This window comes from Vreelandella titanicae (assembly GCF_014697095.1).
GTDB lineage: Bacteria > Pseudomonadota > Gammaproteobacteria > Pseudomonadales > Halomonadaceae > Vreelandella > Vreelandella titanicae.
This window is the reverse complement of sequence record NZ_CP059082.1, coordinates 4,649,266-4,704,955: the sequence shown is the minus strand read 5'-3', so window position 1 is coordinate 4,704,955 and position 55,690 is coordinate 4,649,266. Positions and strand designations below refer to the sequence as shown.

Below are 55,690 nucleotides of genomic sequence, written 5' to 3'. Positions count from 1 at the left end.
TGCAGGTCCCACCGGTGTGGGTAAAACCGAAGTGGCCAAACAGCTGGCGCATATCATGGGCATTGAACTGGTGCGCTTTGATATGTCCGAGTATATGGAGCGCCATACCGTATCGCGCCTGATTGGTGCGCCTCCAGGCTATGTCGGTTACGACCAGGGTGGTCTACTGACCGAAGCGGTGACCAAGCAGCCGCACTGCGTGTTGTTGTTGGATGAGATTGAGAAAGCGCACCCGGAAGTCTTTAACCTGCTGCTGCAGGTCATGGATCATGGCCGCTTAACGGACAACAACGGGCGTGAAGCGGACTTCCGTCACGTTATCGTGATTATGACCTCTAACGCTGGTGCGGAGCAGGCGTCGCGTCGCTCCATTGGCTTCCAGCACCAGGATCACTCCACCGATGCCATGGAAGTGATCCGCCGTACCTTCTCACCGGAGTTCCGCAACCGCCTGGACGGTATTATTCAGTTCCACTCGCTGCCGGTCTCGGTGGTGCGCAATGTGGTCGACAAGTTCTTGATCGAACTACAGGCGCAGTTGGATGAGAAGCGTGTTCAGCTGGATGTAGACGACATGGCGCGGGATTGGCTGGCCGACAAAGGCTACGATCCTGACATGGGTGCACGTCCAATGGCGCGCCTCATACAAGAGAAGCTGAAGAAGCCATTAGCCGAAATGATTCTGTTCGGAGAACTGGCTGATCAGGGCGGTATTGTCCACGTTAGCCTGGAGGAGGGCGAGTTACACCTTTCCACAGAGACTGAGATGGCAGATGCGCCCTGAAAAGGGCGCTAAGCCGTGCTAAAAGCTATCTTTCTAATACTCATGCTATATGCATAAAAACGCAGCGCCCTGTCATCGACGGGGCGTTGTCGTTTTTAGTGAACCGCCATTGACGCTGATCGGCGCTGTCGTTAAAGGACAGTCTAGCTGGGGCAGTTAAAATCAGCTGAACGCGTTAATGGTGTAACGACTTAGCGCGAGCGGTAAACGATACGGCCTTTAGACAGGTCGTAAGGTGTCAGCTCAACTTTTACCTTGTCGCCGGTCAGAATGCGGATATAGTTTTTGCGCATTTTGCCGGAGATATGAGCGGTAACAACGTGACCGTTTTCCAGCTCAACCCGAAACATGGTATTCGGAAGGGTATCGACGATAACGCCTTCCATTTCAATATGATCTTCGCGTGCCATATAGGCATGTCCTCACTGATGAGTTAGTAATGTCATTATCGGTCAGAATTTGAGTGCCGCTAGGTGGGCACTCAAGAAACAGCGCTATATTGTGCCGTAAGCCCGTCGTCAAGGCAAAAAAGCTGGCATTTTTAGCGAATCAGCGGCCGCCAATGGCGTCCATCGAGTATTTCCAATGGCGCGAAAGCCTGCTTGTAGCGCATCTTACGGCACTCTTCGATCCAATACCCTAAATAAAGGTGCGGCAGCGCTTTTTCGCGGCTGAGCTCGATGAGCTGAAGAATGGCAAAAGTGCCTAGTGAGCGCTTATCCAGAGTCTCGCTAACGGCAAAGAAGGTGTAGATTGCCGAGAGCCCATGCTCCAACTGGTCGAATGCAGCCACACCAACCAGCTCTTCGTCGAGGTACATCTCCATCAGATGGGCATAGGACTCATCAAGGGTAAGGAAGGTGCGGTACTGCTCGCGGCTGGGCGGGAACATATCGCCGTCAGCATGGCGCTGACGAATGTAATTCGCGTAAAGCGAGTAGTGGGTAGATGCAAAGTGAGCAGGCACAATATGGATGCTTATATCGGCATTGCGGCGCCAAATTTTTCGTTGCGTGCGGTTAGCCGCAAACTGGTCAACCGGAATACGCACCGAGCGGCAGGCGTTGCAGCCCTCACAGTGAGGGCGGTAAAGATGGCGCCCACTGCGACGAAACCCTAGCAGCGCCAGCGAGTCATAGACACCTGGAACGGGCGACTCCTGCGGGTCGAGAAACAGCGTTGTCGCTTCCTTGCCGGGTAAATAGCTACAGGCATGCGGCACGGTAAGGAAAAAGCGCAAATCCCGCACCGGCCGACGCGGAGTGTTACTACTCACGGCCTGCCTCCTCATTGTAAAAAAATGGTTGGAACAGAATAAGTTCGTCACGATGGTTCATCACTACGCATTACCCTCGGTGGCAATCGCCTTAAGCCAGAGCGATGCAGGAACAGTGGGTGTTTCAGTGGGTGACGTGGTAAACGTAAATGCCTTATCGGGTAACCAGTTTTTAAGATAGTTGATGAATGCCTCGCGAGCGACTGTAATAGCGCCCAGGCTTGCCAGATGAGGCGTGTGCATTTGGCAGTCGATGAGTTTTCCGCCATGTTCGCGCATGGCCCTGGCGAGATGGGCCAGCGCTACCTTCGAAGCATCCGGGGCGTGGGAGAACATCGACTCGCCAAAAAACACCGGCCCCATGGCGATGCCATACAGCCCGCCCACCAATTGGCCGTGTTGATGGACTTCGATGCTATGAGCAATGCCTAGAGCATGCAGTAGCCCGTAGGCCTCGCGCATTTCGTCTGTAATCCAGGTGCCCGCCTCTTCACCACGCGGGGCGGCGCAGGCCTGAATCACCTGATCGAAGTGTTGATCCAGGGTGATATGAAAGCCACCATGGCGTAATCGTTTGGTGAGGCTACGACGCTGCTTAAATTGCTCAGGTAGGAGTATCATGCGCGGGTCTGGACTCCACCACAAAATGGGGTCGTCGTCGCTGAACCAGGGAAATATGCCCTGCCGATAGGCTTCTACCAGCCAAGCGGGCGAGAGCTCCCCTCCGGCGGCCAGTAGGCCATTGGGGGAGGCCAGCGCTTGGGAGGTAGTTGGAAAATTAGGATGTGGCGAGGAAAGCCAAGGTAGCATTACTTGCTCCTGTTACGACGTTCTTGTACTGAGCGCTTTACGATAGCCTCTGTGACGGCGGAAGGATGCTCGGTATCATGCAAACTCGCAAGTGGATTAAAGACGCCATTGAGGTGTAAAGGGAGAGTCGCTTGAAAGTGAATAAAGCAGTAAACAAGCGAACGCAGCGTAGCGCGCGTCAAACACCATCATCGGCTTCAGCTGCGCGCGTTAACGCCGCAAAGGATAAGGCTCGTCGTTTTGGCCTGCGCTTACAAGGCTCCGTGCGCGAAGGCGTAGTGGTGATCCTGCTGGCGCTGTGTGTTTTCTTATTATTAGCGCTATTTAGTTACCAACCCTCTGACCCAGGCTGGTCTTATCAGGGCCCTGAGACAGATGTGGGTAACTGGATGGGGCAGGTTGGCGCTTGGCTGGCCGATGTTCTCTACTCACTGCTTGGCGCCAGCGCTTTGTGGTGGCCGGGTATGTTCGGCTTTGCCGCTTGGTGGCTGATTCGCTCACGCCAGGTACGTTTTGAACTCGACCCCGTGGCAATTGCTGTCCATGCGGGTGGCTTAGTGCTACTTATTTTCGGTACTACCATGTTGGGGGCGCTGCACTTTTATCACCCTGATAGCATGCTGCCCTATGCCTCAGGCGGTATTTTGGGCGAAGGTTTGGTCGGTGCGTTAAGGCCTTTAGTGGGAAGTGGTGGCGTTGGTTTAATCGCTGCGGCGTTAATTTTAAGCGGCTTTCCGCTGTTTAGTGGTATGTCGTGGCTGCAAGTGGCTGATGAGCTCGGCAAGCGTATATGTCGGCTGGGTAGCTGGTTATCGGCACGTCGCCAAGCGCGTCGTATGCGCGCTGCTCAGCGAGCGGCTGCTAAAACTGCCAAAACTGCGGCCAAGCCTCAAGCAGCGCCTGAAGCGCAGTCTCAAGAAGCTAAACCTGAAGCTGCACCCGCTGAGATAAAGCCTACGGCAGAGCCAATAGGCAACAGCCCCAGTGGCCGCGAACGCCGTGAGCCAGGCTTCTCTGTACCACTTTCCAGTCGTGAGGCGAACAGCTCTTCAGAGAGCAATGCGTCAGAAGCGAGTCCTTCAAATAGCAACGAAACCACGGATACTTCGATTCCCTGGGAGGCCGCAGCGTTTTCAAGTAATAAGCATGTGCCTGCTAAAACACCCGCGCCTATCTCTTCGACACCTACCGCGGAGCCGACGGTTTCAGCGCCTGGGGCAGCCCCGTCAGTGACGCCAGCGACTAAAACGGCAGAAGAGGAGGGAGCAGCGGCACCCTCAGCGCCGCGGGAAAATGCCTTTGTCCAGGCTGAGGTAACGTCAGCAGCGCCTGAGACTCAAGCACCTGCGCCCGGTGATGAACCCAAAGAAGCCGAGACTTCCTTCCCGCTGCGTGCTACTCGTCAAGAAGAGCCTCCGGCGCCTGCCAGGAGTAACTTCTTTGCCAGCGATGAGGCGCCCGCCGAGAAAGAGACTGTTCATGCCGCGCCCGTTGAGCGTCGCAGTGAGCCATCACTCACCGCTGATCCCAGCAGCAGCCAAGCTGAACCACGTGTTGGTGAGCCACATATTGGTGACACTGATGCTGCCTGGAGCCCTGAGCGCGTCACCGCGCCTGAGCCTGCACGTAAACCTGAACGTGTAGCGGAAGTAGTGCCTGAGCCGGTGTGGGACGATGAAGAGATGGATGATGAGCTGTATGCCCAAGGCCGCGATGGAGGAGCGCACTCAACGACTACTCCTCCGTCCACGCCCACCCCAGCAGCTCGCCAAGAACCCAGCTTCGCGCCCGAAGAGAGCACGCCAGAGGCGGATGAAGGCCCCGCCCTGTGGACCGTGGAGCATTTGCAGAGCCAGCGGCCTGCTTTTGAAACTCTGGACGAACCTGAGGGCGACGTGCCGAGCTTGCAGCTGTTGACACCTGCAGAGCCGTATCAACCCAATTATAGTGACGAGCAGTTGGCTGATATGGCTGAGCTGCTTGAAGTGCGGCTGCGCGAATACGGTGTGAAAGCGGAAGTGGTGGATACCTGGCCCGGGCCGGTGATTACCCGCTTTGAGATCAAGCCCGCCGCGGGCGTCAAAGTGTCTAAAATCAGTAACCTTGCCAAAGACCTGGCGCGCTCCCTGATGGTGAAAAGTGTGCGAGTGGTCGAGGTTATTCCAGGGCGTCCCACGGTGGGTATTGAAATACCTAATCCCAACCGGGCCATGATCCGCCTGCGCGAAGTTATCGACTCCGACCGTTACCAGCAGGAGACGTCACCACTCACCATGGCGTTAGGCCAAGATATTGGTGGCAGCCCAGTGGTCGCCAACCTGGGCAAGATGCCCCACTTGCTAGTAGCCGGTACCACCGGGTCGGGTAAGTCGGTGGGCGTTAACGCCATGCTGATCTCAATGCTGCTTAAAGCGAAGCCTAGTGAGCTAAAGCTGATCATGGTCGACCCGAAAATGTTGGAGCTGTCGGTATATGACGGCATTCCCCATCTGCTGGCGCCCGTGGTCACCGATATGAAAGAGGCGGCCAACAGCCTGCGCTGGTGCGTGGCCGAGATGGAGCGCCGCTACAAGCTCATGGCGGCCATGGGGGTGCGCAACATCGCGGGCTTCAATGGCCGTTTGGATGAAGCGGAGCGCGCCGGTGCCCAAGTGGCAGACCCGCTCTGGGAACCGCAGCCCTGGGAAGTGCATCAGCCGCATCCAGTGCTGGAGAAACTGCCCTACATCGTCGTGGTGATCGACGAGTTTGCCGATATGTTTATGATCGTCGGCAAAAAAGTCGAAGAGCTGATTGCGCGCTTGGCGCAAAAGGCACGCGCCGCAGGTATCCATTTGATTCTGGCTACCCAGCGCCCCTCGGTGGATGTTGTGACTGGCTTGATCAAAGCCAACATCCCTTCGCGGATGGCGTTTCAGGTCTCATCCAGAATCGATTCGCGCACCATTCTGGATCAGGGCGGCGCTGAAAGTCTGTTAGGGCATGGTGACATGCTCTATCTGCCTGCAGGTTCCGGACCACCTAACCGCATCCACGGTGCCTTTGTGGACGATGACGAAGTACACCGAGTGGTCGATGACTGGAAGCGCCGTGGAGCACCCGAGTATATCGAAGAGATCCTTTCTGGTGGCGTATCCGCCGATGCCTTAACGGGTCTTGAGGCTGAGGGGGGGGATGGCGACGATGCGGAGCAGGATGCGCTCTACGATGAAGCCGTGCAGTTTGTCACTGAAACGCGCAAAGCCTCGATTTCCGCCGTGCAGCGTCGCTTTAAAATTGGCTATAACCGGGCCGCTCGCTTAGTTGAGGCCATGGAGGGCGCCGGTGTGGTGACCTCTATGGGCTCTAACGGTGCCCGGGAAGTGCTTGCCCCGCCTCCGGTGGGCCACTAACCGCTTGATGAAAGCCACAATTATGCAATAAGCGTGAAAGTAGCGCCGCGGGTGAAACCCTGCGGCGTTTTTCTCGTCTGATTGTTACGTTTTTGAGTTAGCCATGGCCGGTTAAGCCGACCTCACTGCTTGATTTTTAAGCAACAGTTTTGAGCAACAGTTACCGGGCAACGGTTGCCTAGGGAGATCATATGCGCGATACGCAAACAAAACGCACTTCAGCAATGGGCGCTTCGCCACTGGTATTTGCGGCAAGTGCCTTGGGTTTAACCTTTGGTGCTCCCGCTTGGGCAGATGATGCTGCCGAGCGTTTGACTGAACGGCTGGATCCGCTTGAGCGTTATCAAGCGGATTTTGAGCAGCAAATTCTTGATGGCAGCGGGGAACGCCTCCAAAGCGCGCGTGGTGAGATGTGGCTGTCTCGCCCCGGTATGCTGCGTTGGGAAGTGGAAGCGCCTTACTCTCAAACCGTGGTCTCTGACGGCGATGATGTGTATATGTACGATCCCGACCTTGAACAAGTCACCGTTCAAGAGATGGACGATCGAGTAACCCATACCCCTGCGTTACTGCTGTCGGGAAGCGTGGACGATTTAACCGAAAGCTATGAGGTGTTCTACGAGCAGGACGGGGGAGAAGATGTCTTTACCCTAGTGCCTATCTCGGCCGATACGCTGTTCGAAGAGCTAAGCATGGTGTTCGATGCCGATACGCTAACCGAGCTGTGGATGATGGACAGTACCGGCCAGCGCACCGCCATCACCTTTAGCAATATTACCCTCAATGGCGAGATTGCTGAGGACATGTTTGATTTCGAAATTCCCGAAGGCACCGATGTTATTCGTGAAGAGCTTTAAGGGTGAAGCGTGAATGGTAAGGTGTGAGGAGTCAGTCGTTAAAGATAAGTAATTGCTGGAGAGTGGCAGTTAAACCTGCCACTGGTTTAACCATCAGGCGCCTTAGGGCGCCTGATCTGCTTCCTGGTCAAGATTTTCCCGCCATGCCATGATTTCCCCAAAGCGCTTCTCCTGACCAAAGGCACTTGGCTTGAAGAAGGTGGCTTTAGGCAGCTCTTCAGGCCAGCAGTCGTGGGCGCTTCCCGCCGGATAGCCGTCTGGTTCGTTATGCGCATAGCGATAGCCTTCGCCATGACCCAACTGCTCCATCAGCTTAGTGGGCGCGTTGCGCAGGTACGTCGGTACCTCAACCTGGGGCTGCTGGCGTACGTACTGCTTGGCTTCACTCCAGGCGCGGTCAATGCGGTTACTCTTGGGCGCCACTGCTAAATGAATTGCCGCGTGGGCAATTGCCCGCTGGCCTTCGTAATCGCCCAGGCGTAAATAAGCATCCCAGGCGGCAATCACCAGCGGTAGCGCGCGAGGGTCAGCATTGCCGACGTCTTCTGAGGCAATCGCGGTCAGTCTGCGCACTACGTCCAACGGGTCACCGCCGCCCTGCATAAAGCGGGCCATATACAGCAATGCTGCGTTAGGGCGTGAAGAGCGTATCGACTTATGAATGGCCGAAAGTAGATCATAATAAGCGTCCCCCTGCTTATCGAAGGCGCTGGCCTGATGGCCGATCACATCGGCGAGTACCTCTTTATGCAGTACTTCGCCGTTTGCTTCCTGAGTAGCGAAATCGCAAGCGGTTTCCAGTAATCCCAGCGCCCGTCGTGCGTCGCCAGCGCTAGCGTGGGCCAGAGCAGTTAATACTTCGTCATCAACCTGAATGTCACGCTTGCCCAGCCCTCGCTCTACGTCGCTGAGTGCCTGGCGCATCACCGTGATCAGTTCCTCATGGGTAAGCGATTTCAGCACATATACCCGCGCACGGGATAGCAACGCCGAGTTGACTTCGAAGGAGGGGTTTTCGGTGGTGGCACCAATCAACGTTAACAGGCCCGACTCCACGTGGGGCAATAATGCGTCCTGCTGGCTCTTGTTGAGGCGATGAATCTCATCTAAAAAGAGGATAACCGTGGAGGACATCTGTTGGGCCCGCTCCACCACAGCGCGAATCTCTTTTACTCCGGCCATCACTGCGCTGAGGTGCTCCAGATGGGCCTGGGAGGCTCGGGCCAACAGCTCTGCCAGCGTGGTTTTGCCAACCCCTGGCGGCCCCCATAAAATCATTGAGCGCACAATGCCTGACTCCGCCATGCGACGTAGGGGTTTATCTGGCCCCACCAGCGCTTGCTGGCCCACGTAATCGTCCAGTTGGCGTGGCCGCATACGAAAGGCTAACGGAGCATCGTCAGCCGGTGTCGCCTGAGCGCTATCAAAAAGATCCATGTAAGCTTCCGTTATAAATCAGTACGTTGAGCAACAAATTGCCAACAAGTATAGGTGGTAAACTGCGTCTTAGAGAACTACCTTAGACGTAACCTATCAGAAAGATACACTTGCGAGGATAGCTTGAGAGGGGCATTGTTCATGATAACTGTTGTTGATAACCCCCGTTAGTTACGACACGCTCAGGTTACGATATGTTTTAGCGACACAACATGTTTGTTACCTCGCGCTTATTATCGCATGCCGTCAATCACGAAGGCTCGACGGTAGGCATGACACAATAAAGGAGACAGTTCGATGTTAAACCAACTGCGTCTAGATCATGCCAACATGGCGAGATTACTCCATGTGCTGCAGCTTAAGCAGAAAACCCTTGCCCAAGGTGAGCGGCCCAACTTCCAGCTTATGCGCGAGGTCGTCGACTATATTTTGTCCTATATGGATGGTTTTGCAGCCCCTCTGGAACGCGTCTGCGTGGAGCGATTGCAAACCCAGGCCCCAGAGCACGTTGCCCTGACCGAACAGATGGCGAATGACTATCGTGAGTTAAAGCCGCGCTTACAGCGCCTCTCCAACGACATTGACATGGTGTTAATGGATAACATCATTCCGATGGATCGTTTTGCCGACGACCTGAAAGATTATTTGGAAGCGCATCGTGCCTATTTGCGTCACGAACGCGAGGGGCTGTTCCCGCTGATTGACGAGCACTTTAGCGAGGAAGATATGGACGAGCTGCGTCAGGCGCTCCCCGAAGGCGCAGAGAAAGAGCTAGAGCGCCTACAGGACGCTTATCCCGAGCTCTATGCTGAACTGCGTGGTGCTGACGTGCCTGTGGTATAGCGCTAGCGGACAAGTGGCCGCTACGGGGCATCAATAAAATGACGGAGCATGCTAAAATAGCGGCTCCGTTTTTTTTAGGCAGAGCCATGATAGGCAGAGTCAGGAAAGGCCCCGTGTTAATTTTTGATTCCGGTGTCGGCGGCCTGTCGGTGGCGCAGTCGCTGCGCCAACACTACCCTGATGCTGCCCTGTGCTATGCCTGCGACAACGCTTGGTTGCCCTATGGGCTGCGCGAAGATGCAGCTCTGACCGACCGCATTGTGGCGGTATGTCGTTCCGCTGTGGAAGCGTGCCAGCCGAGTGTTTTGGTTGTCGCCTGCAATACCGCGAGCACTCTGGCGCTGGAAAACTTGCGCGAGCAGGTAGCGATCCCTGTCGTGGGCACCGTACCTGCTATCAAACCTGCCGCAGCGATTAGCCAGACACGCCATATTGGGCTGTTAGCCACCAAGGCCACGGTAGGGCGGCCCTACACCCAGCGCTTGATTGATAGTTTTGCCAGCGACTGTGTGATTACTCGCGTAGCCGCCGATGCCTTGGTGGTCGAGGCGGAAGCATACCTGGCTGGTGTCACCCCCAATATTGATCGCATGCAGGCGGCGCTGGCACCGTTATGGCACGCCGCTGCACCTCCATCGTCTGCGCATTGTTTATCGTCTGCTCATCAGGCGCTGGATACCCCAGAGCTAGATACAGTGGTACTGGGCTGCACTCATTTCCCGCTGCTAAAGCCCTGGCTGACGCAGCTGGCCCCCGTGCCGCTACATTGGGTCGACTCCGGCGATGCGATAGCCCGACGGGTTTCGCAAGTCGTTTCTGAGCTAAACAGTGATCAGCAGGATGGCCGCTGCTTTACCACTGCCCCTGCTGCCAATCTGACCGCTGGTCTAGCCCGCTATGGGTTTAAGGCGTCCCAATTGCTTAATGTGGGCGACTGAGCACTATTTACTACTATTGCTGATCGAATTATTCAAAGGAGCAGCCTTGGCTATCCCCGTTGTAGAACCTGAACGCTACGCTGAGCAGCTAGCCGCCAAACGCGATTATCTGGAAAGTACCTTTGCCGCTTTTCAACCACCGGCATTAGAAGTGTTTGAATCGCCGCCAGGCTATTACCGTCAGCGCTGCGAGTTTCGCATATGGCACGAAGAGGACGACCTCTTCTACGCCATGTTCGAGGTAGACCCTGAGAATCCGAAGAACAAGAGGGTGATTCGGTTAGATCAGTACGCAGTCGCTAGTGAGCGAATCAATCAGCTAATGCCGCAGCTACGCGAAGCTTGCCTTCGCTGTGATGAGCTGCGTCGGCGGCTGTTCCAGGTAGAGTTTCTAACCACGCTGTCAGGTGAGGCGCTGATAACGCTGATTTACCACCGCCCGTTAGGTGATGAGTGGGAGAGCGAAGCCCGCGTTCTGGAGGCTGAGCTGGGTATTATGATTATTGGCCGCTCCCGCAAGCAGCGTATCGTACTTACCCGAGACCACGTATGGGAGCGGCTAGAGGTGGATGGCCGCACGCTGCACTACCAGCAGGTCGAAAACAGCTTTACCCAACCCAATGCGCATATCTGCCAGAAAATGCTTAGCTGGGCGCGAGAAGTCACCGCTGGCCAGCAGGAGAGTAATGCGAAGAAAGATCTGGTCGAACTCTATTGCGGTAATGGCAATTTTACCATTGCCCTGGCGGATAACTTCCGCCGCGTGCTGGCCACAGAAATTTCCCGCACGTCAGTGGCTAGCGCCAACGTAAACCTGGAAGCCAATGGGGTAACGAACGCGCAGATTGGTCGTATGTCAGCGGAGGAGTTTTCGCTGGCGCTGAAGGGCGAAAAAGCCGGGCGTCGCGTGGCGGAAATGGCGCTGGGAGAGTACGATTTTTCCACCGTGCTGGTCGACCCGCCCCGTGCTGGTTTAGACGAGCAGAGCTGTGAGCAACTCAGCGAGTACGCTCAAATCGTCTATATTTCATGCAACCCAGCCACGTTAGCTGAAAACTTGACCATACTGACCAACACTCATCGGATAGAACGCTTTGCGCTATTTGACCAGTTTCCGTTTACCGACCACTGTGAGTGTGGAGTGCTGTTGAAGCGGCGGACAGGCGAGTAAGCATACGACCTAATGCGTAAACGGTATGTGCCATGAACAACACGTCAAGTGATTAGGGACGCGACGATAGGTAGCGTAAGCTAGCCGTTATGTTGGCCTAAAGGCCTATTGTCCTTCGTTTTTTGGCCGTTTAATGGCCTAGGCAGTCGAGGTGATGGATGCACTACGTTGCGATTGAAGAGAGTCGGCAAGATCTTTTGAAGCAGCTCCAGGAGCGGCTATACGCGCGGTTAGACCCCGCTCGCGCCGCCACTGTGGACGCTTTTGCTCGGCACTTTTATGCCACCGTGCCGGTGGAAGACCTAGTGGATCGTCGCCTGGACGATCTGTATGGCGCAACGCTGTCGGTCTGGCAGTTTTTGCAGCATCACGACCCGCAAAGTCCCAAGGTAAGAGTATTTAACCCTGATTTTGAAGAGCACGGCTGGCAGTCGACGCATACTTTTGTCGCCGTTCTCCATGAAGATATGCCGTTTTTGGTCGACTCGGTACGTATCGAGCTCAACCGCCGCGGCTTGACGGTGCACGCCATTCAAAACGCCGTGCTGGCGGTCGCCCGTGATGAGCGCCATCAGTTGCAGGCGCTGGCCTCGCCCAGGGCAGAAAACGCGCCAGAAGCGCGCGAGTCGCTAATTGTCATCGAAGTAGACCGGCACACCGACGTAGCGTTGCTTGAGAAAATCGAAAGCAACCTAAATGACGTGCTTCGCGATGTACGTACCGCTGTGGGCGATTTCGACGCCATGTGTTCGCAAATCACCGCCTCGATTCAAGAACTCGAGAAAAACTGCCCGCCGCAGATCGATCCTGACGACCACGAAGAGGCGATTGCCTTTTTAGAGTGGATGCTCAAAGATAACTTTACTTTCCTGGGCTACGACGAGTACCTGCTGGAAGGCAGCGAGTTAAAGCGCGACGCAGATAGCGTGCTGGGCGTCTTCCGCCTGGATCAGCCGCGCTACTGCGAGCGTATTCGCACCGAAGAGGGGGTGGATGAGCACAATGATTATGTGCTGGTGCCGCAGCTACTATCGTTTGCCAAAAGCGCCCATCACTCTCGGGTGCACCGTCCTACCTACCCTGACTACATTACCGTTGATCGCTACGACGACGACGGCAATGTAATTGGTGAGCGGCGCTTCTTTGGTTTGTTTACCTCTACGGTGTATAACGAATCGCCACGCAATATCCCGCTGCTGCGCCGTAAGCTAAAAGCGGTGATGGATATTGCCGGATTCAATCCCCAGGGTCACAACGGCAAGCAATTGCTCCAGGTGCTGGAAGTTTACCCCCGGGATGATCTTTTTCAGATCGATACCGAGTCACTGGCCAGCACTGCGCTGGGCATCCTCAATATTCGCGAGCGCCGCCAGGTGCGGCTGTTTATCCGCGCCGATATCAGCGGCAAGTTCTACTCTTGCCTGGTGTTTGTCCCCCGGGACGTGTTCTCCACGGATCTGCGTCAGCGGATTCAAAACGTGTTGTGCGACGAGTTAGACGCCCACTTTGGCGACTTCAATACCTATTTATCTGAGTCGGTGCTGGCGCGTATTCAATTGATTTTACGCTTTAATGGCGACGCGCCCAGCGACTATGACCTCAAGCGTTTGGAAAGCAAAGTGTCACGGCTGGCGCGCAGCTGGCGTGACGAGCTGCAGAACGCCATGATCGAAGGCTTCGGTGAAGAGCGCGCCAACAACCTGATGGATCGGTTCCGCGAGGCGTTCTCGGCCAGCTACCGTGAAGACTTCTCTGCGCGCACCGCGGTGTTTGATGTTCAGCACCTGCTGACACTGGATAGCGAGAACGACCTCTCGCTGTCGCTCTATCGGCCACTAGAAGAACAGGGTGGTGGCGTTAACCTGAAACTGTTCCACCGTGAATCGCAGATTCCGCTCTCTGACGTGCTGCCGATGATGGAAAACCTTGGCCTGCGCGTAATTGGTGAACGCCCCTACGATATTAACGCCCCTGAACAGCGCTACTGGATTCACGATTTTGAGCTTGAGCACAGCGGTGCGGATGTCAGCCTGGGCGATATGCGTGATGTATTCACGGAAGCCTTCAAGCGCATCTGGACCGGCGAGGCCGATAACGATGCGTTTAACCGCCTGATTATCGGCGCTGGGCTGGATTGGCGCGAAGTGGCCATGCTGCGCGGCTACGCCCGCTACCTCAAACAGATCCGCTTCGGCATGTCCCAGGATTACATCGCTGCTACGCTGGCCAACTATCCTGCCATTACCCGTGAGTTAGTTGAATTATTCCGCCTGCGTTTTGATCCTGAGCAGCAGAGCCACGCCACCGACGAGTGCATCGCGAGCTTAAATGAGCGCTTGGAAGGAGTTGCCAGCCTTAACGATGACCAGCTACTGCGCCGCTTTATGGAGCTGATCCTCGCCACCCTACGCACCAACTACTACCAACTGGCTGAGGGTGGGCGCTTTAAAGATTACATCGCCTATAAGTTGGAGCCTTCCAAGGTTACCGGCATGCCCAAGCCGCGACCAATGTTTGAAATTTTTGTCTGCTCGCCGCGGGTGGAAGGTGTTCACCTGCGTGGCGGCAAAGTGGCCCGCGGTGGCCTGCGCTGGTCGGATCGCTTTGAAGATTACCGTACCGAAGTGTTGGGGCTGGTGAAAGCGCAGCAGGTTAAGAACGCCGTTATCGTACCGGTTGGTGCTAAAGGCGGTTTTGTCTGTAAACGCATGCCGGAAAATGCCAGTCGCGATGTCGCCCAGAAAGAGGGCATTGCCTGTTACCAAATCTTTATCCGTGCGCTGCTGGATGTCACTGATAACCTGGTGGGCGGCGATGTTGTGCCGCCGGAAAATGTTGTCCGCCACGATGAGAACGACGCTTATCTCGTGGTAGCTGCCGACAAAGGCACCGCTACCTTCTCAGATATCGCCAACGAAATTTCCATTGAGTATGGCCACTGGCTGGGTGATGCCTTTGCCTCTGGCGGTGCTAACGGCTACGACCACAAGAAAATGGGCATCACCGCTCGCGGTGCCTGGGAATCAGTTAAGCGCCACTTCAAAAATCTGGATCTCGACACCCAGCGCGACCTGTTTAGCGTGGTGGGAATCGGCGATATGGCCGGAGATGTCTTCGGCAACGGCATGCTGCTTTCCGACAAGATCCAACTGGTGGGTGCCTTCAACCACCTGCATATCTTTGTAGACCCCAACCCGGACGCCGAGGCGTCCTTTGCCGAGCGCAAGCGGTTGTTTGCACTGCCACGCTCCAGCTGGGAAGACTACAGCCAGGAACTGATCTCTGCTGGGGGCGGCATCTTTAGCCGTAGCGCCAAGTCGATTAGCATCACGCCGGAGATGCAGCAGGTATTTGGTATCAAGGAAGAGCGCCTGTCGCCTAATGAACTGATCCGCGCCATGCTCAAATCCAAGGTGGACTTGATCTGGAACGGCGGTATCGGTACCTACGTGAAGGGTTCCGACGAAACCGATGCCGATGTGGGCGATAAAGCCAACGACACCCTGCGCATCAACGGCAATGACCTGAATTGCCGTGTGGTCGGCGAGGGCGGTAATCTCGGCTTGACCCAGCGCGGACGAATGGAAGCCGCCGCCAAAGGCGTGCGCGTTTACACTGACTTTATTGACAACGCCGGTGGGGTGAACTGCTCCGACCACGAGGTCAATATCAAGATTTTGATCGATGAAGTGGTCAAGCGCGGCGACATGACCGAGAAACAGCGCAATCAGCTGTTGGCGGAAATGACCAATGAGGTGGCGGATCTGGTGATCCTGGATAATTACCGCCAAAGTCAGGCGCTGGATCTATCGGCTACCCTTTCCGACCAGTCAATGGGCCCTTACCGCCGTTTTATCAGCGAGCTGGAGGCTGCCGGACAGATTGACCGCGAGCTGGAATTCCTGCCTACCGATGATGTGCTCAAAGAGCGGGCCAGCAACAATCAAGGGATGCGCCTGCCGGAGCTGTCGGTACTGATCTCCTACGCCAAGAGCACCCTGAAAGGCGACTTGATCACCTCTGACGTACCGGACGATCAATATATTCACCGCCACCTGGAGCGGCTGTTCCCATCAGTGCTGGTCGAGCGCTTTAAAGACGAAATGTACGAGCACCGTCTGAAGCGTGAAATCGTTGCGACACAGGTCGCCAACGACTTGGTCGATCATATGGGGGTCGTCTTTGTACGCCGCCTGATGGACTCCACTGGAGCGGGACGTGCCGATATTGCGCGAGCCTACATCGTGGCCCGTGATAGCTTTAACTTGCCCAGTCTATGGGCGCAAATTGAAGCCCTCGATAATCAGGTGCCCAACCGCATTCAGTACTCGATGATGCTTGACCTGATGCGCTTGATCCGCCGTGCCACGCGCTGGTTTGTGCGTCAGCACTTAGGGCTTTCGACACAAGATACCATTGAGTACTTCGCTCCTCGCTTGGCGCAGTTGCAGGAAGGTATTGGTGAGCTACTCAGTGGTGAAGAGCTTGGCGGCTGGAACTCGCGTCGTGACGAGTTGTTGGAGGCGGGTGTGCCAGATGCACTGGCATCCAGCGTGGCGGCGTCATCAAGCCTTTATGCGGGGCTGGGTATTATCCAGGCGGCGCGCCTGACCAATGAAAAACCCCAGCGGGTGGCGGAAGTGCTGTACGAAATTGGCAGCCGCCTGGAGCTACCGTGGATGATTCAGCAGGTAACCCAGCTGGAAGTGCGCGACGCCTGGCAGGCTCAGGCTCGTGAGACTTTCCGCGACGACATTGAGCGTCAGCAGCTGGCACTGACCACCAGCGTGTTGAAGCTCGACGCCGGCAGCCGCGATACCCAAGAGCGGGTTGCGCAGTGGTTGGATCAGCACGCCGATCTGCATCGCCGCTGGTGCCGCCTTATTGAAGAGGTGCGCGGTGGCAGTGAAGGAGGCTTTGCGCTCTTCGCCGTGGCGGTACGCGAGCTGGTAGATCTTGCCGAGAGCGATAGCGAAGCGTAGACGTACCCTAATCCACTTAAAAAAGCGCGCCCTGGTTCTCCACCAGGGCGCGCTTTATTGCGTTATACTGATGCCCGTTTTCAGCCTCCGCTTCAAGAGATCCGCTATGTACAACCTCGCTCGCTCGCTGTTTTTTCGCGTTGACCCAGAGACCTCTCACGGGATGGCCTTGAGCGCTCTGGATGCACTGCATCGGGTGGGTGGGGTAGCACGCCTGTTTGGTCAGCAGGTGAATGATCCTATCGAGCTGATGGGGCTGCGATTTGCCAATCGGGTGGGTCTTGCCGCTGGGTTGGACAAGAACGCCGACCACCTGGATGCCCTTGGCGCGTTGGGGTTTGGGTTTGTCGAAGTGGGTACCGTCACGCCTAAGCCGCAGCCAGGCAATCCTAAGCCTCGGCTATTTCGCTTAGCGCAGCATGAGGCGATCATCAACCGCTTTGGCTTTAACAACAAAGGGGTTGAGCACCTGATCCAGCAGGTCAAACAGCGCCACTACGGCGGCATTGTGGGCATTAATATTGGTAAAAACCTGACGACGTCAGTAGAACACGCGCTGGATGACTACTTGGTATGCTTAGACGCGGTGCACTCTTATGCGGATTACATTGCCGTTAACGTCTCTTCACCGAATACCCCTGGGCTGCGCAGCCTACAGTTCGGCGAACAGCTGGATGCGCTGTTGGGGCCGATTCGAGCACGAGCCTCAGAGCTCAATGACCAAACGGGCCGCAACGTACCATTGCTGATTAAGATAGCCCCGGATATGAGCGCTGAAGAAGTAGCCTTGATGGCAGAAAGTATTCAGCGCAATGCACTTGATGGCGTGATTGCCACCAATACAACGGTTTCCCGCGCGGGGGTAGAGGGTGACTCACAAGCGGAGGAGGCTGGAGGGCTCTCTGGGAAACCGGTCTTCGAGGCATCCAATCGCGTCATTCGCCAACTGCGTGAGCATCTACCATCGTTACCTATCATAGGTGTCGGTGGGATCGATAGTGCTGCTGCTGCTCAGGCCAAAATCGCGGCGGGAGCTGATTTAGTGCAACTCTACTCGGGGTTGATCTATCAAGGTCCTAAACTGGTCGGTGAATGCGCGAGGGCACTGAAAGCTAAAGGTTGAGCGCGAAGATGATTAGCGAAGCAGTGTGGGCATAAAGGCGCACTAAAAAGCCCACTTGAAAAAGTGGGCTCATTGAAAACCTCTCGCTTAAAATCTTTCTATTAAAACCTTGAAAAATAAAACGTTAGGCCATGACTAAGGGATTTTTGTGGATGCCCGAGATGCCGGTCATCCCATCCCACTGGTCGCCGCGACCTTCACGCCAACCGCTCATCCAGTATTCGCGTAAATTGATATCTTGACTGGGACAGTCGTCACGAGAACGACCCGATACACCCGCTTTGTAGCCGTGGACATAAGCCCGCTGGAAGCGATCACGTTTTTGCCGTTTCATTGGCTAACCTCTTTTCACGAAAGCCTTTGATAAGAAATAGGGTGTTATCGACTTATGTTATCAACAACAACCACTATTCCGAGAGCTTGCTTCAAGAGCGAGACGCCGCTTCAGCCCTGTTGTTTGGCACTCACGGGCGGAACGAGCCGAGCGGCAATCTCTTACAAAGAACACTTATACGCCATAGGTCTGGTCTTGAACCGACCCTGACAAGAAACGCATGCGTTTTTCAGTAGCTACTCTCTTATTGTTAGACCATGATGGGGTCATCTGTCGACTACCAAATTGTCATAAAACGTAAACTCATTTGCTATATACAGGAATATTGCGCCTTTACGCGCCGTTATTATCATGACCGAGTTGAATCAAAACGCCCCCTTGAGTCTGCTAGCCACTTGCCCGAAAGGCATTGAAGGCTTGCTTCACGATGAACTAGTGGCATTGGGCGCCACGCCGGGTAAAACCACTGTGGCGGGCGTCTATTTCACTGCCAGCCAAGCGATCGCTTATCGTGTCTGCCTGTGGTCTCGGTTAGCTAACCGGGTCATTTTGACCCTGGTACGCGAATCGATGATCGATACCGCTGAGCAAGTGCGCGATGTGGTTGCCCGTATTGCCTGGACGCAGCACCTAGCGCCGGGTAACACCTTGGCAGTCGATTTTCACGGCCGCAGCGAACATATTCGCCACACCCGTTTTGGTGCCCAGACCGTTAAGGACGGCGTAGTTGATGCCCTTCAACTGGCAGGGCAGGAACGTCCCAACGTTGATACTAAAACCCCACATTTGCGCATATACGCCCACCTCCACCGGATGAACCTGACTATTGGGTTGGATCTCTCTGGTGAAAGCCTGCACCGTCGCGGTTATCGCCGGGATGTGGGCCATGCGCCGCTAAAAGAGAATCTGGCCGCCGCGCTGCTGGTGCGCGCAGGCTGGCCTGAGCGCCTCAAAGTCGGTGAACCGCTGATTGATCCGCTTTGTGGTGCAGGCACGCTACTGATCGAAGCCGCCATGATGGCCGCTGATCAAGCACCTAACCTGAACCGCGAGCGGTTCGGCTTTCACGGCTGGGCAGGGCACGATGACGAAGCGTGGCGGGAACAGAAGCGTGAAGCCGAAGCGCGCGCGTCGATTGGTCGCAAGCGCTGCAAAGCCCAGCTATTAGGTTTCGACCAGAGTCCCGCGGCGCTTACGGCGGCGAAGTCCAATGCTATGCGGGCAGGCATCCCAGCCTTGATTACCCTGCATGGGCAGAGCCTTGCCCAGTTGACGCGTCCCGAAACACTGACTGCTGAGAGCGGCCTGCTGATCACCAATCCCCCTTACGGCGAGCGGCTGGGCGAGCTGCCCGAACTGGTGCGTCTCTATGCCCAGCTAGGTGATAAAGCCAAAGCGCTGTTTCCCGGCTGGACCCTGGCGGTGTTTACCGGCAACCCGGATTTAGGCCACCGGCTGGGTATGCGTGCGCACAAACAGTACGCACTCAAAAACGGGCCCCTGGAGGCCAAGCTGCTGCTTATGGAGATTGGTGGCACCGAGCATCCGCCTGCCGCGAGTGATACAAAGCCCGTTCAGAACGAGAACAGTGCAGTAGCGACGCCTAGTGAAGAGGCTAGCGAAGAGCAAGCTGTTCACAAAAACCAAGACAATGCCCAGATGTTTGCCAATCGGCTGATCAAAAATCAGAAGCGCTTGAAGAAATGGCTGAAGCAGAGTGGTGAGACCAGCTATCGTGTGTATGATGCCGATATGCCCGAGTATGCACTAGCGGTAGATCGCTACGGTGACCGCGTGCACGTGCAAGAGTACGCGGCGCCCAGTTCGATCAATCCGGCTCAAGCGCAGAAGCGTTTGTACGATGCCTTGGAAGTCATGCCCGAGGCGCTTAACGTTGACGCCAGTAAAATCTATATCAAGCGCCGCGAGCGCCAAACCGGCAGCGCCCAGTATCAGAAGCGTGCCGCTAGTGGCGAGCGTTTTGAGGTGCAAGAGGGCAAGGCACGGCTCTGGATCAATCTGCGCGACTACCTGGATACCGGGTTATTCCTTGACCACCGCCCGGTACGTCGGATGCTGGGCGAAATGGCCAGCGGCAAGCGCTTTTTAAACCTGTTCTGTTACACCGCCACAGCAACGGTGCAGGCCGCCTTAGGCGGCGCCAGCGACAGTGTGAGCGTGGATATGTCCAACACCTACCTGGAGTGGGCCAAGGACAACTTTGCGCTGAATAAGCTCGATACACGACTGCACCGAGTGGTGCGCGACGACTGTTTCCGCTGGCTGGAAACCGCCAATGCTGAGTTTGACCTGATCTTTATGGATCCGCCGACGTTCTCTAACTCGAAGAAAATGCGTGATACCCTCGACGTGCAGCGTGATCATCCGCGGCTTGTGGAGCTCGCCATGGCGCGCTTGGCACCCGGTGGAACCTTGGTGTTTTCTAATAACCAGCGGCGCTTTAAACTCGATGAAGCGCTTAGCGAGCATTACGCTGTTGAGGATATCACCGGGCGTAGCTTCGACCCCGATTTCCAGCGGCGCACCAACCTGCACCACGTGTTTTTACTTCGTCATAAGGCGTCATAAGAGAGCTTTTGCATGATTCAGCTATCGCTTTACACAACGATGGGCTGCCACCTATGCAGCCAGTTAGAGGCTTTGGTGGCGGCACTAGCGAATCAAAAGGTGTGGCTGCACCACATCGAGATTAGCGACGACGACGCCCTGGTTGAGCGCTACGGCGTGCGGATACCGGTGCTGGTGGATGGTGACGGCAATGAGCTGGATCGTGGCTTTGAGCTGGAGCGATTAAGTGCATGGTTGCGCGAGCGCGGCTGGCTGGATGAAGACGCGCTGGCGGGGTTCACAGCACCGCCAGACACTACGCCGCCTAAAGGCGCCCATAAGCGTCATGGGCGGCGTTTCTTAGGTTAACAAGTGCGTGGTTAACAAGTGCATGGCTGGGTTCGAGTGGTTTACATCACGTCCAGTAGCGATAGTTGACGCATGGCTTCTTGGCCTTCGGGGGTATGGTCGGCCACTTCCAGCACCTTGCGAAAGCCTCGTGAGGACTGGATAGTGGTCTCGTCCTCTAGCCACATATGGGCTTGATCCAGCGTATCGGCTAGCTGATGTTTCAGACCGCCAAACTGAGTGCCGATTTGGCCCCAGGCGCGGCTGAAAATCCAGTCACCAAACATATCCTGGTGAATATGAACCAACACATAGTCATGGTTGGTTTCCCAGCGTACGATCACAACACTCTCCTTACTTAGCCTTTAAAAGATAGCCTTTAAACACGCCTGCCCATCAAGCCGTCGCGGGCGTATTGTAAAGCCCGGATACCAAAACGCCTATGAAACTTGTCGTCGACGCCAATATCCCCGCTGCCGAACGCTGTTTCGGCCATTTCGGTAAGCTCATCCGCGTGCCAGGGCGGGAGATAAACGCCGCCCACCTTCAGGACGCCGATGCGCTCATCGTGCGCTCCATTACCCAGGTCAACGATAAGCTGCTTGCCGATAGCCCCGTGCGCTTTGTTGGTACTTGCACCATCGGCACCGATCATATCGATCAGGCAGCGCTCGCTCAGCGCGATATTGCCTTCGCCAGTGCGCCAGGCTGCAACGCTGAAGCGGTGGTTGATTACGTACTAAGCGGCCTGCTAACGCTGGCGGAACGCGATGGCTGGGTACTTAGCGAGCGTACCGTGGGTATTGTGGGGGCGGGCAATGTCGGCAGCCGGCTGCAGGCGCGGCTAACCGCCATGGGCGTGGCAACGCTGGCCTGTGACCCGCCCAAGGCAGCTGTAGAGAGGGCAGAAGAGGAGCCTGAGCAAGGCTTTCACTCCTTGGGCGCCCTGATCGAGCGCTGTGACGTGCTCTGCCTGCATACACCACTAACCCGTGAAGGCCCGCACGCGACTTATCAGCTACTCAACGCCCAGCGTATCGATGAGCTGGCGCCAGGTAGCGTAGTGCTGAATGCGGGGCGTGGGGACTGTGTGGATGGTTTAGCGCTGCGTAGTCGTCTTGCGGGCAAGGGCGATATCAGTGCCATACTGGATGTGTGGGAGGAAGAGCCCGATATTGACGCTGGCTTGCGTGATTTGGTCTCTCTGGCAACGCCGCATATTGCCGGGCATAGCCTGGATGGCAAGCTGCGCGGCACCTGGATGATTGAGCAGGCGCTAGCCCGCTCCTGCGGGCAGCCAAGCGGTCTCACGTTTGCTGATATTTGCCCGCCGCCCGCGCTGGCGTCTCTGCAGTTACAGCACGCACTGCCTCCTGAAGACGCTCTAAGGCTCTGTATGAGAGCGGTATATGACGTGCGTCGTGACCACGATGCTCTCCAGCGCCAAACCCTGAATCATGGAATGCGTAAAGGCTTTGATGACTGCCGCACCAACTACCCGCTGCGGCGTGAATTCGCCACGCTCAATGTGCAGCTATCAGGGGAGGCGGTAGCGCTAGAGGGCATGCTGCGTGGGGCAGGGTTTGTAGTAACACTAGCTAAGTAGTGAAAAAAGTAGTGAAAAACAGTAAGGCCCGCAGATGCGGGCCTTAAATGTATAAACCGCAGAGAAAACTTACTGACGATAAGCGGCTTCTTTTAACGCCCGGATGCGCTCATCCAGCGGTGGGTGGCTGGCAAATAGCTTTTCCACCAGCGAGCGTGTTTGGCCTTTGGTGATCGCCATGGCGCGCAGCGTATCCGGCATTTGGTCGGGCAGTTCGGTTTCGGTTTTCAAGCGTGCCAGGGCGCTGACCATCGCGTTGGTGCCCGCTAAGCGCGCACCGGCTTCGTCGGCGCGGTATTCGCGGTAGCGCGAGAACCAGGCGACGATAGCCGAGGCCAGAATACCAAACACAATTTCAGCGACCATGACCACCGCAAAGTAGCCCATAAAGCCCAGGCCGCCTTCGCCATCGCTGCGGCTGCGCAGGAAGTTATCGACTAGATGCGCCACGACCCGGGCAAAGAACATCACAAAGGTGTTCACCACGCCCTGAATCAGCGCCAGTGTTACCATATCACCGTTAGCGACGTGACCAATTTCGTGAGCCAGTACTGCACGCACCTCTTCTGGACGCATGCGATTCATTAGGCCTGCCGAGACGGCTACCAGCGCGTCGTCTTTGTTCCAACCCGTGGCAAAGGCGTTTGACTGCTGAGCCGGGAAAATACCCACTTCCGGGGTTTTGATACCCGCCTCTCGGGAGAGCTCAGCCACTGTGTCCAACAGCCACTGTTCGGTAGAGTTGGAGGGCGTTTCGATAATCACCGTGCCGGTGCTGCGTTTAGCCATCCATTTGGAGATAAACAGCGAGATGATGGACCCCGCCATGCCAAATACAAAGCAGAAAATCAGCAGACTGGTGAAGTTGATGCCCTGGCCGCGCAGGTAACCCTCTACGCCTAGCAGGCGCAGGGTGATACTGGCGACCAGCAAGACCGCTATATTGGTGCCTAAAAACAGCAGAATTCGCATCATGGTGCAGGTTCTCCCCTAAAGTTCATCGAAGCATTACTAGATTAATGGCTTAGATACGTGCTGTTCATGGCAGTTTCAAGTCATGGCTACAAAAGCTACTGCCGATAGCGTGACAAGAAGTTGGCAAAACGGTCGAGTGCATCGCCTAATTGGTCGGCCCAGGGCAGCGTTACGATGCGCACATGATCCGGCTCTGGCCAGTTAAAAGCCGTGCCTTGTACCAGTAAGATTTTTTCCTGTAGTAGCAGATCCAGCACCATCTGCTGGTCGTCTTTGATATTGAAGACCTTGGGGTCGAGCCGTGGAAAGGCGTACAGCGCGCCTTTAGGTTTCACGCAGGAAACGCCGGGGATCGCGTTCAGCTTCTCCACCGTGATGTCTCGCTGGGCCAGCAGCCGCCCGCCGGGCAGGATTAAATCATTGATCGACTGGTAGCCCCCCAGCGCGGTTTGAATCGCGTGCTGGGCGGGTACGTTGGCACACAGTCGCATGGAGGCCAGCATATTCAGCCCCTGAATATAGTCCTGAGCGTTTAGCTTGGCCAAGGTGCCGGAGATAGTCATCCAGCCCGAGCGAAAGCCTGCACAGCGATAGCTTTTGGAGAGACCGTTCATGGTGATGACCAGTTGGTCATCGTCCGCTAGTGCGCCCGTGGCAGTATGTTCGACGCCGTCATAAAGGATCTTGTCGTAGATTTCGTCTGAGAACACCACCAGGTTGTGCTGTTTGGCGATCGCCAATACCTCTTTCACCACGGCGGGTGGATACACCGCGCCGGTGGGGTTGTTGGGGTTGATCAGCACAATGGCACGTGTGTGGCTGGTGATCTTGGCGCGAATATCCGCTGTGTCAGGCGTCCAGTCCGCCTGCTCGTCGCATAGGTAGTGCACCGCGTGACCACCGGAAAGGTGGGCGGCGGCGGTCCAGAGCGGGTAGTCCGGCGCGGGAATGAGTACTTCATCGCCGTCGTTGAGCAGCGCCTGCATGGTCATCACGATCAGCTCAGAGACGCCGTTGCCGATGAAGATATCTTCGATACCTACGCCGGGAATCTGTTTGCGCTGGCACTCCTGCATAATCGCTTTACGGGCAGAGTAGAGGCCTTTGGAGTCGCAGTAGCCCTGGGCCGTGGGCAGGTTGCGCATCACATCCTGGAGAATCTCTTCCGGCGCCTCAAAACCAAAGGGCGCAGGGTTGCCAATGTTTAGCTTGAGAATTCGTTGACCTTCCTCTTCCAAGCGCTTGGCGTGGTCGAGTACCGGGCCGCGAATGTCGTAGCAGACATTGTGCAGCTTATGAGATTTCTTTAACGGTTGTGATTCGTGCGACTGCGGGGTATCCATGAGGTGTCTGTCCAAAAGTAGCTAGAGGCCCAAAAGTGTCCAAAAAGCATGAGTGACTAAAAACAGCGTCCACAAGCCATCGTCGGCTATAGAGCTATTAGGCCATTATGCGTCGGAAAGTGCTTGATTGTCTTCGTCGTTTTGCACGGGCGGCGGAGGAATGTCTGCCGGGGTTTCAAGCGTTAGCCTGCCCAGCTTGCCATCACGCAGTTCGTGAAGCAGCACTTCCGCGCCGCGGTGCAGATCAACGGCGCCGCCGGGACGCAGGCCGCCTCGGCGGGCAGCGATATCTTTTAAGATGGCGTTACCGTCGAAGCCAGCAATAGCGAGAAAGTCGGGCTTTTTCGGGCCATCCGCATCAATGTCATGGGGGGTATCCGGCGCGGTGTAAGAGGGCAGCTCTTTGAGCTTATAACGCTCGGTGAGCGCTTCGGGGTAGCGTTTGGCCAGCTCTGCGCTGGTAACAATGGCTACATCGGCGTACTCGATAGCGGTATCGCGAATGGCGCCGGTGGCGGCAAGCCGATAGGCGCTGGCCTGGTCCTCAATCTTCGGCCACAGCACTCCTGGGGTGTCGGTGAGTGCCACACGCCCATCGATACGCACCTTTTGCTGGCGCTTGGTGACTGCTGGCTCGTTGCCGGTTTTAGCGATTTTTCGCCCGGCCAGGCCGTTAATCAGCGTGGATTTTCCCACGTTGGGAATACCCATCACCATCACGCGCACATCTCGGTCAGCACGAACGGCACCGGCCAGCTCATGGCACAGCTTGGGAATTTTCTTTAGCTCGCGGGTGTTGGTCGTCGTGACTGCCAAGGCACGCATATTCTCTTGGGCATCGAAATAAGCCACCCATTCGGCCGTTCGCTCCGGGTCAGCGAGATCTGCTCGGGAGAGAATTTTCAGCACCGGCTTATGGCGGGTTAGCTCGGCCAGCATTGGGTTGGCGCTGGAGTAGGGCAGACGCGCATCGAGTACCTCGATGACTACGTCAATTTCAGGCAGCACCTCCTTAATCTGGCGGCGGGCCTTGTTCATATGTCCGGGGAACCAGCCGAGCATGGGTTTCTCCTGCAAGTACAAAATAGCGGCACAAAAAAGCGGGCTGCCATTCTAGCAGATGGCGCCCGCCTTGCTGGGTTTCCTTGAGAGGATTTATCAGCGATTACTCGTCGGGGTGAAATTCCAACGACACTGAGTTAATGCAGTAGCGCAACCCAGTAGTCTCCGGTGGGCCGTCGGGGAACACATGGCCCAGATGAGCATCGCAGTGGGAACAAACTACCTCCGTGCGCTGCATGCCGTGAGTGGTATCCGTATGCTCCTCAACGCAGCGGCTACCCAGTGGCCGATCAAAGCTTGGCCAACCGCAGCCAGCATCGAATTTGTGCTCATTCTCAAACAGCGGCGCATGACAGCAGACGCAGTGGTAAATACCCTGCGCATCACGCACCTGATAATCGCCAGTGAATGGGCGTTCTGTGCCTTTCTCACGTGCTACGCGGTACTGCTCTGGGGTTAGCTGCTGTTGCCACTCGTCAGGGGATTTTTCTATTTTCGCCATGCTCTGTTCCTCTCCCTTATGCATTGCGCTTACATCGCTGAGGCCAAGTGTTGTTTGGACTCACTAGCCTAGTGACACCACTTGATCATCATGAGTTTCAGCATGGGCGATTATACATCGCTGTGCCAGTGTAAGCGCTATACGCTAGCCGCGCCGCCGTTACTGCGCGGGTCGTGGGCGCTCTCTATCAACCCATCCGGATGGTGCACAATCCCGCCTGCATGGCCCATGGTGTCACTGAATGCCTCGGGCAGCACTTCCACATCGTGGCCTGCCGTTGCCAGGGCGGTGACTAGGGTGTCGTCAAAACGCGCTTCGAGTTTCAAGTTAGTGCTGGTTTCGCCCCAGGTGCGCCCCAGCAGCCAGCGGGGGGCCGTAATCGCCTGCTGCAGCGGCATGCCATGCAGCGCGTAGCGCGAAAATACCGCTGCCTGGGTTTGCGGCTGGCCTTCACCGCCCATGGTGCCGTAAACCATGGTACGGCCATCGTTAAACTTGGCAAGCGCCGGGTTAAGAGTGTGGAAAGGTTTACGTCCAGGGGATAAGCCGCGCAGGTCGTCGGGATTAAGCGAGAAGCTGATGCCGCGGTTTTGCCATAGCACGCCGCTTTCTGGCAGCACCACGCCACTACCAAACTCCCAGTAGATGCTCTGAATAAAGCTCACCGAACGTCCTTCGCTATCCACGGTGCCCATCCAAATGGTATCGCCTGGCGCTGGTTCGTGGGGCCAGGGTAGGGCGTGCTGCGGGTCGATCTGAGCCGCTTCTAAGCCAATGTTCTCTTCACTGAGCAAATCTTGCAGCGGTGTTGGCGCACGGCCGGGGTCAGTGATGTTTTGGTCGCGCAGGATAAAGGCGCGTTTGGTGGCTTCAATCAGGCCATGCAGGTGGCCAAAACCATTGGGCTCGGCGGCTTTTAGGCGCTCGTAGATACCTAAAATCATTAACGAGGCCATGCCTTGGGTCGGCGCAGGCAGGTTATAGAGCGTGGCATCCTGAAGCGTTACTTCCAGCGGTGTGACCCGTTGGGCGCGATAAGCATGAAAGTCTGCCAGGCGCAGCGGACTGCCGACGGCCTCTAAATCCCGCGCCATACTGGCGGCCAGCTCGCCGCGGTAGAAGTCATCTAATCCTGCTTCTGCCAAACGCTTGAGTGTGGCGGCCAAACGTGGCTGGCGCAGCCGTTCGCCTTCACGGGGTACCTGGCCGTTAAGCAGCAGGGCGTCACTAAAGCCCGGGCTTTGGGTTAAACGCTCAAGGTGTTTAGCGGTAAGCGCTCCCTGGCTCTGGGAGACCGCAATACCCGTCTCGGCATGATGAATGGCGTCGGCCAGTAGCGTGGTGAGGGGAAGTGGCTTGCCCCACTGTGAAGCGACGCTTAGCGCTTCATGCCAGCCGCCAATGGTACCGGCCATGGTGAGGGCGGCTTTGGGGCCGCGCTCGGGAATCTGCGTTTCACCGGCGTAGAAGTCTGCGCTGGCAAGCCCCGCCGCAGGGCCGCAGGCGTCAATGGCGATGGGCGCTTTGCCCGGCTCATGAATGAGCCAGAAGCCATCGCCACCCAGGGCGTTCATATGCGGGTAGACCACCGCAATGGCCGCAGCGGCAGCGACCATGGCTTCCACCGCATTCCCACCCTGTTTAAGCACATCGCGCCCGGCGCTTGCGGCGAGGTGGTGAGGGGCGACACAGCTACCGCCGTAACTACGTTGGGTGTGGAGCATCTTAGAATCCTTGTTATTAAGTAAATAGTTATTAAATAAATAGTTGTTAAATAAATACTAAAGCAGTTCGTTACCAGCCAATGGCTGCGGGCAACCAGGTGGCAATGCTGGGAAAGATAAATACCAGCGCGACGGCGACGAACTGTAAACCGATAAACGGTAGGGCGCCTTTATAAATATCCAGCGTCGAGACTTCTTTCGGCGCTACACCCTTGAGGAAAAACAGCGACCAGCCAAAGGGTGGGGTAAGAAACGACGTTTGTAGCACCAGCCCCACCAGAATGCCCAGCCACACCATATCGACGCCCATCTGCACAAAGAAGGGTAAAAATAACGGTAGGGCAATATAGCTGATCTCAATCCACTCCAGGAAGAAACCCAGCACAAACATCAGCAGCAGCATGAATAGCATCGCGCCTAATTCGCCGCCGGGCACCCAGTCGAACATACGGGCAACCAAATGCTCGCCGCCCAATCCGCGAAATGCCAGGCCAAATACCTGGGCGCTGATCAAAATAAAGAACACCATGGCCGAGATCACCAGCGTGGCCTTGGCAACTTCTTTGAGTAGCGCAAAGGTTAACCGCCCCGAGCAGGCTACAATTAGCAATGCTCCTAGCGCACCCATTGAGGCTGCTTCAGTAGGCGCGGCAATGCCGCCAATTATCGACCCTAATACCGCAAACACCAACCCCACTGGCGGGCCCACCACGGTAATCACCTTGCGTATCAGCTGACCCCGGCCCATTTCTGCTCGCTCCTCGGCAGGAATAGGCGGCATTAAGTCGGGGTAGAGCTTGGCGATCACCAGAATGGCAATAATATAGACCGCCGCCAGGGTTAGTCCCGGCACCATGGCGGCGGCGAACATCGTACCGACCGATTCGCCCAGAATTTCCGCGAGCAGAATCAGCACCAGGCTGGGCGGAATAATCTGCCCCAAGGTGCCGGATGCGCAGATCATTCCGGTGGCCAGGGTTTTAGGGTAGCCGCGGCGTAGCAGCGTCGGTAGCGTGAGCAGGCCAAGGGTAACGATAGTGGCGCCCACAATGCCCGTGGCGGCACCTAACAGCACGCCCACGATGATGATCGCCACACCCATGCCCCCCGAAAGGCCGCCGAACAGGTGGCCGATGACATCGATCAACTCCTCTGCCAGCTTCGACTTCTCCAGCATCACCCCCATAAACACAAATAGCGGTATGGCCATAAAGGTGTAATTGGTCACTACGCCGTAAATACGTGATGGCAGCAGATTAAACAGCATTGGCCCAAAGCCAACGTAGCCAAAGAAAAAGGCCGTCGCCGCGATACTGATGCCTACCGGAATACCTATCAGCAGAAACACGAAAAAAGCCACGATCATGCCGATCGCGAGCCATTCATTGGGAGACATGCGTTATTCACCTCGTGTGGGTAGGGCGAAAGCCTGACGCAACGCGTGGGCCAGCCCTTGCAGCGCGAGAAGGACAAAGCCGAATGGAATGAGCGACTTGAGCAGCCAGCGTAGAGGCAGGCCACCGGGGTTGGGCGACGCCTCACCGCGGGCGAACGACTGGGCGATCCAGGGCAGCGTCAGCCAGGCGATATACAGCCCCATCACCAGCAGCAAGAGTCCGCCGATCACTTCAATCACCCGTTGCAGGCCTACAGGGAAGCGCTCGTAGAAAACATCTACGCGCACCTGCTCGCCCATCAATAGCAAATACGACATGCCAAACAGTGCAATAGGTGAGATCAAGTGCCACTGCAGTTCCTGCAGCCATATCGCGCCAATGCTGAACACATAGCGCATCAATACGTCGCCAGCGACGAGCCCGACTAAAACCACGCAGGTCCAGGCGGCGATCCAGCCAAATAGCCGAACCACCGCCTCAACTCCGTGAACAAAAAATGCCACGGCGCGCATATCAGACTCCGATAATATCGTTTAACCAGGCACGCTCACTGGCGCCTGCCCAGCGGTCATGGTTGGCTTTAAAGGCCATGTAGTTATCGTGCACTTTGCGCACCAGCGGGTCAGCGTTGGCCTCTGTCGCCAGGGTATCTTGAGTGGCTTCGCGCAGCGCATCGATAACGGGGGTAGGTAGCATGCTGGCAGTGACGCCTTCGTTCTCCACTAGATCTGTCATGGCCTCGCCATTGACCGCTTCAGACCAGGTCACACTCTCTAAGCAGGCGGCCATACAGGCGGTTTTGACAATCATCTGCAGATCTTCTGGCAGACTATCCCAGTGGGTTTTCGAGATAAGCAGTTCGCCCGTGGTCGAGGGTTCGTGCCAGCCTGTAGTGTGGTAGAACTTGGCGGCGTTATGCAGGCCCATGCGACGGTCTTGGAAGGGGCCTACGAATTCAGCTGCATCAATCACGCCACGCTCCAGCGCGGGGAAGATTTCACCACCGGGCAGTACACGGGCATCCACGCCAAGCGAAGAGTAAACCTGGCCCGCCAAGCCAGGAACGCGCATGCGCAGCCCGTTGAGCTGGCTAATATCCTCGATCGGTTCGCGGAACCAGCCGGTCATTTGCACGCCGGTATTGTTCAGCGGGAAGGCGACCATGCCGTAGGGCTCATACACTTCGTGCCAAAGCTCCAAGCCGCCGCCGTGGTAAAGCCACGCCATATGGCCCATAAAGCTCATACCAAATGGAACGGTAGTGAAGTACTGAGCGGCAAAGGTGGTGCCTGACCAGAAGTAGCTATTGGCGGCATTCATTTCGATGGTGCCGCTTTGAACTGCTTCAAAGCCTTCAAAAGCTGGAATTAGCTCGCCGGATGAAAAATGCTGAATATTGAGTCGCCCGCCGGACATGGCGTTGATTTTGGCGATCACGTCAGTGGGGCTGCCTGGGCCTTCCACGTAAAAGGGCGAGCCGGGCGGGTAGGCATTGGTCATACGCCAGTTGAAGCTCTCGGCGGACTGCGCACGGGCGATAGACGGGGCGCCCAAGACAAGGCCTGCCGTGGAGGAGACGGCAGCTGTGGTGAGAAACTTGCGACGGGATAAGGACATAGCACACCTCATTTATGATGGAATTGGTCAGCCAGGGAACACAATGAAGTAGCAAGGGGTGTGCCATAAAAATCGATTTTATTTTAAATAAAAGATTTTTAAGGGTTTTGTCGGTCACTGCTGAAAAGACTAAATATAAGAAAAATAACCGTTTGCACCGTTATGACGCCGAATGAGTGTCCAGGGCACCCTCGGTGTGCATACTGGCTTCGCAAAAATTGGACGTAGAGGTAGGTAATTGAAAGCGTGTCAGTTAGTTTGGTGAAGGCAGGGTGCTTGACAGCTCAATAAGGTCTGAGTAACATACGCGCCACCTCGACGAGGCAATGCAACGTCCCATTCGTCTAGTGGTCTAGGACACCGCCCTTTCACGGCGGTAACAGGGGTTCGAACCCCCTATGGGACGCCACTTATTCTTTTTCTTTCTAGAGCTAGAGTAAGCGGTCGTCAGGGTTATCGGAATGCGGGAATAGCTCAGTGGTAGAGCATCGCCTTGCCAAGGCGAGGGTCGGGAGTTCGAATCTCCTTTCCCGCTCCAAGCATTAAAGTGCTTAATAGTGTCCCATTCGTCTAGTGGTCTAGGACACCGCCCTTTCACGGCGGTAACAGGGGTTCGAACCCCCTATGGGACGCCACTTCCGGTAAGTTAGGTAAAAGCTAAGTAAGTGCTCTATAAGCGGGAATAGCTCAGTGGTAGAGCATCGCCTTGCCAAGGCGAGGGTCGGGAGTTCGAATCTCCTTTCCCGCTCCAGTTTTAGTAGTACCGGATCGGTAAGCGATGGGTCGGGAGCTGGAACGCCAGCCCGGTCGATTTCCTTTCCCGCTCCAGGTTTGATTTAGTCCCATTCGTCTAGTGGCCTAGGACACCGCCCTTTCACGGCGGTAACAGGGGTTCGAACCCCCTATGGGACGCCATCTAGTATGTTGTTTGCGTTGCGGGAATAGCTCAGTGGTAGAGCATCGCCTTGCCAAGGCGAGGGTCGGGAGTTCGAATCTCCTTTCCCGCTCCATGTAAACAAGATCAGATAGTTCTGCAATTTCCCAGCTTCAAAAGTTTAGGCCTCCCTTTGTTTCCATGATGTATCGGCTAATTGCTGGGCATCACTATTTGCGTGTCTGACGCTTGGTGGTCGTGCCCACCTTGAAAAAAGTCGTTTGCGCCCTAATGTTTCTCCTTCTCTTCTTATTTTGCTGACAGGACATGTTCATGGCCGAACCGGCATTGTCGATCCGTGGCCTTACCAAAGTGTATGGCAACGGCTTTCAGGCGCTCAAAGGTATTGATCTCGACGTCCAGCAGGGCGATTTTTTTGCTTTGTTGGGCCCCAATGGCGCCGGCAAGTCCACCACCTTGGGGGTGGTCTGCTCGCTGGTGCAAAAGACGGCGGGCAAGGTCTCCATATTCGGCATTGATGTGGATAAAGACTTCGCTAAAGCCAAGTACCAGCTAGGCGTAGTGCCTCAAGAGTTCAACTTCAATCAATTTGAGAAAGTGCTCGATATCGTACTGGCCCAGGCAGGTTACTACGGCATGACCAGTCGCGAAGCTTTGCCTCGCGCTAAACAGCTGCTGACCGATCTGGGCCTATGGGAAAAGCGCAACGGCAGCGCGCGCATGCTGTCAGGTGGCATGAAGCGCCGCCTGATGATCGCTCGAGCGCTGATGCATCGTCCCAAACTGCTGATTCTGGATGAGCCAACCGCCGGGGTGGATATCGAACTGCGGCGCAGTATGTGGGAGTACATGCGACGAATTAACCAAGATGAAGGCACCACCATCATCCTGACGACGCACTACCTGGAAGAGGCTGAGAGCCTGTGCCGTAATGTGGCGATTATCAATAATGGCGACATTGTGCGAAACACGAGCGTGCGAGGCCTACTGGCTGAGCTGAATACCGAGACCTTCCTAATTGATACCTCCGAAGCCATTACAGACATCCCCAAGATAGACGGGTTTGAGATAAAGCAGCTGGAGTCTACTCAGCTTTCGCTGTTGGTGCATCGCGGCCAGCGCCTGAACGATGTCTTCAAAGCGTTGAGTGAGCAGGGCATCGAAGTGGTATCCATGCGCAACCGGGCCAATCGCCTGGAGGAGATGTTTGTGTCGATGGTAGAAGGTAGTGGTCAAGGGGCGATAGACCAGCGCGTTGAGAAGAAGGAGGAGCGCGTATGAACGCTACGCAAACATTGATTGCCCTGTGGACGCTGGTGCTAAAAGAGATCAAACGCTTCACCCGCATTTGGCCGCAAACGCTGCTGCCGCCCTCGATCACCATGGCGATGTACTTTATTATCTTCGGTAACCTAATCGGTTCGCGGATTGGTGACATGGACGGCTTCAGCTACATGGACTTTATTGTTCCAGGGCTGATCATGATGTCGGTGATTACCAACAGCTACTCCAACGTGGCGTCGAGTTTCTTCTCCAATAAGTTTCAGCGTTCGATCGAAGAGATGATGGTTTCGCCCATGCCCAATTGGGTGATACTGGCCGGCTTTATTTTAGGCGGTATGGCACGTGGGTTGGGCGTCGGGCTGATTGTGACGGTCGTTTCACTGTTCTTTACCCGCCTAACCATGGAACACCCGCTGCTCACGGTATTAGTCGTAGTGCTCACGTCTGCGCTGTTCTCTATTGGCGGCTTTATTAATGCGTTACTGGCCAATAAGTTCGACGATATTTCTATCGTGCCGACGTTTATCCTTACGCCGCTGACCTATTTGGGTGGGGTGTTCTACTCGATCTCAATGTTGCCTGACTTCTGGCAGGGTGTTTCCATGCTCAATCCAATTTTGTACATGGTCAACGTTTTCCGTTATGGCTTCTTAGGTGTTTCGGATATTCCCGTTGGCTGGGCGCTCGCTGCCATTTTTGCCTTTATCATTGTGTTGTTTAGTATTGCACTAGCGATGTTAGAGCGCGGCAAAGGTATCCGCAGCTAGACGCATCAATCCGATTGAGAAGAGAGAGCTTTATACAATGGCACATCGCCCAGACACGTTAGAGCACGCGCCGTTAGGGCGCGATTCCGCTTACCCTGAACAGTATGACGCGGGGCTGCTATATCCTATTCCCCGCGCGGTTAATCGAGAGCCGCTGGGGATTGAAGAGGGGACTCTGCCGTTTGTGGGGGAAGATGAGTGGCACGCCTTTGAAGTCTCCTGGCTGAACAGCCGCGGTAAGCCTATTGTGGCCGTGGCGCGCTTTCGCTTGCCAGCAGCCTCACCTAATCTGATTGAGTCCAAATCCTGGAAGCTCTACCTCAATAGCTTCAACCAAACCCGTTTCTATAGTCGTCAGGAAGTGATGGAAACGCTGGCCAATGACCTCTCCTTAGCGGCGGGGGCTGAAGTGAGTGTCGAGCTGTTTGATGTGGATGCGCCAGAGCTTTCGCCACAGCACTTACCGGGCGAATGCTTGGACGATTTAGATATCGCAGTAAGCGACTATACGCCTAGCAGTGATCACCTGTCGGTAGGGGAAGAGGTCGTCGAGGAGACACTCTACTCCCACCTGCTGAAATCCAATTGCCCCGTTACCGGTCAGCCAGACTGGGGAAGCGTGCTAATTCGTTATAAAGGCCCGAAAATAGACCGCGAAGGGCTGCTGCGTTACCTGATTGGGTTTCGCCAGCATCAGGATTTTCACGAGCACTGCGTTGAGCATGTCTTCTGCGATTTAATGGCCCAGGCAAAGCCTACGCAGCTGCTGGTACTGGCGCGCTATGTGCGTCGCGGCGGGTTAGATATCAGTCCCTGGCGCGCAACCCCAGGGTTAACGCCCCCCACGCCACTGCGCCTAGCAAGGCAGTAAGCGGCAATGTTATAAATGACAATGCTATAAATGACGGTGCTAAAGTAGCCTCACACAATTGGATTTGGAGTCATCAATGGACGCACTCACGCTGCTTCACGAGCGTAGCTCAATGGGCAAGCTGATGGAGCCAGCGCCCAGCGGCGAACAGCTCAGCGCCATTTATCAGGCCGCGCTACGTGCCCCGGATCATAAAGAGCTGCGCCCCTGGCGCTTTATCGAGTTTAGCGGGGAAGGGCGAGAACGCTTGGGCGAGTTATTCGCCGAGGCGGAGTTTCAGGAGGATCCTAGCGCCGATGATGAAACGCTCAACTCGGCGCGCAAAAAGCCGCTGCGGGCGCCGATGATTATCGCCGTGATCGCCAAGGTCACGCCCAAACTTGAAAAAGTACCCAAAATGGAGCAGGTGATCTCCGCCGGGTGCGCCGCCCACGGCATACTGCTAGCCGCCCACGCCTTAGGGTTGGGAGCAATGTGGCGCAGCGGCAAGTACGCTTTCGACCCCGTAGTTCGCAAAGGGCTGAATCTGGATGAAGATGACGAAGTCGTCGCGTTTATCTATCTGGGCACTTTGGGTGGTCGTCATAAACCGGTACCGCAGCATAATGTTGCTGACTTTGTAGAGCGTTGGGACTAGCGATGAGTCTCCCCCGTCAGCGAGGCATCCCTCATCCACGATTGCCATTGCCAAAAGGCCAACCGGAAAATCTGGCCGTTTTTCAGCAGTGGCTGAGCGACGCCATACCCATGGTGGGCGCGTTAGGTATTAGCGAAATGACGCGTCAGGGTGATTCACTAGCCTGGCAGTTAGCGCTGGAGCCCAACCTTAACGATAAAGGCACGGGCTTTGGTGGCGCACTGACAGCGCAGACGACGCTACAAGGCTGGTGCTGGGTAACGCTATGGCTACGTGAGCGGGGCATTGCGCGGGATGTCGTGGTTGCCGAGGCTAGCCAGCGTTTTCTGGCGCCGGTAACCAGTGACTACCGCCTGATATGCACGCCAGCAGTGCCAGAAGGCCCTACTCAGCTTGCCAACAAGCTCGCTGAGCGAGGAAAAGGCCGCATAGCGCTAACCCAGCAGCTCTATTGTGGCGAGACGCTCTGCCTGGAAGCCAACGGCAGCTACGCTGTATTGTCTGAACGATAACCGGGGTATGCCACTAACCTAAAGGTTCGTCAGCCGGAAAAGGCTTGCTATTTCGAGGCTTAGCCAATAGTATATGCGCCGTTCTGTCGCGAAAGGTTCAGCCTTTCAACAGCGCCAAAACGCGGAGGGGTGTCCGAGTGGTCGAAGGAGCACGCCTGGAAAGTGTGTAAGCCGCAAGGCTTCGAGGGTTCGAATCCCTCCCCCTCCGCCACAGAATTTTAAAGGGAATCAAGCATTTAGCTCGATTCCCTTTTTTGTTTCTGGCCTTTGGGAGCGGTTTTGGGAACAATCCTGGGAATACTACAGGTCTAACTGCTTCTCAATGAGCGCTGGAATGTCAGGGCCGTCGCTGCGAATCCACTTGCCGTAGCGGCGCTGGATCATTGTGATCGTGGCGTGGCCAACGTGGTTGGAGATCCAGTGCAGCGGCACCACTCCCAATGAGAGCAGCTGGCTTATGAACGTGTGCCGGCACTGGTTGGGGCCGCGGTAGCGAACGCCGGCGTGTTTTAGGTGGGTTTTCCAGAAGCGCTCACGGATAGCGTTCTCGTAGAAGGGCTCATTGTTACGGGAATTCAAAAACACCAGGCGTAGCTTCTCCTTTCGCACCGTCCGGTTGTCTCGATCGACCACCTCGTACACGCGGGGCTTAAGCTTGCTGGTAATCGCGTATTGAGCCTGTAGTGCTTCACGGGCAGGCTTTAGCAGATGATGTACGCGAGTAGAGCGCTTGGTTTTCGTTACCTTGAATCGCCCCCGAACAACTGCCCTCCGGTAGCGAATAATCCCTTTATCCACATCCAGTATGTCTTCCCAGGCCAGCGCTTGGGCTTCAGAGATGCGTGGGCCATCATAAATGGCGAACTTGATCAGATTGAGTTCCTGCTCACGGTTTGTCGGCGTTTCCAGGATCAGCTTGATCTCGCTGCGTGTGAAAGGATCTGGATCTTCATCATCTGGCAAACGGATGGTGATGCCGCTGGTGGGATCGAAAGCCTTCTTATTGCGCGTGGCGTAAAGCCGGAAGGTTTGCCGCATGATACTGACGATCTCTTTGATCGTCTTGTTGGCCAGCTTTGCCGAAAGCTCCTTTTGAATCCAGCTCTGCAGCTCGATGTGATCGATCGTGTCGGCTTGAACTTCGCCCCATTTTGGCCGTACGTGGGTTTCTGCTTTGGATTGAATGCCGCGAAAACTGGAGTAAGCGAGCTCGTTTTTCTTGATGGCCAGCCATAGATCCAGGTAATGGCCGAAACTATTTTCCACCAGGCGCCTAGATTCAGGAAAGTGGCGGGAGTAGTCGAACGTGCCGGCTTCAATCTCGTAGTTGATAATGGTGGCCAAGCGCTTGGCATATTCGATGTTTTTTTCCGTGGCGGGGCCAGGTAACGGTTCCCGGCAAAGCTCACCATCCCAGCGGAAATATACGCGCACGGTGTTGCCGCGAACCTCGACCCCATCAGCCATATTGCACCCCTATTTAACTGTAAGTATATACAGTTTATTCCAGTTTGAAAGGGTCTGAAAAGCTTGGCTTTCTTATACCGTTATCTCTGGGCCTGGTTTTAAATGCCGCTTAACGCGGCATTTTGACTACCCTCTATGCTAATCCATGTGCTCATTAATATCGTATTTCTTCAGCACTGCCCTACAGTGTTTTAACTCTTCTCTCAGGAGTTCTACCTCTCGAATTAAAGCTGCCTCTCCTGGGTTAGGAGCGGCCTGCTTTTTCCATGCATTTATGCTTGCTGTGAGGCGTGAATGCTCCTCTGGCTTTAAAGGGCGTTCTAATGACTGGTCGAGAATCCTTTGTACTGGGTTACTACTCATACGTTTCCCTCTTGGTTAAGAAGCCAGCGTTGGTAACGTTTACGAATAGCATGAAATGTACCAGACGCATGAGGATTGTGATCTAACTCAGCCCGGCTTTGGATTTTGCAGGCGGCGCAGAGCCAATCCCGGGCGTCTTCTTCGTTATGAGTGCCATCGGGTAGTTGAAACTCGGTCATGTTGTGTTTGGCGCGCCGGCGGCGGTCCAGGTAGAGCCGGAAGGCACGATCCTGGCAGAGCATGACGGCTTGCCGGGCCACGGCACCGCCCTTGGTTGGCGATGTTGTTGGTTGGCTCATATCACCCCCCAATATTTCAGTAAGTGCTCCACTGCCAAATACCAGGCATAGGGAAATAGCGTGATCGCAAAAAACGAAGACCAGAATCCCTGTGCAACGACCACCCCAAAGATCCAAAGAAGTAGCATTAACAAATTCCGGATTTCAGCGAACATGACGTCCCCTTAACTCACGAATCCCCTGGCACTCGATGCACGTGGTAACCCAGGGCAGGGCATCGCGGCGGGCCTGGGGAATCTCCTGGCCGCAGTCTTCGCACTTGGGGTTGGCGGCGGGGTCGTAGCCAATCCAAACGGGGCGGCTGGCCAGAGCGGCCTCCATGCGTCGTTCCATCAGTTCAGTGGCAATATCGGCGTTGTCTGCCATGGTTACGGCTCCTCTTTTTCAATGGCGGCAAAGCGCTGCATGAGTTCGTGGCCATCCGGCAGGTATTCGTGAAGCTCGCGATCGCTGACGGCCGACCACTCGATCACCGCCAGGGCGGCGCGGCGCAGGTCGTCGTCCAATACCCGCAGGCTGGTCAGGTTCAGCGGCCAGGCGTAACTGTTGTAAACGGCCAGCAGCACTCGGCGGCAGTGCTGCGGCTGGTGGCTATCGCCCAGGCCAATGTGCGCCAGGCGTTTCAGCGCGGGCAGGCCAGACTTGGCTACCTGCTCGCGGTAATGGTTGGCGTTGGCTTCGGCGCCGATCATTGCCTCCAGGGCTTCACGGTTGCGCTCGTGTAGGCGCTGGGTCACCAGTGGCATTGAGTGGTTAGTGGTCATCACAGGCTCCTTCATGCTTGAAACACCCAGCACTTCACGCTGCCGCCGTTATGGCGGACGCGGGAGTTCACGGTGCGGTTGGAATCGATAAATTTGCGGGTCTTGCTGCTCTTCAGGTAACGCTTGAGCTCGCGCACCTCTGGGGTGCGCAGCTTGTATTCGGCGCAGGTGCGCTCGAAGTCTTTAAGGTTGATGGCGATCAGGTCGCTGCCTTTGCCGTAGTGGTTCAGCATGGGGTCGTCGCGCAGACCCTCGATGTAGTCGAAGGCTTCCCAGAATTCAGCAACCAGCGGGTGGTCGGCGTTGATAGATTGTTGGCGTTCGCGGGCCATCTGCTTTATGTGGCCCAAGGCGATATCCAGGGTTTGTTGGTCGAAGAGACCCAAGCCTTCCGGCCCCAGGCACTCCACCAGGGCCATTAACTGGCCGTGGCACTTGGCGATGCGCAGCACCTTGATATCCGGGTCATCGGCCAACTGGTCGGCGTAGTGGCGGGCGCGCTGGGTGATCAACGCCAGCAGCGCTGCCTCCCGCTGGGCCACCGCCAGGGCGAACTGGCTAACGTGCTCGATCTCGGTACGTTCCAGCGCCTCGGCGAGGGCTTTGGTCTGTTTGTTCTGGCCTTCCCGGGTAAAGTGCAGGTGGCAGATACGGGTCTGGATAGCCTCGCCTGCCTGCACCGGGGCGTTCTGGCTGATCACGATGCTGCCGCGAAAGGGCGGCTCGTAGGTGTCGTTGCCGCTGTTCTTTACACCACGGGCGCGGATCGAGCGGCCGTTAAAGGCGGTTTTGAGCTCATCCCAATCGAACTGCTTCTGTTTGGCGCCGCCTTCCTGCTCGCGGTCGGATTCGATCAGCACCACCGGCAGGTTGCTCACCTGGGCGAAGTTGCGTGAGCGTGCCGGCATGGTGGCCTTGCTGGGGTCGAAGCCTTCATAGTCGCGCCGGCCGCACAGCTTCCAGAGAAACTCGATCAGCGTGGATTTACCCGCGCCGGCTTCACCGACAATCTCCAAAAACGGGAAGCTGCCCATCTCGGCGCGGATCTGCTCGGCCAGCAGACTGCCCAGCCAGTAGCCCAGGGCGATGACGCCGCGGGTACCGAAGGCGCTGAGCAGTTGCTGCGTCCACTCGGTGTTGAACGCCTTGCGATCGGGGTTGATGTGCAGCGCCACGGATTGGCTAAGGGTTTTCAACTGGCGGCGGGGGCCAAGCTCGAAAAAGTCCTCGCTATTGATCGGCACCACCTTGCCACCAGCCACGGCAAGATCGCCGAACACGTAAGCGCCGTGCTCCTTGCTGTAGCCGATGAAATCGATGGTCTCGACGGTTTTGATGTTGCCGATCTGATCCTGCAGCAGGCTATCCAACTGCTGGCTGGTACCCGTCCATACCGCACCTGGTGCCACGCCGAGCAGGCGCTTTTTATACTCAGACGCCGACGCCAGTTGGCCACCGCTAAAGGTGTTCTTTATCGGCGGGCGGCCGTCGGGGAATTCCACGCGGTAGTAGTACCAACTCTCATCGGTGACCGCGTTAGCCTGGTAGTAGAGCGCCGTGGGGTAACAGGTGCAGATCCGCTTCACGCTGCCGGATTGCTCCAGGGCCGCATCGCGCAGGGAGGGGTCGATTTGCCGCTGATCTTCACCGTCCAGGCCATCAGCGCGCAAGGCGCGATCGAAGGCGTCCATATCCAACTTCCACCACCATAGCTGGCGTTTGAACTCGAACCAGAACTCCCGCTGCTCGCGGCGCTTGTAGATCAGCAGCGCCTTGGCCATGGCCGTAGGGGCCAACAGCAAGTCGCCGTGGTAGCGGTAGGTTTCCTGGTGCTTCTCGGTGAGCTCGCCGCGCTGGTGGGCATCGTTCCAGTCGTGGTCGGCGCTGGGGATCTGCGCGGCGTCGCAATCCCAGCCTGCTGCCCGGGCACGCCTTACATGCTTGTGAATGGCGTTGTGGCCAGCGCGGTTGTTATCCAGCGCCCACACCAGGGTGGGGCGACTGGTGCCGGCTTGATGGGCGGCATCCGCCAGGGCGTTTAGCGCTTCATCGGGGTAGTTGCCGCAGCTCATGGCGGAAACGGCCGCGATGCCGTGGTGATAGAGCGCGATGGCATCGAAGATGCCTTCTACAATCCACACCTCGCCGGCGGCGACCAGATCCGCCGCGGTGAGAGCAGGCGGGCACCACCACTGGCCTTTATAGCGGCCAACGAAATTGGCCTTCTGCTTGCCGAAGCGCTCCGGGTTATCCAGCAGGCGCTCCCAGTAAGCGCCGCCAGGCAGGGCAAAGCGCACCGTGGCGGTACCGCCGATTTCCGGCTTCCAGTAGCTCTCCTGGGTGTACCAGCCTTGGATGCGGGCCAGCTCAAAGCCGCGACCATCGCGCAGGTAGCCATCCGCCACCGGCGTTTGAGAGGTGGGCTTTTCGCCCATCTTGGTGCTGTAGCGCTCGCTCCAGGAACGGAACAGATCAGGGAACAACGCTTTGACGTGGATTTGCGCGCCACAATTGTTTTCCCGCCCGCATTTGAGCATCCACGGCGCGTCGGCGTTGATGTACGCCTCGCGCTTACCGCACTCCGGGCAGCGCACCCGTTGCAGGTAGGGGCCGCGCTCGATCGCCTCAAAATCGCTGATTAAGCGCGCAACAATGTCCTGGCGCAGCGATGAATTCACGCTCGCCTCCTTATTAAACAATGGGTTGGGCTGGGCTTGGGTGTTAGCTCACGGCACCGGCTGGGCCGTGAGTGCCCCCTCTTGGCGGGGCATGAAAGCTAGGCCGATAGTGGCGCTGGGGCCGTGGGGGAAGATGAGCAACCTTATGCATCGCTTTATTCCTCGTAGTGTTCGTCGTTGATCGGCGTCTCGTCGAAGTCGAATCCCATCTGGTTCAGCAACCAAGGCGCACTTTCGAGCTGAACATCGGGGTTCGGGCAGCGGCTCGGTGCTAATGTGCGAAGCATTTGCATGTAGCCGTCACAGCGAAAACCGCACTCCCACTCATTGCTGCAGTTCCAATAAATGACGCGGTAGATGGGTAGCGGTGATCTCGACGTGCGGATCTTCATGTGCGAACCGCAGTGCGGGCAGCTGAAGCGCAGACGGCTGAACGGCACGGTGTTCTGTTGGTTTGCCTCTTCAGTCACTACGGCCTCCTGGTACGGGGTAAAGGGCGCGGCCACGGCCGGTGAGCCCTTGGGTGCCTTTGCGTAAGCGCCTGCGGAGTAGCCACTCGGCGGCGTCGTCCAGGCTTTGCAAATCCTGCTGTTCGCATACCTGCTGCAGCACTGCCTCCAGCTGGTCATCCAGCGGAAGGCGTAAATCGCTGCGGGCGGGTTGGTCAGCCATACTTCAGTGCTCCTTGAGGCCCTCAAAAGGGCCTGCGTTTACGACGCCTGCTGAGGCATAGTGCTAACAGAGAGATCAGCAACGCCCAGCGTCTCCAGTGCTTCTTTCAGCACCAGTTGACGCAGCAGCGACGCCCGTTCGATGCCGGTGTAATCCACCAACGCATCGATCAGTTGGGCCTCGTACTGATCCAAATTGAGAGCGGCGTAGCGAGTACGCACACGTTTGGGGTCCTGGTACATGGCAAACATCCTTATGCAGGCAAGGTCATTCGGCGTTCAGGGTTTCTTGGTCGTACTCGGCGATACCGCGGAGCAGCAGCATGCGGCCGGCGGCCGACATCGAGCGCATTTCCAGCTCCTGAATGCGCTTCAGCTCTTCCCGCTCGCTTTCGGTGAGGTGAATCATGACGGGGCAGTTACACCCCTTGGGGGCATAAATCGGCTTTGGGGTAATGGTGTTAGTGGTGGCCATGGGTTAGGCTTCCTTAATAGAGTGAAAGACTTTGAACAAGGCGGCCGAGCGTCTGTATTAACGCTCGTAAAGGCGTACCAGCTTGCGCTGCAGGAAGTGTTCATCCATGTAGGTGCGCAGTTCGCAAAGGGCGTCTTCGATTTCATCGCTAGAGGCGTTACAGGCCAGCATCAAAGCAGCGAGTTCGCCCACGGCTTCGGCGGTGATGCGCTCTTCCAGCGCTTCAAGATCCGCCAGCGGGTTAGGCGTGTTGGTGCCGCGCTTCAATGCGGTTTCGATGTGGCGGCGGGTGTGTTCAGAGCAGCGATCAAGCTCTACCTCGATCCCGCGGAACAGGGTGGTCTGAGTGGTAGGCATAAGAATGGTGGCAATGATGGTGACCATGGCAGTGGTTTCCTTAATTTCAGTAACGCCCTAGGAGGGCTTTAGTTATGTCTGAACTACGTGTACTTGATCCTAAACACGGGCCAGAACATGCCGCTCATGAAATGGTGATTGAGCTTGTTCGTGCTCAAACTTTTGAGGTTAAGCACTCGGTTGCTATGAATAAGGCCTACGGTGAAAACCTTGCAGACGCTGTTATTGCGGCTCACAAGAAATTGACTGAGTACTACCAGACGTTGGCGAAGTGAGCTGAGCCAGCCCCGTGCGGAATGCATGAGCCAAGTCAGTAGCTCGCTTTTGCAAGTCATCACCAGCGAGTCCTTGCTTGGCTAACTCCCCGACGGTTTCTACCAACACTCGGCTCGCCAGTGTTTGGTGATGGCCAAGGAGGGGCTGTTGGGGTTGCGGTTTAGCAGAAGTGACCATGGCAGTGGTTCCCTTTGCGTTGTGTTATAGAGTGAAAGACATGAATAGAATGGTTCATAAAAATGAACCTGTCAATAAGGATGGTTCATGAAAATGGTCATTGGCGAGCGCTTAAAAGAAGAACGCGAACGACTTGGACTGAGCCAGACGGCTTTGGCTCTGATTGGTGGTGTCGGAAAAACGACTCAGATCAAATACGAAAAGGGCGCTAGTAGCCCTGATTCTTCTTACTTGTCGGCGGTTTCTGATGAAGGCGTTGATATTTTTTATGTGCTCAAAGGCCAACGTTCAGGATCAGCAACTCCTCAACCTCTAGGGGTTGCTTTAAATGAACCATCACCAGAGCTTTCCCCTGTGAAGATGTACGACATCGAAGCTGCTGCCGGTGCCGGACGCAGCTTTGAAGGAGAGCCGATAAAAACCATCCTGCACTTTCCCAGCAGCGAGTTGGCCGAGCAGGGGCTAGACCCTGCGCAAGTGGTGGGCGTTAAAGTGCGTGGCGATTCAATGCTCGGGACGCTAGACGATGGCGACTGGGTATTGGTGGATCGCAGCAACCGCGACCCGAAACAGGAAGGCGTGTTTTTGCTGTTGGTAAGCGGCGAGAGAAGGATTAAGCGGGTGCAGCGCTTGGCGGGCGGGGCGTTGTACTTGATTAGTGACAATGAGCATTACCAGCCTGAGATGATCAAGCCGCAGGATATGCATGATGTGGAGATCTTGGGGCGGTGTGAGATTCGGATTGGGCGGATTGTGTAACTGTAAAACCATTAAGACATAAAGGCGGTTTTGAGACTGCTAGATAATGAAAAGAGAGGTGGGGAATGCCTGTTTTTACTGTTACAGATTTTTCATACATAGCAACGTCCGATGCCAAATTAAAACAAGGCCGTGAACGGAGTTTAAAGAACAGGCCTTCCTACGCTCATTACCGTGACTACTATCTCAGCCTGAGACAAGCAATAAAGGGTCTATTCAAGCACCAGCGCAGTTTTGACCACCTGCGTGATATTGCAAAAAAGTCTCATAAAGACAAGCAAGAAAACTATTCAAAGATTGCCGAGAATTTTATCACTTGGGCACAGGGGAAAAACATTTATCACTATGATCCCCCTAAAGCGAGTTATCGGTATAGAGATACGGAAGTTCTATGCAATCCTGAGCTTTACTATAAAGTAGATGGTGAAGATCGTTTGCTAAAGCTGCATTTCAACAGTAGTAAAAAAATGAACCAACAGCGGGCAAATATTATCTGCTTTCTAATCAGCGAGTCATGCGATGTTTCTATCTCAGAGTGCCGTGTTCTTGATCTTAGTATGAAGAAAATCTATAGTTTTAAAGGTTCGCCTGATATCCAGCTTGAAATGGTAGAAAGTGAAATAAGGCGTATAGAAAGTGAGTGGGATGACCTCTGATGAAGGTTGGTATTTAAGCCTTTAATGGATTTTTATTGATGATAAAATTCTTGGATTGCCAATGCTTATATTGATTTCTTTTCTGTCTAGTTTTTTTTGTTTGGTTTGGGCTGTTCTAGACACCTCATTTGCAAGTGTTGCTGCTTTTTTAGCCTCTATCGTCGTTGTTACCACATTTATCTACCAAAAGAAGAATTCGTCAAAAAGTCAGAAACAGCAGATCAAAAACGGACTCGGTATACAAGCGGGTAGAGATGTAAGTATAGGCGGTAAGCAAGAGGGAGATGACGATGTTAGATAAAGATAAACAAATCCAAAAGGCCTCTGGAAGCGCTCTTGCTGTTCAAGCTAATCGTGATGTCAATATAGGTATGCAATACAGTGATGTTAAAGATTTAGTTATATTGTTACTGGAGCGTAATTTTCCCAAGCTTAGAGAAGAAGCTGTAGCTGAAGCTAGGCTATATGTTGGAAGGTTTTCTGAAAAGCTTTTTGAAAAGATTTCCAGGCTTGAGACTGATGTAGCAAGTGAATTGAAGCGACCTGATATACAAGCAGCTATCAATGAAGGTATAGAGTATTCCGCTAAAAGAACCGATAGTGCAGAATTGGATACTATTTCTGAGTTAATAGCTCATAAGGTTTCATCTGAGAAAGGCTCTTTAAAAAGCATTGTAATCGATCAGTCGATAGAAATGCTTTCTAAGTTAGACTTGAATTTGATTCGTTTTTTTGCATTTTCATATTATTTAAGAAGAGTTACACCAACTGAGGGGACTGACGAGAAGTATGCTATAGAGGCGGTGTATGGATATTTCTTAGAAAGGTTTTTTCCTTTAGTGGAGATCGAGCCTGTTGACTTAGGTTACTTGCAATATTTGGGAGCTTATTTGAGTGGGAAGCGCTATGAGGAATCAACTAGCGCTAAAATCTGTAGGAATTTCACTTTCGATATCTCTGTTGGAGAGTACCAAAAACCATTTTTACAAGATAGTGTTATGTTGGCTACGTTTCCATATCTGTGTGCTTTAATTGAAAGATTTGGCTTTAGTACTGTTTGTGATTTTGATCACGTTCCGTTAAATAAGGTTTGTGAGTATATTGGTTTATCCTATCTTCGGGGAACGTGGCCCCATTTAATTGATCCCTATGGTGATTTTTGACTAGACAGATAGCAGGCGTGCAGATGCGAGTGAATTACTTTAGGCCTGCTGTGTTGAGCCTGGCCTTATCAGCCGCCCCCTCATCCGTATACACCTTCATCAACTCATCCCAATTCGTCGTATAGCGCGGGCTTCGGTTCGCGCAGCGTCGGTGCCATGGGGCGTTCTTTTCTGTCAGCCCCAGCGTACCGTTTCCTTCCCCATCTTTTTGTTCAGCGCGCCCCTGGACTTGATTAATCATCTAAGCCGATTAACTTGCATTGGCCCTACTCGGATGATTGATATAAAATAATTGGTTGTTATATACGGTATCTCTTTATGAATTTTTAAATAAATAAGTGTATTTATAGGTCTGTTTCGGTATGGCTTAAATATTCTCAATTTTTATTTTTAGTAAATAATTTATTAAAATCTAATCCTGTGGTTACTAAGGCTAATAAATGTGATAAGTCTTTTTCTATGCTTTGACATTTTAAAATTAGCTGGTCTAATTTTTCTACAGTATAGTGGTTGTTTTTGGGTGATGCTCCACTTTTGTTCCTGCTGAATTTAGTTGTTCTGAAGCTACTGTATTCAGTTCCAGGCGCGCTATAACCTATTAATGAAACACTGTGTGCCAAATCATTTCTTATTTCAATTATTGATTTAATATTTTTAAATATTTTGTTGATAAGCTTTTCTCGTTGAGTGTCTAAGTTTTGGGTTTCTGAAACTAGCGAATGCAAAATATCCTGTAATGGATATGCAGTGTGTCCTGCTAATAATATTTGAGTTACTTGTTGATTTTTTAACCCTTGAGAATCTAAAATAAAAATAACCACTTGTTGCATTTTAAAAACTATATGTTCGAACCTTACTAGAAATTCCCCATAAGCCCTGTATTGCTCGTTTACCTCTTCACTGTACTCTCTCATTCTATTACCTTTGGTTTGTTAGTTTTTTAAATAAATTACATTAATATAAATTATTTTTAATTTATTAACAACGCTTAGAAGGTTGACCTTTCTTAGCGGCATTCTCGTCCGTATACGCCACCATCAGCTCACCCCAATTCGTCGTATAGCGCGGGCTTCGGTTCGCGCAGCGTAGGTGCCAGGGGGCGTTCTTTTCCGGTAGGCCCAGGCGTACCGTTCCTTTACCCATCTTCTCGTTCAGCGCGTCCATGGTGGCCATTAGCTTTTGGCTGCGTTGGCGTTCCTCTTCCGTTTGCGGTGTATCCATCAGGCTCAGCTGCTGGCGGTTCTCGTCGGTCAGGTCGATCAGCATCACGCCCGCTTTCTTGTAGCCGTACTTTGGCCGGTAGATCTTGCGCAGTGCTTCCTGGGCGGCGTGGAGGATGTCGCGGGTGTCCTGGCTCGGGCGCTCCATTTCCACCGCCAGGCTGGGGGAGTATTGGGGCAGGTCGGGCCGGAAGCGGTCGGTTTTGAGAAACACCAGCACGGCGCGGGCGAGGCTCTTTTGCTCGCGTAGTTTTTCGGCGCCCCGTTGGGCGTGTTGGCGAATAGCGCCCTGTAGGTCGTAAAGCTGTGAAGTGGGTCGGCCGAACGATCGGCTGGTCATAATGCGCTGGCGTGGTTCGTTAACGTCGTTCATCTTCAGGCAGCTAATGCCGCGTAGTTCCAGCACCGTGCGCTCCATGTTCACTGAGAATTTGCGCCGCAGGCGTTTGGCGTCCGCTTCGCGGAGATCCCAGGCGGTGTTGATGCCCAGGATCTGCAGGCGCTCGTTGAGCCGTCGGCCAACGCCCCATACATCGCCTACCTCGATCTGCTTTAGCAGGTGTTTGGCGTCGTCGCTTTCCGCATGAAGGATGCACACGCCAGGGTAGCCGGGGTGCTTTTTGGCAATGCGGTTGGCCAGCTTGGCCAGGGTATGTGTTGCGGCAACGCCAACACACACGGGGATGCCGGTGCCGCGGCGGATCTTCGCGTGTAGGGATGTGGCGTGTTCCAGCAGCGCTTCAGGCTCGAAGCCATCCATGCGCACGAACATCTCGTCAATGGAGTAGGGCTCTACACCGGCGGTTTCGCGCTCAAGGATGCCTTGCACCCGGTGGGACATATCGCCGTAAAGCTCGTAGTTAGAGGAGTGCAAGACGATCTCGCCGCGATCGACCAGGTGGCGCACCTGGTGGGCGGGGGTGCCCATCTCGATACCCAGCGCTTTGAGCTCATTGGAGCGGGCGATAATGCAGCCATCGTTATTGGACATAATGCCCACGGGGCGGCCTTCCAGTTTGGGGTTGAACACCCGCTCGCAGCTCACATAAAAATTGTTGCAGTCCACCAGGCCAATCATATTGAGCTCCACTACTTGTGTAAGACTGTTAATTTATACAGTATTAACAGCCTGGGAAGCGACAGGCAACCGCTAATATACGTCGCTTAATGTGGAGCAAGCACAGGGCAACAGCATGCGAGTAAATTACTTAGGGCCAGCAGTGGTGGGCGTGGAGCACCCAGCAGTGGCCGAAATGGATAGCCGAAAATTTCCGCCCAGTTGTTTTCTGGTGGAGATAAGCGAGGATGCCCGCCCCGGCGGGCCGTGGATGGAGGGCGATGTGCTGGTGGTGGATGAGGCGCGTTCGTTTGGCCACGCCGATTTAGTGGTGGCGGAGGTAGAGGGAGAGTACCGGCTATTCAAAGCCCACCGTGTGGGCAGCCGCTGCCGGTTGTTGCCCACCGCCGGTGGGCAGGGGTGTTTTATTACTGCTAAGCAGTACCGAGGGGTGGTGGTGAGGCAAGCCAGGTGTTGGGCGGTGTAGGTTATTTCTTACAAACAGATGGCAAAATGCTTACATGCTTTGCTCAGTTAATTTGGCATAGTGGTGTGGTCGCCTAATAGCACGCGTGGCGGAAACGCTTCGCCAGAAGATTGCGGCAAACAAAACCCTCGGCCATGTTGTATGGCCGGGGGTTTTTTGGAAGCTGGAAAATTAAGACAGGCGAAAAACGGACTTCTGAGCGCGCTTCTGTGCTTCCTCAGCGCTCAGGCTGACTTTGACATTGCCTTGCCGTTTTGCGGCAAGATAGCGCTTACGTGCGGCCTCAATGGTTGCCGCCTTGCGCTGCTGCTGTGTGATGTGATCATTCGCGTATAAATGCATAGCATGTTCCTCTCTGGGAGGTATAGGGCGTTAGACCGTTAGCTAGGAAATAAGCTCCGTAGCGTCGGTAAAGCCTTCTGTAATAGTGGCACAGCTGGGTATTGTCATCAACGGCGCAGCCATAATAGCCCGAGCCATGCATATCTTGATCAAACAGGCTAATGGACTCCAGCAAGCCAGAGCCGAGCAGGTTCAACTCCGTTAAAGAATAAGGGGGTAAACCTAACTGATGCCGAGTGCGGTAACCATGGGCCGGGTTGTCATCCAGCAGGCTATCCAGCGTATCAAATTTGATTTCGTAGGCATCTTCTGGGATGTGAACGCCAAGCTCCTGGGTCACTTTCAGTGCGGTGTTATCGTCCCAGGCTGGCCGAGGAATAAATAACGCGCCGTAGTTAGTTCCTGCCAGCGAAAAATGCTGAACCTGTGCCCCTGGGAGGGCGGTTTCGTCAATAAATTCCCGATTACCAAAAATAATGCCCATGCCGCCTCCTACAAACGGGCTGAACATTATGTCATGGAAATGCGCTGCTTTCCTTCCACCTGGCAACGCTACGGTGAGCCTCACCGTGTCCCCATTAACCCCCCGTTCAATGGAATTGTGGGGCACTTCGCCAAAGATCCTAGACATAAAGTTGTAAGAGATTTCTTACAAATCTTGTCGGCAATGGCTTACATCAATGGGGTTGTTTTTGTGCCAAGCTGACTATGACGCTTGGATGCGCGGGCTGGAGGGAATCAGCTTTTCTGTAAGGAGACGGATGCCAAAAGCCCTCGGCCAACGGACGACCGGGGGTTGTGAGGTGCTGCTTTTTAAGAGTTACTCTCGATAATTCCCACCGTCACATCTGCGTTAATACTCACCGCGTCTCCATCCGAATACTGCAGGTATACCCCCGTTCCGTAAAATTGTGGGTCACTTCGTCAATGATCCAGGGCGTGACGTCGATCTGTTCCTTGAACCCTTCTGTGGTTACCGGCGTTTCCGGATAAATATCGGCGCGGCCTTCGGCCAGTTCCAGCGTTAGTTCTGAGTGCTTGCGCTGTAGGCGCTTGAGTTCTGCGCTGGCTTCTTCAATGGCGTGGTCTTCACTTGCGTAGGTGTGGCGTAGCCGTTTGGTGTTGTCGCTGCTGCCCACCAGCACCTCTTTTCTTTCGGCACTTTCCAGGTCGCTCCAGTAGGCGAGTACGCCGGTGAACTCTTCACGGTCGGCGATGAGATAGCGGTGGGTGTCGCCCACGCCGCGCTTGAGAATGAGCATGGGGATGGGCGTGCCGCCAGCGGTGACGCCGCCGTTCATGGGCATAAACAGCAGGTTGCCGTTTTTGGCCATGCACAGGGCGTCATAGCGCTCGGCTAGGCGGTGCAAAAAGTGCAGGTCGCTTTCGTCGGTTTGGTCGATGTGATCAATGAATATGCCTGCCAGCGCATTGGCGATGTTGGGGGCCAAGCCTAGTCGGCCAGCAGCGGTGGCCACGATCTCTTCGAGTGTTTTTTCGTGGTAGCTTTCGCAGCGCTTGGCGGGGTTCTCTTTGCGCAGGTCGGCGCTGCGGGCGCGGATGGTGAGCACATCCGGCGCGCCTGAGTGTTCGACTTCATCCACGGTAAAGCTGCCGCGATCCACCAGGGCTTCACCTTCCCAGCCCAGGGCCACGGTCAGGATCTTGCCGCGCGGGGGAATCGCTAGGCGGCCGTCGTGGTCTTCCAGGGTCATGGTGAGTTCGTCGGTGGTGGTACCGCGCCGGTCGGTGATGGTGAGGCTTTGCAGGCGGCCGGTGGCGGCCATGCCGCCGATTGAATAGGCGGGTCGGCGAGCGGGAATCATGCTTACACCAACCTTGGCACGGCGCGTAGGGCCATGCCTGCCAGCGGGCCGAGCATGGCCAGCAGGTTGCCGTTATCGTCTTCTACCCGGTGCAGCACCATATCAAAGTCAATTTGCTGGGCGGCACCGTCGCGCATTAAGGCGACCTTGCGCTCCTTTAGGCTTTCCATGACAAAAAAGCCGTAGTTTTTGCCGGTGCCTTCGATCAATGGCCAGGCGTGGCCTTGGCTGGCCATGTCGCGCACCTGATCGAGGTGGGGTTGGCCACCGGTGAATTGGGGGTGAAGGGTGCCGGTGAGCGTGATGGTGTCTTCCCCTGGGCCAAGGAACTGGCGGGCGGGCAGCAGGCCGACCCGGCCTTGGGCTTCCTGCCGCCACCGGGTTTGGCGCTGCAGTTCCTGATAGGCGGCGGTGTCGAGGGCGAACACGAACATGCCGTAAATCATCATCATGGTGATATTTCCTCACTGTTCTTTAATCAATGTCGTGGAAAGCGCTGCGGTGGTTTGCCTGGGCGCGGCGTTCGGCATCGCGCAGGGCGCGCTGTACTTCGGCGTTTACCAGCCGTGCCAGTGCTTGTTCATCCATACCCGGGGCGGCATTGATCTCGATATTGATACCGCCGTGAATCACTAGCCCGCCGCTGGGCTGGCTGGCGTGGCTTTGCAGCGGCGGCCGGGCGTCGATCTGTATGCCGCTGGTGTCGATGCGTAGCGGGTCGAATTGGGGAAGTTCTGGCCATTCGATGCGAAGGGCATCAAGCGTGGGCAGCTCTGGGCGTTGGATCTTCAGCGCGCCCAGTTCGGGTAATGCGGGCAGCGTTGGCCGCTCGATGCGCAGCGCATCCAGCGTGGGTGTTTCGGGCTTGGCCACCTCGCTTTGGAGCGTGGGCAGCTCTGGGCGCTGGATCTCTAGCGCGCCCAACTCGGGTAACGTGGGTAGCGTTGGCCGCTCCACTTCCAGGGCGATAGCGGGGGATGCGACCCCGGCGCCCAGCATGAGCCCGGTGGCGGCATTGCGCAGGTGGGTGGCGATGCTGCGCACTTGTTTAACGGGGCCATCGGCGTCGGCTTCAATGCCGTTGGCCAGGCCTTGGGAGACGTAGTTACCAATGGTGGCAAACACGCGGCTGGGGGAGTGGATATCCAGCCAGCCGCGCACGGTGCTGGTAACGTCGTTGGCTAGATTGGCGGCGCTTTCCGTGGCGCGATTGGCGCCGTCGCGTATCCCTTGCCCTAAACCGGCGGCGGTATCCTTTCCAAGTTGGATAGCACGGTTGGCACCGTTGCTGAGTGAGTCCAGCGCGCTACCCATGGCATCTTGCACCCAGCCTGCGATATTTCCCGCCATGCCCATCACTTGGTCGCGCAGGGCGCCGATCATGCTGCCGATGCCGTTGATCATGCCTTCAACGATATTGACGCCAAAGCCTTCAAACACGCGGCTGGGGGAGTTAATACCCAGCACGCCTTTGAACCAGTTGGCCACGCTGGTGGCGATGCTGGTAATGCGTTCGCGTAGGGCGGCGAGTTTTTCGGTTAGCCCGCCCAGCAGGCCATCAATTACAAAGCCGCCCAGGCTGCGGAAACCTTCGGGCACTGAAATACCCAGCCTATCCAGGGTGGAGATAAACGCGCTGTGCAGCAGCCCAAGCGGTGACCAATCAATCAGCAGCTTGGAAACGCCACCGATGCCATCGCCAAAGGCGTCGTTGATCGTTGCCCATACGCTATTCGCTGATTGACGCACCCAGCCCAGGGCGCTGTTCATACCGCTGGATAGGCCGCCAATCATCTTGCTACCCAGCTCACTAAGCGAGTCGGGCAGCTCAATCCCCAGGCGGCCTAACGCAGATGAGATGCCGCTATAGAGCAAGCCAAGCGGTGACCAGTTGACCAGCAGGCGGGTAACACCGCCGATGCCGTCGCCAAAGGCGTCTTTCACCTGCTGCCATAGGCCTAGGAAAAAGCCTTTGATGGGTTCCCAGTATTTGTAGATCACCAGCGCGGTGGCGGCGATGGCCAGGATGGCCCAGCCGATGGGGTTGGTGGCCAGGAATACCGCGGTGGCTTTGAGCGCGCCCAACAGGCCCACCGTTAGCGCTTTGCCCACAGCGAACAGGGCGGCACCTGCGGTTCTTAACACCGGGCCGAGTACACCCGCCTGAATGCCCAGGGTGCTCATAGCGAAGCGGGCGAACAGCAGCGGGGAGAGGATGCTGGCAAAGGTCATGGTGACGGCACCGCCGATGGTGGCCAGGGCGATCATGCCCGCGGCCACTTTGGCGATGGTGCCCGCCAACTCTGGGTTGGCTTTGATCCAGTCGCCGACGCCGCGGGTAATCGTGGTGATGGTTTGCACCAGGTCGCGTAGGGGGCCGTCGTTGGTGTCGGTGATACTGATGCCGACTTCTTCCCAGGCGCTGCGTAGGTTTTTTAAATCGCCGCCGATGTTGTCGGCCATGACCTCGGCCATCCGGGCGTTTTCGCCCATGTTGTCGCCCAGGGCATTGATGATCTCATCCAGCTTGCCAGCGCCCATGGCGTCGACCAGTTCCGCCATGCCGGATCCCGCTTCCACACCGAAGATATCCTGCATGATGGCTTTGCGTTCGACGTTGCCCAGGTCGGCGGTGGCTTGGCTGATATCGCGCAGGATATCGGGCATGGCGCGCATATTGCCGTTGGCGTCTGACACCTGTAGCCCGATGTTTTCAATCGCGGCCGCGCCCTTGCCAACGGGGTTGGTGAGGCGGTTCATCATGGCGCGCATGGTGGTACCGGCCTGGCTGCCCTGGATGCCGATGTTGCCGAGAATGCCCGACATGGCAGCGGCTTGTTCCATGGTCAGCTTGAGGTCTTCGGCGCCGCCCAGGTACTTCATGGTTTCGCCGAGCATTTCCAGGTTGACGTTGGCCCGGCTGGCGGTACCGGAGAGGATATCCCCGACGCGCGCCATGGCGCCTTCCGCTTCCATATCGACCTTGAACGCACCGGCGATGTTGGAGGCGATATCCGCCGCGCGGGCCAGCTCGGTATTGTTGGCCAGCGATAGCGCGAGCACGTCTTTCATGGAGGCTTGAATGGCCTCGCTGCTCATCCCAGCACGCAATAGAAACTCTTGACCTGCACCGACTTCGGTGGCGCTGAAGGCGGTGGTTGAACCTAAGTCGCGGGATTGCTGGCGTAGCGCCTGGAAGCGTTCATCGTCCGCGTCGAAGCGGCCCACGGCCTGTAGGGTGCTCATCTGTTCCGCCCAGGCAACGCCAGGCGTTAACAGGCGGGCGGCGGCATAACCTTGGGCCATACCGGTACCGAGCATACCCATGCCCACGCCTTGGGCGCGGGCGACGTTGGCCATGCCATTCTGGTAGCGGTCGCGGGCCTGGGTTAAGCGCCGCTGGCGTTCGGCAACTTCGGCAAGGTGGCGCTTTTGCTGCTGCAGGGTGGTGTTGAGCCGTTCCTCTTTGGAGCGCAGCTCCCTAGCGCTGCGGCCCATGTTGTCGGTGCTGATGCCCGCTTCATCCAGCCGCGTTTTTAAGCCGCGGATGCGCTCGGTTTGGGTGGCGTGGTTCTGGGTGAGCCGCTTGACTTCCTCGCCTGCGTTGCGGGTTCGGTTGCGGTATTCCTTCAGCGCGCGGGCGGAGCGATCGAACTCGGTTTGCTGGCCGTGCAGGCGCACGCGGGCGCGTTCCAGCGAGGCGGTCAACTGGTCGCTGGGCTGCTTGGTGTTGAGCAGTTGGCGAGCGAGGCGGTCGTATTCCCGGCGGGCAACGGTCAGGCCGGATTTAATACCGGCGTGGGCTTCGCGCTGTTGGTCGAGCGCCTGGGTGTACTGGCGGTTGCGTTCGCGGGCGTCGCGCATTGCCCGGGTGTTTTGACGCATTGCGGCGTTGGCTTTGCGGTAGCTGGTGAGGTCGCTTTGTTGCCGCTGCAGGTCTTTTAACTGGTCCCGGGTTTCGCGCATGGCTTGGGCGGTTTGTCCGGCGCTTTGGCGCATCCGCTTTAGGGGGCCGGTGACGCGATCTACCGCGTTCAACATGACTTGCAGGCGTAGATTACGCGACATCGGCTTTTTCCCTATTTGGTGCGTTTACCGTTTGGTTTGCTGCCTTCGTGGCGTTTGCGGGCGCGTTCGCGCCACTGCATGAGCTCTTCGAGTTCCATGTTGTCCATGGCGCTGGGTTCCCAGTGGAACACCATGGCGAGATCCGCCATGGCGTCTTCTACGAACTCGGGCAGGGCTCTTTTTTGAAAGGCTAGGCCTCGGTTTCCTTGAATTTCTTTGGGATCAAAAAACCGTTGAGCGCCGTGCCGAGCTGAATGAGGTCGACGATATCGAGCGTTTTCACCTCGGCTTCGGTGAGCGGTGGCGTAGTGATGCGGGGCAACACTTTATGCAGTGCTGTAACTTCGAAGTTCATGATGTCGACCAAGCTGACGCCACGCATACCGCCGGACATGGGTTTGCGCACGGTGATTTCTTTTACCGTGGTTTTGCCACGCTGCAGCGGGGTTTCCAGTGGCACTACTTCGGTCGGCACGCCAGGGGCGGTAGCGGTGGTTTGCTCTTCGTTTTTCTCAACTGCTTGGGTTTCA

The 55,690-nt window shown here is 55.7% G+C and carries 57 protein-coding genes and 7 tRNA genes (2 of these 64 running past the window's edge); 29 read left to right on the top strand and 35 right to left on the bottom strand.

Going from position 1 to position 55,690, the window contains the following annotated elements:
• Positions 1-784, top strand: the 3' end of a protein-coding gene (gene clpA, locus HZS52_RS21715; RefSeq protein ID WP_022520422.1) for an ATP-dependent Clp protease ATP-binding subunit ClpA. Its footprint begins 1,493 nt before the window's first position; only the last 784 of its 2,277 coding nucleotides appear in the window; its start codon lies beyond the left edge, outside the window; the stop codon is at positions 782-784.
• Positions 785-975: 191 nt separating this feature from the next.
• Here clpA and infA read toward each other — a convergent pair whose 3' ends face one another.
• The 3 genes from infA to aat all read right to left on the bottom strand — a co-directional run bounded on the left by infA (position 976) and on the right by aat (position 2,870).
• The gene (gene infA / locus HZS52_RS21710) at positions 976-1,194 is read right to left on the bottom strand and encodes a translation initiation factor IF-1 (RefSeq protein ID WP_007111068.1); all 219 of its coding nucleotides are present in this window, start codon (positions 1,192-1,194) and stop codon (positions 976-978) included.
• Positions 1,195-1,325: 131 nt separating this feature from the next.
• Positions 1,326-2,060, bottom strand: coding sequence for an arginyltransferase (locus HZS52_RS21705; protein WP_190373675.1), 735 nt, complete (start codon positions 2,058-2,060; stop codon positions 1,326-1,328).
• 63 nt (positions 2,061-2,123) lie between these two features.
• Entirely contained in the window at positions 2,124-2,870 is a 747-nt protein-coding gene (aat, locus tag HZS52_RS21700) for a leucyl/phenylalanyl-tRNA--protein transferase (RefSeq protein ID WP_009288042.1), read from the bottom strand.
• A 131-nt stretch (positions 2,871-3,001) separates the two neighbouring features.
• Between aat and HZS52_RS21695 the strand changes: the two genes are divergently transcribed.
• On the top strand, positions 3,002-6,262 hold the full coding sequence (locus tag HZS52_RS21695; protein WP_190373674.1) for a DNA translocase FtsK: 3,261 nt from the start codon (positions 3,002-3,004) through the stop codon (positions 6,260-6,262).
• Positions 6,263-6,453: 191 nt separating this feature from the next.
• Complete coding sequence (gene lolA, locus HZS52_RS21690; RefSeq protein WP_190373673.1) at positions 6,454-7,119, top strand: outer membrane lipoprotein periplasmic chaperone LolA; 666 nt, start codon at positions 6,454-6,456, stop codon at positions 7,117-7,119.
• 102 nt (positions 7,120-7,221) lie between these two features.
• Here the strand turns inward: lolA and HZS52_RS21685 are convergent, their stop codons facing one another.
• Entirely contained in the window at positions 7,222-8,556 is a 1,335-nt protein-coding gene (locus tag HZS52_RS21685) for a replication-associated recombination protein A (protein ID WP_027959677.1), read from the bottom strand.
• Positions 8,557-8,853: 297 nt separating this feature from the next.
• Between HZS52_RS21685 and HZS52_RS21680 the strand changes: the two genes are divergently transcribed.
• From HZS52_RS21680 to HZS52_RS21660, 5 genes are all read left to right on the top strand, one after another.
• Positions 8,854-9,399, top strand: a complete 546-nt coding sequence (locus tag HZS52_RS21680; RefSeq protein ID WP_009288045.1) for a hemerythrin domain-containing protein — start codon at positions 8,854-8,856, stop codon at positions 9,397-9,399.
• A gap of 86 nt (positions 9,400-9,485) precedes the next feature.
• Entirely contained in the window at positions 9,486-10,337 is an 852-nt protein-coding gene (locus HZS52_RS21675) for a glutamate racemase (RefSeq protein ID WP_190373672.1), read from the top strand.
• A 46-nt stretch (positions 10,338-10,383) separates the two neighbouring features.
• Positions 10,384-11,508, top strand: coding sequence for a tRNA (uridine(54)-C5)-methyltransferase TrmA (gene trmA / locus HZS52_RS21670; RefSeq protein ID WP_190373671.1), 1,125 nt, complete (start codon positions 10,384-10,386; stop codon positions 11,506-11,508).
• Positions 11,509-11,666: 158 nt separating this feature from the next.
• Entirely contained in the window at positions 11,667-16,490 is a 4,824-nt protein-coding gene (locus HZS52_RS21665) for an NAD-glutamate dehydrogenase (protein WP_159176437.1), read from the top strand.
• Between the two features lie 106 nt (positions 16,491-16,596).
• Positions 16,597-17,613: a quinone-dependent dihydroorotate dehydrogenase gene (locus HZS52_RS21660; RefSeq protein WP_022520416.1), complete on the top strand. Its 1,017-nt coding sequence runs from the start codon at positions 16,597-16,599 to the stop codon at positions 17,611-17,613.
• Positions 17,614-17,737: 124 nt separating this feature from the next.
• Here HZS52_RS21660 and rmf read toward each other — a convergent pair whose 3' ends face one another.
• The gene (gene rmf, locus HZS52_RS21655; RefSeq protein WP_007111057.1) at positions 17,738-17,947 is read right to left on the bottom strand and encodes a ribosome modulation factor; all 210 of its coding nucleotides are present in this window, start codon (positions 17,945-17,947) and stop codon (positions 17,738-17,740) included.
• Positions 17,948-18,298: 351 nt separating this feature from the next.
• Between rmf and rlmKL the strand changes: the two genes are divergently transcribed.
• Both rlmKL and HZS52_RS21645 read left to right on the top strand, forming a co-directional pair.
• Positions 18,299-20,536, top strand: coding sequence for a bifunctional 23S rRNA (guanine(2069)-N(7))-methyltransferase RlmK/23S rRNA (guanine(2445)-N(2))-methyltransferase RlmL (gene rlmKL, locus HZS52_RS21650; protein WP_190373670.1), 2,238 nt, complete (start codon positions 18,299-18,301; stop codon positions 20,534-20,536).
• Positions 20,537-20,548: 12 nt separating this feature from the next.
• Entirely contained in the window at positions 20,549-20,884 is a 336-nt protein-coding gene (locus HZS52_RS21645) for a glutaredoxin family protein (protein ID WP_190373669.1), read from the top strand.
• Positions 20,885-20,925: 41 nt separating this feature from the next.
• On the opposite strand, the gene HZS52_RS21640 is transcribed toward HZS52_RS21645, so the two are convergent.
• Entirely contained in the window at positions 20,926-21,207 is a 282-nt protein-coding gene (locus HZS52_RS21640) for a hypothetical protein (protein ID WP_022520413.1), read from the bottom strand.
• Positions 21,208-21,305: 98 nt separating this feature from the next.
• Here HZS52_RS21640 and pdxB point away from each other — a divergent pair, with 98 nt between their 5' ends.
• Positions 21,306-22,469: a 4-phosphoerythronate dehydrogenase PdxB gene (pdxB, locus tag HZS52_RS21635; protein WP_190373668.1), complete on the top strand. Its 1,164-nt coding sequence runs from the start codon at positions 21,306-21,308 to the stop codon at positions 22,467-22,469.
• 69 nt (positions 22,470-22,538) lie between these two features.
• Here the strand turns inward: pdxB and htpX are convergent, their stop codons facing one another.
• From htpX to HZS52_RS21595, 8 genes are all read right to left on the bottom strand, one after another.
• Positions 22,539-23,444, bottom strand: a complete 906-nt coding sequence (gene htpX, locus HZS52_RS21630) for a protease HtpX (RefSeq protein ID WP_190373667.1) — start codon at positions 23,442-23,444, stop codon at positions 22,539-22,541.
• Between the two features lie 95 nt (positions 23,445-23,539).
• Entirely contained in the window at positions 23,540-24,787 is a 1,248-nt protein-coding gene (locus HZS52_RS21625) for a pyridoxal phosphate-dependent aminotransferase (RefSeq protein WP_022520410.1), read from the bottom strand.
• Between the two features lie 105 nt (positions 24,788-24,892).
• Positions 24,893-25,849, bottom strand: coding sequence for a ribosome biogenesis GTPase YlqF (gene ylqF / locus HZS52_RS21620; protein WP_190373666.1), 957 nt, complete (start codon positions 25,847-25,849; stop codon positions 24,893-24,895).
• A 103-nt stretch (positions 25,850-25,952) separates the two neighbouring features.
• The gene (msrB, locus tag HZS52_RS21615) at positions 25,953-26,351 is read right to left on the bottom strand and encodes a peptide-methionine (R)-S-oxide reductase MsrB (RefSeq protein ID WP_022520408.1); all 399 of its coding nucleotides are present in this window, start codon (positions 26,349-26,351) and stop codon (positions 25,953-25,955) included.
• A 137-nt stretch (positions 26,352-26,488) separates the two neighbouring features.
• Positions 26,489-28,075: a gamma-glutamyltransferase family protein gene (locus tag HZS52_RS21610; protein ID WP_190373665.1), complete on the bottom strand. Its 1,587-nt coding sequence runs from the start codon at positions 28,073-28,075 to the stop codon at positions 26,489-26,491.
• 70 nt (positions 28,076-28,145) lie between these two features.
• On the bottom strand, positions 28,146-29,471 hold the full coding sequence (locus HZS52_RS21605) for a TRAP transporter large permease (protein WP_159176443.1): 1,326 nt from the start codon (positions 29,469-29,471) through the stop codon (positions 28,146-28,148).
• A 3-nt stretch (positions 29,472-29,474) separates the two neighbouring features.
• On the bottom strand, positions 29,475-29,984 hold the full coding sequence (locus HZS52_RS21600; protein ID WP_141439634.1) for a TRAP transporter small permease subunit: 510 nt from the start codon (positions 29,982-29,984) through the stop codon (positions 29,475-29,477).
• 1 nt (position 29,985) lies between these two features.
• Positions 29,986-31,089 carry a TRAP transporter substrate-binding protein gene (locus HZS52_RS21595; protein ID WP_039860147.1) on the bottom strand — a complete coding sequence of 368 codons (1,104 nt, stop codon included), beginning with the start codon at positions 31,087-31,089 and terminating at the stop codon, positions 29,986-29,988.
• A gap of 333 nt (positions 31,090-31,422) precedes the next feature.
• Between HZS52_RS21595 and HZS52_RS21590 the strand changes: the two genes are divergently transcribed.
• The 12 genes from HZS52_RS21590 to HZS52_RS21535 all read left to right on the top strand — a co-directional run bounded on the left by HZS52_RS21590 (position 31,423) and on the right by HZS52_RS21535 (position 36,266).
• Positions 31,423-31,498: transfer RNA gene (locus HZS52_RS21590), tRNA-Glu, on the top strand.
• 54 nt (positions 31,499-31,552) lie between these two features.
• Positions 31,553-31,627, top strand: a tRNA-Gly gene (locus HZS52_RS21585).
• 21 nt (positions 31,628-31,648) lie between these two features.
• Positions 31,649-31,724, top strand: a tRNA-Glu gene (locus HZS52_RS21580).
• 41 nt (positions 31,725-31,765) lie between these two features.
• Positions 31,766-31,840: transfer RNA gene (locus HZS52_RS21575), tRNA-Gly, on the top strand.
• An 88-nt stretch (positions 31,841-31,928) separates the two neighbouring features.
• Positions 31,929-32,004: transfer RNA gene (locus HZS52_RS21570), tRNA-Glu, on the top strand.
• Between the two features lie 20 nt (positions 32,005-32,024).
• Positions 32,025-32,099 (top strand) — tRNA-Gly (locus HZS52_RS21565).
• 197 nt (positions 32,100-32,296) lie between these two features.
• Positions 32,297-33,265 carry an ABC transporter ATP-binding protein gene (locus HZS52_RS21560; RefSeq protein WP_190373664.1) on the top strand — a complete coding sequence of 323 codons (969 nt, stop codon included), beginning with the start codon at positions 32,297-32,299 and terminating at the stop codon, positions 33,263-33,265.
• The gene (locus HZS52_RS21555; protein WP_027959666.1) at positions 33,262-34,035 is read left to right on the top strand and encodes an ABC transporter permease; all 774 of its coding nucleotides are present in this window, start codon (positions 33,262-33,264) and stop codon (positions 34,033-34,035) included. The genes HZS52_RS21560 and HZS52_RS21555 overlap by 4 nt, the downstream gene beginning before the upstream one ends.
• Before the next feature lie 37 nt (positions 34,036-34,072).
• Positions 34,073-34,906: an NADPH-dependent 7-cyano-7-deazaguanine reductase QueF gene (gene queF, locus HZS52_RS21550; RefSeq protein WP_190373663.1), complete on the top strand. Its 834-nt coding sequence runs from the start codon at positions 34,073-34,075 to the stop codon at positions 34,904-34,906.
• A 76-nt stretch (positions 34,907-34,982) separates the two neighbouring features.
• Positions 34,983-35,543, top strand: a complete 561-nt coding sequence (locus tag HZS52_RS21545) for a nitroreductase family protein (RefSeq protein ID WP_039860150.1) — start codon at positions 34,983-34,985, stop codon at positions 35,541-35,543.
• Positions 35,544-35,545: 2 nt separating this feature from the next.
• Positions 35,546-36,055, top strand: a complete 510-nt coding sequence (locus HZS52_RS21540) for a YiiD C-terminal domain-containing protein (protein ID WP_180095057.1) — start codon at positions 35,546-35,548, stop codon at positions 36,053-36,055.
• Between the two features lie 123 nt (positions 36,056-36,178).
• Positions 36,179-36,266: transfer RNA gene (locus HZS52_RS21535), tRNA-Ser, on the top strand.
• An 89-nt stretch (positions 36,267-36,355) separates the two neighbouring features.
• On the opposite strand, the gene HZS52_RS21530 is transcribed toward HZS52_RS21535, so the two are convergent.
• The 11 genes from HZS52_RS21530 to HZS52_RS21480 all read right to left on the bottom strand — a co-directional run bounded on the left by HZS52_RS21530 (position 36,356) and on the right by HZS52_RS21480 (position 43,156).
• Positions 36,356-37,522, bottom strand: a complete 1,167-nt coding sequence (locus HZS52_RS21530) for an Arm DNA-binding domain-containing protein (RefSeq protein ID WP_190373662.1) — start codon at positions 37,520-37,522, stop codon at positions 36,356-36,358.
• 138 nt (positions 37,523-37,660) lie between these two features.
• Positions 37,661-37,885, bottom strand: coding sequence for a hypothetical protein (locus HZS52_RS21525; protein ID WP_190373661.1), 225 nt, complete (start codon positions 37,883-37,885; stop codon positions 37,661-37,663).
• On the bottom strand, positions 37,882-38,184 hold the full coding sequence (locus tag HZS52_RS21520) for a hypothetical protein (protein WP_190373660.1): 303 nt from the start codon (positions 38,182-38,184) through the stop codon (positions 37,882-37,884). Before HZS52_RS21520 ends, HZS52_RS21525 begins: the two co-directional genes overlap by 4 nt.
• 144 nt (positions 38,185-38,328) lie before the next feature.
• Positions 38,329-38,550: a TraR/DksA family transcriptional regulator gene (locus tag HZS52_RS21515; RefSeq protein ID WP_190373659.1), complete on the bottom strand. Its 222-nt coding sequence runs from the start codon at positions 38,548-38,550 to the stop codon at positions 38,329-38,331.
• Positions 38,551-38,552: 2 nt separating this feature from the next.
• Entirely contained in the window at positions 38,553-38,948 is a 396-nt protein-coding gene (locus HZS52_RS21510) for a DUF7673 family protein (RefSeq protein WP_190373658.1), read from the bottom strand.
• Positions 38,949-38,959: 11 nt separating this feature from the next.
• Positions 38,960-41,626 carry a toprim domain-containing protein gene (locus tag HZS52_RS21505; RefSeq protein ID WP_190373657.1) on the bottom strand — a complete coding sequence of 889 codons (2,667 nt, stop codon included), beginning with the start codon at positions 41,624-41,626 and terminating at the stop codon, positions 38,960-38,962.
• A 155-nt stretch (positions 41,627-41,781) separates the two neighbouring features.
• On the bottom strand, positions 41,782-42,096 hold the full coding sequence (locus tag HZS52_RS21500; RefSeq protein WP_159176369.1) for an ogr/Delta-like zinc finger family protein: 315 nt from the start codon (positions 42,094-42,096) through the stop codon (positions 41,782-41,784).
• On the bottom strand, positions 42,089-42,298 hold the full coding sequence (locus HZS52_RS21495) for a hypothetical protein (RefSeq protein WP_190373656.1): 210 nt from the start codon (positions 42,296-42,298) through the stop codon (positions 42,089-42,091). Before HZS52_RS21495 ends, HZS52_RS21500 begins: the two co-directional genes overlap by 8 nt.
• 38 nt (positions 42,299-42,336) lie before the next feature.
• Positions 42,337-42,540 (bottom strand): hypothetical protein, encoded by a 204-nt coding sequence (locus tag HZS52_RS21490; RefSeq protein ID WP_159176371.1) that lies wholly within the window; start codon positions 42,538-42,540, stop codon positions 42,337-42,339.
• A 25-nt stretch (positions 42,541-42,565) separates the two neighbouring features.
• Positions 42,566-42,772 (bottom strand): hypothetical protein, encoded by a 207-nt coding sequence (locus tag HZS52_RS21485; RefSeq protein ID WP_190373655.1) that lies wholly within the window; start codon positions 42,770-42,772, stop codon positions 42,566-42,568.
• 57 nt (positions 42,773-42,829) lie between these two features.
• Positions 42,830-43,156: a hypothetical protein gene (locus HZS52_RS21480; RefSeq protein WP_190373654.1), complete on the bottom strand. Its 327-nt coding sequence runs from the start codon at positions 43,154-43,156 to the stop codon at positions 42,830-42,832.
• Positions 43,157-43,203: 47 nt separating this feature from the next.
• Here HZS52_RS21480 and HZS52_RS21475 point away from each other — a divergent pair, with 47 nt between their 5' ends.
• From HZS52_RS21475 to HZS52_RS21455, 5 genes are all read left to right on the top strand, one after another.
• Positions 43,204-43,404, top strand: a complete 201-nt coding sequence (locus HZS52_RS21475) for a hypothetical protein (RefSeq protein WP_190373653.1) — start codon at positions 43,204-43,206, stop codon at positions 43,402-43,404.
• Positions 43,405-43,669: 265 nt separating this feature from the next.
• Positions 43,670-44,341 (top strand): XRE family transcriptional regulator, encoded by a 672-nt coding sequence (locus tag HZS52_RS21470; protein WP_190373652.1) that lies wholly within the window; start codon positions 43,670-43,672, stop codon positions 44,339-44,341.
• A 65-nt stretch (positions 44,342-44,406) separates the two neighbouring features.
• The gene (locus tag HZS52_RS21465) at positions 44,407-44,997 is read left to right on the top strand and encodes a hypothetical protein (RefSeq protein ID WP_190373651.1); all 591 of its coding nucleotides are present in this window, start codon (positions 44,407-44,409) and stop codon (positions 44,995-44,997) included.
• Between the two features lie 61 nt (positions 44,998-45,058).
• Positions 45,059-45,298 (top strand): hypothetical protein, encoded by a 240-nt coding sequence (locus HZS52_RS21460; protein WP_190373650.1) that lies wholly within the window; start codon positions 45,059-45,061, stop codon positions 45,296-45,298.
• Entirely contained in the window at positions 45,288-46,160 is an 873-nt protein-coding gene (locus HZS52_RS21455) for an LPO_1073/Vpar_1526 family protein (protein ID WP_190373649.1), read from the top strand. The genes HZS52_RS21460 and HZS52_RS21455 overlap by 11 nt, the downstream gene beginning before the upstream one ends.
• A 34-nt stretch (positions 46,161-46,194) precedes the next feature.
• Here the strand turns inward: HZS52_RS21455 and HZS52_RS24790 are convergent, their stop codons facing one another.
• The 3 genes from HZS52_RS24790 to HZS52_RS21440 form a co-directional block, all read right to left on the bottom strand.
• On the bottom strand, positions 46,195-46,401 hold the full coding sequence (locus tag HZS52_RS24790) for a DUF4113 domain-containing protein (protein ID WP_190373648.1): 207 nt from the start codon (positions 46,399-46,401) through the stop codon (positions 46,195-46,197).
• Positions 46,402-46,537: 136 nt separating this feature from the next.
• Positions 46,538-47,074, bottom strand: coding sequence for a hypothetical protein (locus HZS52_RS21445; protein WP_190373647.1), 537 nt, complete (start codon positions 47,072-47,074; stop codon positions 46,538-46,540).
• 64 nt (positions 47,075-47,138) lie between these two features.
• The gene (locus HZS52_RS21440; protein WP_190373646.1) at positions 47,139-48,458 is read right to left on the bottom strand and encodes a Y-family DNA polymerase; all 1,320 of its coding nucleotides are present in this window, start codon (positions 48,456-48,458) and stop codon (positions 47,139-47,141) included.
• 115 nt (positions 48,459-48,573) lie between these two features.
• Between HZS52_RS21440 and HZS52_RS21435 the strand changes: the two genes are divergently transcribed.
• Entirely contained in the window at positions 48,574-48,924 is a 351-nt protein-coding gene (locus tag HZS52_RS21435) for a S24/S26 family peptidase (protein WP_152618917.1), read from the top strand.
• Positions 48,925-49,095: 171 nt separating this feature from the next.
• Here the strand turns inward: HZS52_RS21435 and HZS52_RS21430 are convergent, their stop codons facing one another.
• The 7 genes from HZS52_RS21430 to HZS52_RS21400 form a co-directional block, all read right to left on the bottom strand.
• Positions 49,096-49,266 carry a hypothetical protein gene (locus HZS52_RS21430; protein ID WP_166650352.1) on the bottom strand — a complete coding sequence of 57 codons (171 nt, stop codon included), beginning with the start codon at positions 49,264-49,266 and terminating at the stop codon, positions 49,096-49,098.
• Complete coding sequence (locus HZS52_RS21425) at positions 49,247-49,750, bottom strand: hypothetical protein (RefSeq protein WP_190373645.1); 504 nt, start codon at positions 49,748-49,750, stop codon at positions 49,247-49,249. The genes HZS52_RS21430 and HZS52_RS21425 overlap by 20 nt, the downstream gene beginning before the upstream one ends.
• 376 nt (positions 49,751-50,126) lie before the next feature.
• Positions 50,127-51,092, bottom strand: a complete 966-nt coding sequence (locus tag HZS52_RS21420; RefSeq protein WP_190373644.1) for a contractile injection system protein, VgrG/Pvc8 family — start codon at positions 51,090-51,092, stop codon at positions 50,127-50,129.
• Between the two features lie 2 nt (positions 51,093-51,094).
• Positions 51,095-51,544 carry a phage tail protein gene (locus HZS52_RS21415; protein WP_190373643.1) on the bottom strand — a complete coding sequence of 150 codons (450 nt, stop codon included), beginning with the start codon at positions 51,542-51,544 and terminating at the stop codon, positions 51,095-51,097.
• 22 nt (positions 51,545-51,566) lie between these two features.
• A complete protein-coding gene (locus HZS52_RS21410) occupies positions 51,567-55,160 on the bottom strand; it encodes a phage tail tape measure protein (RefSeq protein ID WP_190373642.1) in 3,594 nt (1,197 codons plus the stop codon).
• 11 nt (positions 55,161-55,171) lie between these two features.
• Entirely contained in the window at positions 55,172-55,309 is a 138-nt protein-coding gene (locus HZS52_RS21405; protein WP_159176383.1) for a GpE family phage tail protein, read from the bottom strand.
• Positions 55,310-55,350: 41 nt separating this feature from the next.
• Positions 55,351-55,690, bottom strand: the 3' portion of a protein-coding gene (locus HZS52_RS21400; RefSeq protein ID WP_190373641.1) for a phage tail assembly protein. It continues 44 nt past the right edge of the window; the window shows 340 of its 384 coding nt (coding positions 45-384); its start codon lies off the right edge, out of view; its stop codon occupies positions 55,351-55,353.

Excerpts from the sequence above, each read along its gene's own strand:
- infA (WP_007111068.1), bottom strand. The coding sequence starts at position 1,194 with ATGGCACGCGAAGATCATATTGAAATGGAAGGCGTTATCGTCGATACC.
- aat (WP_009288042.1), bottom strand. The coding sequence starts at position 2,870 with ATGCTACCTTGGCTTTCCTCGCCACATCCTAATTTTCCAACTACCTCC.
- lolA (WP_190373673.1), top strand. The coding sequence starts at position 6,454 with ATGCGCGATACGCAAACAAAACGCACTTCAGCAATGGGCGCTTCGCCA.
- HZS52_RS21685 (WP_027959677.1), bottom strand. The coding sequence starts at position 8,556 with ATGGATCTTTTTGATAGCGCTCAGGCGACACCGGCTGACGATGCTCCG.
- HZS52_RS21680 (WP_009288045.1), top strand. The coding sequence starts at position 8,854 with ATGTTAAACCAACTGCGTCTAGATCATGCCAACATGGCGAGATTACTC.
- HZS52_RS21675 (WP_190373672.1), top strand. The coding sequence starts at position 9,486 with ATGATAGGCAGAGTCAGGAAAGGCCCCGTGTTAATTTTTGATTCCGGT.
- HZS52_RS21665 (WP_159176437.1), top strand. The coding sequence starts at position 11,667 with ATGCACTACGTTGCGATTGAAGAGAGTCGGCAAGATCTTTTGAAGCAG.
- HZS52_RS21660 (WP_022520416.1), top strand. The coding sequence starts at position 16,597 with ATGTACAACCTCGCTCGCTCGCTGTTTTTTCGCGTTGACCCAGAGACC.
- rmf (WP_007111057.1), bottom strand. The coding sequence starts at position 17,947 with ATGAAACGGCAAAAACGTGATCGCTTCCAGCGGGCTTATGTCCACGGC.
- rlmKL (WP_190373670.1), top strand. The coding sequence starts at position 18,299 with ATGACCGAGTTGAATCAAAACGCCCCCTTGAGTCTGCTAGCCACTTGC.
- HZS52_RS21645 (WP_190373669.1), top strand. The coding sequence starts at position 20,549 with ATGATTCAGCTATCGCTTTACACAACGATGGGCTGCCACCTATGCAGC.
- pdxB (WP_190373668.1), top strand. The coding sequence starts at position 21,306 with ATGAAACTTGTCGTCGACGCCAATATCCCCGCTGCCGAACGCTGTTTC.
- htpX (WP_190373667.1), bottom strand. The coding sequence starts at position 23,444 with ATGATGCGAATTCTGCTGTTTTTAGGCACCAATATAGCGGTCTTGCTG.
- HZS52_RS21625 (WP_022520410.1), bottom strand. The coding sequence starts at position 24,787 with ATGGATACCCCGCAGTCGCACGAATCACAACCGTTAAAGAAATCTCAT.
- ylqF (WP_190373666.1), bottom strand. The coding sequence starts at position 25,849 with ATGCTCGGCTGGTTCCCCGGACATATGAACAAGGCCCGCCGCCAGATT.
- msrB (WP_022520408.1), bottom strand. The coding sequence starts at position 26,351 with ATGGCGAAAATAGAAAAATCCCCTGACGAGTGGCAACAGCAGCTAACC.
- HZS52_RS21610 (WP_190373665.1), bottom strand. The coding sequence starts at position 28,075 with ATGCTCCACACCCAACGTAGTTACGGCGGTAGCTGTGTCGCCCCTCAC.
- HZS52_RS21605 (WP_159176443.1), bottom strand. The coding sequence starts at position 29,471 with ATGTCTCCCAATGAATGGCTCGCGATCGGCATGATCGTGGCTTTTTTC.
- HZS52_RS21600 (WP_141439634.1), bottom strand. The coding sequence starts at position 29,984 with ATGCGCGCCGTGGCATTTTTTGTTCACGGAGTTGAGGCGGTGGTTCGG.
- HZS52_RS21595 (WP_039860147.1), bottom strand. The coding sequence starts at position 31,089 with ATGTCCTTATCCCGTCGCAAGTTTCTCACCACAGCTGCCGTCTCCTCC.
- HZS52_RS21560 (WP_190373664.1), top strand. The coding sequence starts at position 32,297 with ATGGCCGAACCGGCATTGTCGATCCGTGGCCTTACCAAAGTGTATGGC.
- HZS52_RS21555 (WP_027959666.1), top strand. The coding sequence starts at position 33,262 with ATGAACGCTACGCAAACATTGATTGCCCTGTGGACGCTGGTGCTAAAA.
- queF (WP_190373663.1), top strand. The coding sequence starts at position 34,073 with ATGGCACATCGCCCAGACACGTTAGAGCACGCGCCGTTAGGGCGCGAT.
- HZS52_RS21545 (WP_039860150.1), top strand. The coding sequence starts at position 34,983 with ATGGACGCACTCACGCTGCTTCACGAGCGTAGCTCAATGGGCAAGCTG.
- HZS52_RS21540 (WP_180095057.1), top strand. The coding sequence starts at position 35,546 with ATGAGTCTCCCCCGTCAGCGAGGCATCCCTCATCCACGATTGCCATTG.
- HZS52_RS21530 (WP_190373662.1), bottom strand. The coding sequence starts at position 37,522 with ATGGCTGATGGGGTCGAGGTTCGCGGCAACACCGTGCGCGTATATTTC.
- HZS52_RS21525 (WP_190373661.1), bottom strand. The coding sequence starts at position 37,885 with ATGAGTAGTAACCCAGTACAAAGGATTCTCGACCAGTCATTAGAACGC.
- HZS52_RS21520 (WP_190373660.1), bottom strand. The coding sequence starts at position 38,184 with ATGAGCCAACCAACAACATCGCCAACCAAGGGCGGTGCCGTGGCCCGG.
- HZS52_RS21515 (WP_190373659.1), bottom strand. The coding sequence starts at position 38,550 with ATGGCAGACAACGCCGATATTGCCACTGAACTGATGGAACGACGCATG.
- HZS52_RS21510 (WP_190373658.1), bottom strand. The coding sequence starts at position 38,948 with ATGACCACTAACCACTCAATGCCACTGGTGACCCAGCGCCTACACGAG.
- HZS52_RS21495 (WP_190373656.1), bottom strand. The coding sequence starts at position 42,298 with ATGGCTGACCAACCCGCCCGCAGCGATTTACGCCTTCCGCTGGATGAC.
- HZS52_RS21490 (WP_159176371.1), bottom strand. The coding sequence starts at position 42,540 with ATGTACCAGGACCCCAAACGTGTGCGTACTCGCTACGCCGCTCTCAAT.
- HZS52_RS21485 (WP_190373655.1), bottom strand. The coding sequence starts at position 42,772 with ATGGCCACCACTAACACCATTACCCCAAAGCCGATTTATGCCCCCAAG.
- HZS52_RS21480 (WP_190373654.1), bottom strand. The coding sequence starts at position 43,156 with ATGGTCACCATCATTGCCACCATTCTTATGCCTACCACTCAGACCACC.
- HZS52_RS21475 (WP_190373653.1), top strand. The coding sequence starts at position 43,204 with ATGTCTGAACTACGTGTACTTGATCCTAAACACGGGCCAGAACATGCC.
- HZS52_RS21470 (WP_190373652.1), top strand. The coding sequence starts at position 43,670 with ATGAAAATGGTCATTGGCGAGCGCTTAAAAGAAGAACGCGAACGACTT.
- HZS52_RS21465 (WP_190373651.1), top strand. The coding sequence starts at position 44,407 with ATGCCTGTTTTTACTGTTACAGATTTTTCATACATAGCAACGTCCGAT.
- HZS52_RS21460 (WP_190373650.1), top strand. The coding sequence starts at position 45,059 with ATGCTTATATTGATTTCTTTTCTGTCTAGTTTTTTTTGTTTGGTTTGG.
- HZS52_RS21455 (WP_190373649.1), top strand. The coding sequence starts at position 45,288 with ATGTTAGATAAAGATAAACAAATCCAAAAGGCCTCTGGAAGCGCTCTT.
- HZS52_RS24790 (WP_190373648.1), bottom strand. The coding sequence starts at position 46,401 with ATGATTAATCAAGTCCAGGGGCGCGCTGAACAAAAAGATGGGGAAGGA.
- HZS52_RS21445 (WP_190373647.1), bottom strand. The coding sequence starts at position 47,074 with ATGAGAGAGTACAGTGAAGAGGTAAACGAGCAATACAGGGCTTATGGG.
- HZS52_RS21440 (WP_190373646.1), bottom strand. The coding sequence starts at position 48,458 with ATGATTGGCCTGGTGGACTGCAACAATTTTTATGTGAGCTGCGAGCGG.
- HZS52_RS21435 (WP_152618917.1), top strand. The coding sequence starts at position 48,574 with ATGCGAGTAAATTACTTAGGGCCAGCAGTGGTGGGCGTGGAGCACCCA.
- HZS52_RS21430 (WP_166650352.1), bottom strand. The coding sequence starts at position 49,266 with ATGCATTTATACGCGAATGATCACATCACACAGCAGCAGCGCAAGGCG.
- HZS52_RS21425 (WP_190373645.1), bottom strand. The coding sequence starts at position 49,750 with ATGGGCATTATTTTTGGTAATCGGGAATTTATTGACGAAACCGCCCTC.
- HZS52_RS21420 (WP_190373644.1), bottom strand. The coding sequence starts at position 51,092 with ATGATTCCCGCTCGCCGACCCGCCTATTCAATCGGCGGCATGGCCGCC.
- HZS52_RS21415 (WP_190373643.1), bottom strand. The coding sequence starts at position 51,544 with ATGATGATGATTTACGGCATGTTCGTGTTCGCCCTCGACACCGCCGCC.
- HZS52_RS21410 (WP_190373642.1), bottom strand. The coding sequence starts at position 55,160 with ATGTCGCGTAATCTACGCCTGCAAGTCATGTTGAACGCGGTAGATCGC.
- HZS52_RS21405 (WP_159176383.1), bottom strand. The coding sequence starts at position 55,309 with ATGGCGGATCTCGCCATGGTGTTCCACTGGGAACCCAGCGCCATGGAC.